At 34.1% G+C, this 43,951-nt stretch carries 52 protein-coding genes; 9 read left to right on the top strand and 43 right to left on the bottom strand.

What is annotated here, in order from left to right:
• Positions 1-488: 488 nt before the first annotated feature.
• From FYJ55_RS03705 to FYJ55_RS03670, 8 genes are read right to left on the bottom strand one after another with little or no spacing between them, the layout of a single operon-like run.
• Positions 489-1,151, bottom strand: a complete 663-nt coding sequence (locus FYJ55_RS03705) for a hypothetical protein (RefSeq protein ID WP_154555692.1) — start codon at positions 1,149-1,151, stop codon at positions 489-491.
• A gap of 4 nt (positions 1,152-1,155) precedes the next feature.
• Positions 1,156-1,476, bottom strand: coding sequence for a nucleotide pyrophosphohydrolase (locus FYJ55_RS03700; protein ID WP_154555691.1), 321 nt, complete (start codon positions 1,474-1,476; stop codon positions 1,156-1,158).
• Between the two features lie 58 nt (positions 1,477-1,534).
• Positions 1,535-1,687 (bottom strand): helix-turn-helix transcriptional regulator, encoded by a 153-nt coding sequence (locus FYJ55_RS03695; protein ID WP_195836651.1) that lies wholly within the window; start codon positions 1,685-1,687, stop codon positions 1,535-1,537.
• Entirely contained in the window at positions 1,687-2,076 is a 390-nt protein-coding gene (locus FYJ55_RS03690; protein ID WP_154555689.1) for a YolD-like family protein, read from the bottom strand. Before FYJ55_RS03690 ends, FYJ55_RS03695 begins: the two co-directional genes overlap by 1 nt.
• Positions 2,076-3,512 carry a Y-family DNA polymerase gene (locus tag FYJ55_RS03685; protein ID WP_154555688.1) on the bottom strand — a complete coding sequence of 479 codons (1,437 nt, stop codon included), beginning with the start codon at positions 3,510-3,512 and terminating at the stop codon, positions 2,076-2,078. Before FYJ55_RS03685 ends, FYJ55_RS03690 begins: the two co-directional genes overlap by 1 nt.
• Positions 3,509-3,673 carry a hypothetical protein gene (locus FYJ55_RS03680; RefSeq protein ID WP_154555687.1) on the bottom strand — a complete coding sequence of 55 codons (165 nt, stop codon included), beginning with the start codon at positions 3,671-3,673 and terminating at the stop codon, positions 3,509-3,511. Before FYJ55_RS03680 ends, FYJ55_RS03685 begins: the two co-directional genes overlap by 4 nt.
• Positions 3,674-3,675: 2 nt before the next feature.
• On the bottom strand, positions 3,676-4,155 hold the full coding sequence (locus FYJ55_RS03675; RefSeq protein ID WP_154555686.1) for a GNAT family N-acetyltransferase: 480 nt from the start codon (positions 4,153-4,155) through the stop codon (positions 3,676-3,678).
• A gap of 38 nt (positions 4,156-4,193) precedes the next feature.
• Entirely contained in the window at positions 4,194-6,761 is a 2,568-nt protein-coding gene (locus FYJ55_RS03670) for an ATP-binding cassette domain-containing protein (RefSeq protein WP_154555685.1), read from the bottom strand.
• Positions 6,762-6,857: 96 nt separating this feature from the next.
• On the opposite strand from FYJ55_RS03670, the gene FYJ55_RS03665 reads away from it, so the two are divergent.
• The 4 genes from FYJ55_RS03665 (at position 6,858) to FYJ55_RS03650 (ending at position 9,133) form a co-directional block, all read left to right on the top strand.
• On the top strand, positions 6,858-7,004 hold the full coding sequence (locus tag FYJ55_RS03665) for a TetR/AcrR family transcriptional regulator (protein ID WP_154555684.1): 147 nt from the start codon (positions 6,858-6,860) through the stop codon (positions 7,002-7,004).
• 128 nt (positions 7,005-7,132) lie between these two features.
• Positions 7,133-7,534: an IS200/IS605 family transposase gene (tnpA, locus tag FYJ55_RS03660; RefSeq protein WP_154555683.1), complete on the top strand. Its 402-nt coding sequence runs from the start codon at positions 7,133-7,135 to the stop codon at positions 7,532-7,534.
• A gap of 23 nt (positions 7,535-7,557) precedes the next feature.
• Entirely contained in the window at positions 7,558-8,652 is a 1,095-nt protein-coding gene (gene tnpB / locus FYJ55_RS03655; RefSeq protein WP_154555682.1) for an IS200/IS605 family element RNA-guided endonuclease TnpB, read from the top strand.
• Positions 8,653-8,794: 142 nt separating this feature from the next.
• Positions 8,795-9,133, top strand: a complete 339-nt coding sequence (locus tag FYJ55_RS03650) for a TetR-like C-terminal domain-containing protein (RefSeq protein WP_154555681.1) — start codon at positions 8,795-8,797, stop codon at positions 9,131-9,133.
• Here FYJ55_RS03650 and FYJ55_RS03645 read toward each other — a convergent pair.
• The 5 genes from FYJ55_RS03645 to FYJ55_RS03625 all read right to left on the bottom strand — a co-directional run bounded on the left by FYJ55_RS03645 (position 9,130) and on the right by FYJ55_RS03625 (position 12,549).
• Positions 9,130-9,744: an ABC-2 transporter permease gene (locus FYJ55_RS03645; protein ID WP_154555680.1), complete on the bottom strand. Its 615-nt coding sequence runs from the start codon at positions 9,742-9,744 to the stop codon at positions 9,130-9,132. The genes FYJ55_RS03650 and FYJ55_RS03645 overlap by 4 nt on opposite strands.
• Positions 9,741-10,520, bottom strand: a complete 780-nt coding sequence (locus FYJ55_RS03640; RefSeq protein ID WP_117573277.1) for an ATP-binding cassette domain-containing protein — start codon at positions 10,518-10,520, stop codon at positions 9,741-9,743. The genes FYJ55_RS03645 and FYJ55_RS03640 overlap by 4 nt, the downstream gene beginning before the upstream one ends.
• 4 nt (positions 10,521-10,524) lie before the next feature.
• Complete coding sequence (locus tag FYJ55_RS03635; protein ID WP_117573275.1) at positions 10,525-10,893, bottom strand: GntR family transcriptional regulator; 369 nt, start codon at positions 10,891-10,893, stop codon at positions 10,525-10,527.
• A gap of 558 nt (positions 10,894-11,451) precedes the next feature.
• The gene (locus FYJ55_RS03630) at positions 11,452-11,928 is read right to left on the bottom strand and encodes a pyridoxamine 5'-phosphate oxidase family protein (protein WP_154555679.1); all 477 of its coding nucleotides are present in this window, start codon (positions 11,926-11,928) and stop codon (positions 11,452-11,454) included.
• 57 nt (positions 11,929-11,985) lie between these two features.
• Entirely contained in the window at positions 11,986-12,549 is a 564-nt protein-coding gene (locus FYJ55_RS03625) for a TetR/AcrR family transcriptional regulator (protein ID WP_154555678.1), read from the bottom strand.
• Between the two features lie 151 nt (positions 12,550-12,700).
• On the opposite strand from FYJ55_RS03625, the gene FYJ55_RS03620 reads away from it, so the two are divergent.
• Entirely contained in the window at positions 12,701-13,606 is a 906-nt protein-coding gene (locus FYJ55_RS03620; protein WP_154555677.1) for a DMT family transporter, read from the top strand.
• 211 nt (positions 13,607-13,817) lie between these two features.
• Here the strand turns inward: FYJ55_RS03620 and FYJ55_RS03615 are convergent, their stop codons facing one another.
• The 7 genes from FYJ55_RS03615 to FYJ55_RS03585 all read right to left on the bottom strand — a co-directional run bounded on the left by FYJ55_RS03615 (position 13,818) and on the right by FYJ55_RS03585 (position 18,283).
• Positions 13,818-14,102, bottom strand: a complete 285-nt coding sequence (locus FYJ55_RS03615; RefSeq protein WP_326831835.1) for a ribosomal-processing cysteine protease Prp — start codon at positions 14,100-14,102, stop codon at positions 13,818-13,820.
• Between the two features lie 68 nt (positions 14,103-14,170).
• Complete coding sequence (locus tag FYJ55_RS03610; protein ID WP_195836650.1) at positions 14,171-14,536, bottom strand: YjcQ family protein; 366 nt, start codon at positions 14,534-14,536, stop codon at positions 14,171-14,173.
• Positions 14,537-14,596: 60 nt separating this feature from the next.
• On the bottom strand, positions 14,597-14,800 hold the full coding sequence (locus tag FYJ55_RS03605; RefSeq protein ID WP_154555675.1) for a hypothetical protein: 204 nt from the start codon (positions 14,798-14,800) through the stop codon (positions 14,597-14,599).
• Entirely contained in the window at positions 14,787-15,764 is a 978-nt protein-coding gene (locus FYJ55_RS03600; RefSeq protein WP_268234127.1) for a minor capsid protein, read from the bottom strand. The genes FYJ55_RS03605 and FYJ55_RS03600 overlap by 14 nt, the downstream gene beginning before the upstream one ends.
• 339 nt (positions 15,765-16,103) lie before the next feature.
• Positions 16,104-16,670: a GNAT family N-acetyltransferase gene (locus FYJ55_RS03595; RefSeq protein WP_154555673.1), complete on the bottom strand. Its 567-nt coding sequence runs from the start codon at positions 16,668-16,670 to the stop codon at positions 16,104-16,106.
• Positions 16,671-17,057: 387 nt separating this feature from the next.
• Positions 17,058-17,771, bottom strand: a complete 714-nt coding sequence (locus FYJ55_RS03590; RefSeq protein ID WP_154555672.1) for an amidohydrolase family protein — start codon at positions 17,769-17,771, stop codon at positions 17,058-17,060.
• On the bottom strand, positions 17,768-18,283 hold the full coding sequence (locus FYJ55_RS03585) for an ECF transporter S component (RefSeq protein WP_154555671.1): 516 nt from the start codon (positions 18,281-18,283) through the stop codon (positions 17,768-17,770). The genes FYJ55_RS03590 and FYJ55_RS03585 overlap by 4 nt, the downstream gene beginning before the upstream one ends.
• A gap of 243 nt (positions 18,284-18,526) precedes the next feature.
• On the opposite strand from FYJ55_RS03585, the gene FYJ55_RS03580 reads away from it, so the two are divergent.
• Positions 18,527-19,072 (top strand): N-acetylmuramoyl-L-alanine amidase, encoded by a 546-nt coding sequence (locus FYJ55_RS03580; RefSeq protein WP_195836648.1) that lies wholly within the window; start codon positions 18,527-18,529, stop codon positions 19,070-19,072.
• A gap of 9 nt (positions 19,073-19,081) precedes the next feature.
• Here the strand turns inward: FYJ55_RS03580 and FYJ55_RS11550 are convergent, their stop codons facing one another.
• From FYJ55_RS11550 to FYJ55_RS03560, 5 genes are all read right to left on the bottom strand, one after another.
• Positions 19,082-20,113 carry an ABC transporter ATP-binding protein gene (locus tag FYJ55_RS11550; RefSeq protein WP_456152217.1) on the bottom strand — a complete coding sequence of 344 codons (1,032 nt, stop codon included), beginning with the start codon at positions 20,111-20,113 and terminating at the stop codon, positions 19,082-19,084.
• A 7-nt stretch (positions 20,114-20,120) separates the two neighbouring features.
• Positions 20,121-20,840, bottom strand: coding sequence for an ABC transporter permease (locus FYJ55_RS11545; protein WP_456152216.1), 720 nt, complete (start codon positions 20,838-20,840; stop codon positions 20,121-20,123).
• Positions 20,827-22,566, bottom strand: a complete 1,740-nt coding sequence (locus FYJ55_RS03570; RefSeq protein WP_154555669.1) for an ABC transporter ATP-binding protein — start codon at positions 22,564-22,566, stop codon at positions 20,827-20,829. Before FYJ55_RS03570 ends, FYJ55_RS11545 begins: the two co-directional genes overlap by 14 nt.
• Before the next feature lie 47 nt (positions 22,567-22,613).
• On the bottom strand, positions 22,614-24,317 hold the full coding sequence (gene ptsP, locus FYJ55_RS03565; RefSeq protein WP_154555668.1) for a phosphoenolpyruvate--protein phosphotransferase: 1,704 nt from the start codon (positions 24,315-24,317) through the stop codon (positions 22,614-22,616).
• Positions 24,318-24,419: 102 nt separating this feature from the next.
• Entirely contained in the window at positions 24,420-26,156 is a 1,737-nt protein-coding gene (locus FYJ55_RS03560; protein WP_154555667.1) for an ABC transporter ATP-binding protein, read from the bottom strand.
• Positions 26,157-26,244: 88 nt separating this feature from the next.
• Here FYJ55_RS03560 and FYJ55_RS03555 point away from each other — a divergent pair, with 88 nt between their 5' ends.
• A complete protein-coding gene (locus FYJ55_RS03555) occupies positions 26,245-27,015 on the top strand; it encodes a Cof-type HAD-IIB family hydrolase (protein ID WP_154555666.1) in 771 nt (256 codons plus the stop codon).
• Between the two features lie 39 nt (positions 27,016-27,054).
• Here FYJ55_RS03555 and fusA read toward each other — a convergent pair whose 3' ends face one another.
• The 16 genes from fusA to gap form a co-directional block, all read right to left on the bottom strand.
• Complete coding sequence (fusA, locus tag FYJ55_RS03550; protein ID WP_154555665.1) at positions 27,055-29,127, bottom strand: elongation factor G; 2,073 nt, start codon at positions 29,125-29,127, stop codon at positions 27,055-27,057.
• Positions 29,128-29,137: 10 nt separating this feature from the next.
• Positions 29,138-29,809, bottom strand: a complete 672-nt coding sequence (locus FYJ55_RS03545; protein ID WP_117571872.1) for an ankyrin repeat domain-containing protein — start codon at positions 29,807-29,809, stop codon at positions 29,138-29,140.
• 222 nt (positions 29,810-30,031) lie between these two features.
• Entirely contained in the window at positions 30,032-30,352 is a 321-nt protein-coding gene (locus FYJ55_RS03540; RefSeq protein WP_229771061.1) for a VOC family protein, read from the bottom strand.
• Positions 30,353-30,404: 52 nt separating this feature from the next.
• Positions 30,405-32,471 (bottom strand): ribonuclease R, encoded by a 2,067-nt coding sequence (rnr, locus tag FYJ55_RS03535; protein WP_154555664.1) that lies wholly within the window; start codon positions 32,469-32,471, stop codon positions 30,405-30,407.
• Positions 32,472-32,516: 45 nt separating this feature from the next.
• Entirely contained in the window at positions 32,517-32,747 is a 231-nt protein-coding gene (gene secG, locus FYJ55_RS03530; RefSeq protein WP_154555663.1) for a preprotein translocase subunit SecG, read from the bottom strand.
• A gap of 55 nt (positions 32,748-32,802) precedes the next feature.
• Complete coding sequence (locus FYJ55_RS03525; protein ID WP_154555662.1) at positions 32,803-33,573, bottom strand: HAD-IIA family hydrolase; 771 nt, start codon at positions 33,571-33,573, stop codon at positions 32,803-32,805.
• Between the two features lie 22 nt (positions 33,574-33,595).
• The gene (gene nusG, locus FYJ55_RS03520) at positions 33,596-34,141 is read right to left on the bottom strand and encodes a transcription termination/antitermination protein NusG (protein ID WP_117925674.1); all 546 of its coding nucleotides are present in this window, start codon (positions 34,139-34,141) and stop codon (positions 33,596-33,598) included.
• 10 nt (positions 34,142-34,151) lie between these two features.
• A complete protein-coding gene (secE, locus tag FYJ55_RS03515) occupies positions 34,152-34,349 on the bottom strand; it encodes a preprotein translocase subunit SecE (protein ID WP_118116316.1) in 198 nt (65 codons plus the stop codon).
• A gap of 9 nt (positions 34,350-34,358) precedes the next feature.
• Positions 34,359-34,508, bottom strand: coding sequence for a 50S ribosomal protein L33 (rpmG, locus tag FYJ55_RS03510; protein WP_117994226.1), 150 nt, complete (start codon positions 34,506-34,508; stop codon positions 34,359-34,361).
• A 44-nt stretch (positions 34,509-34,552) separates the two neighbouring features.
• Entirely contained in the window at positions 34,553-35,149 is a 597-nt protein-coding gene (locus tag FYJ55_RS03505) for a hypothetical protein (RefSeq protein ID WP_154555661.1), read from the bottom strand.
• Positions 35,150-35,209: 60 nt separating this feature from the next.
• Positions 35,210-35,941, bottom strand: a complete 732-nt coding sequence (gene rlmB / locus FYJ55_RS03500; RefSeq protein WP_154555660.1) for a 23S rRNA (guanosine(2251)-2'-O)-methyltransferase RlmB — start codon at positions 35,939-35,941, stop codon at positions 35,210-35,212.
• Entirely contained in the window at positions 35,938-36,324 is a 387-nt protein-coding gene (locus tag FYJ55_RS03495) for a Mini-ribonuclease 3 (RefSeq protein ID WP_154555659.1), read from the bottom strand. Before FYJ55_RS03495 ends, rlmB begins: the two co-directional genes overlap by 4 nt.
• Positions 36,324-37,655 carry a cysteine--tRNA ligase gene (cysS, locus tag FYJ55_RS03490; RefSeq protein WP_154555658.1) on the bottom strand — a complete coding sequence of 444 codons (1,332 nt, stop codon included), beginning with the start codon at positions 37,653-37,655 and terminating at the stop codon, positions 36,324-36,326. The genes FYJ55_RS03495 and cysS overlap by 1 nt, the downstream gene beginning before the upstream one ends.
• A 71-nt stretch (positions 37,656-37,726) precedes the next feature.
• Positions 37,727-38,407: a hypothetical protein gene (locus FYJ55_RS03485; RefSeq protein ID WP_154555657.1), complete on the bottom strand. Its 681-nt coding sequence runs from the start codon at positions 38,405-38,407 to the stop codon at positions 37,727-37,729.
• Positions 38,400-38,576, bottom strand: coding sequence for a hypothetical protein (locus FYJ55_RS10775; RefSeq protein WP_186998664.1), 177 nt, complete (start codon positions 38,574-38,576; stop codon positions 38,400-38,402). Before FYJ55_RS10775 ends, FYJ55_RS03485 begins: the two co-directional genes overlap by 8 nt.
• Before the next feature lie 134 nt (positions 38,577-38,710).
• Positions 38,711-39,724 carry a type I glyceraldehyde-3-phosphate dehydrogenase gene (gap, locus tag FYJ55_RS03480; RefSeq protein ID WP_118116656.1) on the bottom strand — a complete coding sequence of 338 codons (1,014 nt, stop codon included), beginning with the start codon at positions 39,722-39,724 and terminating at the stop codon, positions 38,711-38,713.
• A gap of 193 nt (positions 39,725-39,917) precedes the next feature.
• Here gap and FYJ55_RS03475 point away from each other — a divergent pair, with 193 nt between their 5' ends.
• Positions 39,918-40,412, top strand: a complete 495-nt coding sequence (locus FYJ55_RS03475) for an Lrp/AsnC family transcriptional regulator (RefSeq protein WP_117926831.1) — start codon at positions 39,918-39,920, stop codon at positions 40,410-40,412.
• The gene (locus tag FYJ55_RS03470; RefSeq protein ID WP_154555656.1) at positions 40,412-41,572 is read left to right on the top strand and encodes a pyridoxal phosphate-dependent aminotransferase; all 1,161 of its coding nucleotides are present in this window, start codon (positions 40,412-40,414) and stop codon (positions 41,570-41,572) included. The genes FYJ55_RS03475 and FYJ55_RS03470 overlap by 1 nt, the downstream gene beginning before the upstream one ends.
• 56 nt (positions 41,573-41,628) lie before the next feature.
• On the opposite strand, the gene FYJ55_RS03465 is transcribed toward FYJ55_RS03470, so the two are convergent.
• Together FYJ55_RS03465 and FYJ55_RS03460 are read right to left on the bottom strand one after the other, a co-directional pair.
• A complete protein-coding gene (locus FYJ55_RS03465; protein ID WP_154555655.1) occupies positions 41,629-43,323 on the bottom strand; it encodes a phospho-sugar mutase in 1,695 nt (564 codons plus the stop codon).
• 67 nt (positions 43,324-43,390) lie between these two features.
• Positions 43,391-43,657: a phosphocarrier protein HPr gene (locus FYJ55_RS03460; RefSeq protein ID WP_003866017.1), complete on the bottom strand. Its 267-nt coding sequence runs from the start codon at positions 43,655-43,657 to the stop codon at positions 43,391-43,393.
• Between the last annotated feature and the right edge of the window lie 294 nt (positions 43,658-43,951).

Raw genomic sequence — 43,951 nt, 5'->3', positions numbered from 1 at the left:
ACGAATTTCTACCATGGAGTAAGTTCGTACAAAAGAACTGTAAATAAAAGAATCAGCATAACATTTTAGCAATGTTCAACTGATTCTTTTTCATTTATTTAACTACATCATTTTATTTGGCGCTTACAATTGATTGAAGAAAGGTTGCAAAAATATAAAGGTGTAGCATCAAAATATATAAATCGGTACAACGCTCTTTTTGTCATGCAAAGAGAAACACAAGGAATGGATAATACAGAAAAGCTACAGTACGTACTACTTAGATTGAAAAATATCTATAAGATCACTCGTTTAAAGGATTTGAAGAACGAATGGTTATTCGCATAAGTGATAAAACGCAAAATTATAGCAAAGTCACCAAATTGCTAGTTAAGCCTTTTTTATTGCGATTGGAATCGCCAAATTTATTTACGCCATGTATTTAAAACACAAACAAAAATAAGTCTAGCAATAGGCTTTTTTATTTTCACCAAAAGAAAAAGCACATCCTAAGATGCACTCTCTTCAATCTTACGCTTTTCTAGATACTTGATTTTTTCATCATGGACCCATTCCATAATAACACGATAATTAGTCATTAAGAAATCTCTCCATTCTGGTTGAACAACAACTCTTCTTTTAAGGCCCCTGTCATTTTCAATGATATATGGAAGTCTATATTTTTCATTATAAACTTTAATTGTTTCTATAATATCTTTAGGTCGATTCCAAATTGGATCATTACCACCTACATCCACCAAAAAACTCGATAACAAACGATACGGTGTCTGCATGATCAATAGTTTCTTATATTCCTTTAAAGCTTCATCATGTTGTTTCACACAAATTATAATTTCTTGTTTCGAACAATTTTCAGGCAAATGCTTTTGGATGCTTAAAATCGTATTTTCCAATGCATTTGTACGCTTTTGATGAATCAACGGACCCAAGTAATACCCTTTTTCTACCACATCCTCATAGGCTAAAGAAATCATTTCATCTAAAATTTCATCAAATTCAATTGTATCCTTATAAATCATTATATTTAATATGGCCTCTAACCAATAAAAGGAATAAGAAGAACTTGTAAATTCTAGAATCTTCTCAAAATAATCCAATCGTAGTTCAAAACTATATAAATCTAAGAATTGTAATCGCTCGACATCTAACATACCCTTATTTTATCAGTTCTGTGTACTTTTTAGAAGATGCTTTACACTTTTCTACAGGATATTTCTTCTTATTTTGTTCTAATTTCATCAACAAAATCTCTTCCATATCCACACCTAGTTTATCAGCCATTAAAATACAATAATTCATCACATCTGCCAATTCTTCACAAACATGTTGCTTATCATATTCATTATTCCATTGAAAGCATTCCAACAACTCTCCTGCCTCAATACTAATCGATTTAGCCAAATTTTCTGGATTATGAAACTGATCCCAATCTCTTTCCTCATTAAACTTTAAGATTTCTTCAACTGCCCTTTTCATCTTAATCCTCCATCATTCGATATTTCTTTGGTGATTTTAAATACCTGAATGAAATGCGTCACTTTATTAAATCCAACACTTCGGATATTTCCGTTACATTTAACATCTTATTGAAACAACGATTGCATTGTGCAATACTCATCGTTCCTGCATCCGCAATATCTTTTAAAGAAAGTTCATCCGCATAATGCGTATGAAAATATATAAGCATCACTTTTCCAATACTTCAATATCTACAATATCATCTATTTGTATTTGAATATTCTCTTTAAAATATAACACCTTATTCAATTCATCTATACGCTTAAAAGATAAAACGCTCTCCATGTACTGACCACCACTTTTTGTCTTATCCTTTTCAAAATAAGTGATTCTACATTTCGATTTCAAATGCATCAATTCAGTGATTTTCTCATTGATTTCAAGCTTTTCTTCATTTGATAAAATTCTTTTTTCCTGCGTGATTCTACCCTGTTCTATCACAGCTTCTTTATGACCTGTTAAAGCTGCAAAAGGCGCAAATTGAGCGGAACGATCTGACATCGGCATCTTGGGGTATTTACTTTTAGGACGATCCATTGTATACCATCTTTCATCCATTATGCCTTATGCCCTCCAATCTGCTCATTTCGCTCTTTGGCCTTAGCTCCCTTTTCAAAATCCGTTCCCTTTAAAATTGAATTCTTACCATACTTATTCTTTATTTTTAAAGTTACCTTTTGAAGATCATTTTCCTTCTTTAATTCTTCTTCATCTACATTTGAAAATAAATCCATCTGTTCAAAGCCACGATTCTTTTCATCAACCACTTCAACAGCTGCCACATTGATTCTTCGCACTAATAAACTAGAATCCACATGCCGGTCATATACATCTAATATATTTTGAATCATAATTGAATTCGCATTTGTCTTTTGAGGTAAATGAACAATTTTATGTAAGCTTTTCGGCAAGACTCTCCCATAAAAATCAACCATCGTTTCGCCCGTATAATTCTCATTTACTTCATAACCAATAGTAAGAACCACTTTATTTGTCACCAAATGTTTATCCACCAAACTTAAAGCTAAAGATTCCACCATTTCCTTTACTAAAATCTTAGCCTTTTCTTTTTCATACCCACAAGATAAGACTTGTCCCGAACCAATACTATTCTTTTCTGGCTTATACGCCTTAATATCTTCCATTGTACAAGGTTCATATCCCCACGCATGATCAATCAATAGTTCAGCATTTACACCAAATGTCTTAAATAAAACATCCTCATGTTCTAAGCTAAAAGCACAAAGCTTGCCCATTGTATCAATACCTAGTTTATTTAATCTTTTCTCATACCCTTTTCCAACACGCCAAAAATCAGTCAAAGGCTTATGATTCCACAACAATTTACGATACCTATACTCATTTAAAGCCGCAACACGAACCCCATTTTCATCTGGATCTTTATGTTTGGCCACAATATCCATTGCCACCTTGGCAAGATATAAATTGGTACCAATACCTGCCGTAGCCGTGATGCCAGTTGTTTCATAAATATCTAGAATCATTTTCATCGCAAATTCTTTTGGTGTTAAACGATACGTATTTAAATATGGTGTCGCATCAATAAACACTTCATCAATAGAATATACATGAATATCCTGACTTGAAACATACTTCAAATATATATTATAGATTTGCGTACTGATATCCAAATAGTATTTCATTCTTGGAGGTGCAATTAAAAAATCGACTTCAAATCTAGGATTCTGCATTAGGACTTCATCATCTGCTGACTTACCATCAAAACGCAAAAATCCCTTTTTCCTTTTAGCATTCACATCTCTAACCTTTTGATTCACCTCAAACAAACGACACCGTCCACCAATTCCATACTGCTTTAAAGAAGGCGATACCGCTAAACAAATTGTTTTTTCTGTTCTAGAAGTATCCGCCACCACAAGATTGGTTTTTAAAGGATCCAATCCTCTAGAGACACATTCACAAGAAGCATAGAATGACTTTAAATCGATAGCCAGATAAATCTTTGAGTTCATGAACGAGTAATCTTTTTAAGAAGACCATTTAATTCATCCAAACCAGAAGTCACTTCATTCAATTGACCTCTTAACGTAGGAATCATCTGTTTCATTTCTTCTTTTACAGCTTGCTTCTTTTTTTTCTTTTGATATTTCTTCACCATATTTATTATATTCATATTTAAAACTCCAATCGCATTTGGTACCACACTACACCACCATGAACACTTGAGGATACACCCTCATTTTTAAATCCAAACTTACTATAGTAAGGCACCAATCTATCTTTACAAGTTAACACTAACCCTTTTCGCTTTTCTTGTCTAGCCATATGAATCATCGCATTCATGATCTTAGCGGCATAACCCTTTCTTTGATAATCCGGCAAAGTATTTAATCCAAATATCATTTGCCAGTCCCCATCTTCATCATGCATCGAAGCATCACTATACATTTCATCCGTTAAATCTCTTTGGTTTGTACAAAAGCCATCGAGAAAACTAATCAATCGCTCTTCTTCAAACAAAAGAAGAAAATGATTCGCATATACATTTAATCTTTCTTGAATCTCTTTTGAAGTCGCTGCTTCATTGGGTGGAAAACATGTCGCTTCTACCTTAGACAATATTTCTGCATCTTCAATCGTTCCTTTTCGAATCATGAAATCACCTCGTACGTATTATACCAAAAAAGAAGTGATTACTCACTTCTTAATGCCTCTACAGGATCTTTTTTACTCGCAATCTTGGATGGAATCAATCCTGCAAGAATGGTTAATACTAAATCAATGAAAATCAAGAATACAGCTCCATTGACTGGTAATTTGGCAATATGCGCAACACCAGTCATATTCTCAACGACCACACTAATTGGAACATTTAATACAAGTGTAATTAGTATGCCTAATACACCACTAATCAATCCCATAATGAATGTTTCTGCATTAAATACACGCGTAATATCTTTCTTACTAGCACCAATTGATCGTAAAATACCAATCTCTTTTGTACGCTCTAATACTGAAATGTAAGTAATAATACCAATCATAATACTAGATACAATGAGAGATACAGATACAAAGGCAATCAAAACATAACTAATGATATTTACAACACTTGTTACTGAACTTAACATAGTTCCAATAAAATCATTATACGTAATCACATCGCTCTTTGTCTGTTTCTTATTATAAGAAGTAATCAAATCACTCAGCTTTTCTTTTCCATCAAAACTTGACGCATACAAAGAAATCTTTGTCGGAGTTGAATAATCTACAACACCAAGTTTTGTCAAATTCGAATCATACGTCGCATTGATATTCTCATTATACGTATTCATGTAATTCATCAATTCTTCTTGCGACATACTTGAAAGCTGCATCATCTGCTCATTTGTAAGATTTGACATGCTCATCTTTTGACCTGAAGCAAACTCTGTTTGCGTAAAAATATTGATATTTGGATTTGTCTTTTGTTCTTTTACAATTTCAGCATTCTCCGTCTTAGAAGTTACATACTCTTCCATAGCCTTTGTATAATACACACCACCCATTGTTGGTTGTGAAACCGTGGATTCACTTGGCTTAATAATTCCAACCACCTTGATTTCAGGACTCTTCGAAACAACACCCTTCATATACGATTCATTTTCACTTTGGTTGATCCACAAACCATTTACCTTTTGATATAAATCGCTATTTAGAACCAATCTAAACTTCAAATTTAAGATATCGTCCACACTATAAGATTTTAGATTTGTCTTTGAAATCTTGTCCGTCTCTCCATTTAAAATCTTCTGATAATTTTTAACCAATTCATCCTGATCCAATAATCCTAAGGAATAAAGTGCATAATCCGTAATCTCATTATTTTCATCGACCTCTAAAGCCACCTCATTATAGTTTGTTGGCCACTTACCTTCGACAAGCTGATACTCATCATCTCGAAGCTTTTTCGATTCGGGTAAAGAAAGCCACACTTGATCATTGGTCATAGCACTTGAATCCATGAATTGCGATTGAATGGACATCATATCCGACATTCCTAGTTTATCCAACAAACCATTTGGCGATACTTGCACTAAGCCCGAATCTGTATTTTCATTATAAACCTGAAGATTTAAATTATAATCATACTCAATCGCTTTCGCCGTCTTTCTAAATTCTTTACCCTTACTACTTTCAATATACGATTTAAAAGCCGATAAGTTATTCTTTTTTGAACTCGATAAAGATTCTAATACATCCTCCACATAAGGACGAGAATAGATTTTAGAATCCGTATGTTCTTCTGTCTTTTTCTTCATACCCATCATCGTTGTCATTAACGTAGACATATCACTTGAATTAGCTTGAATCTCAATCGGATAACTGGCCATAGTATCATTTTCCATTTGATCAATGTAGGACTGCATACCATGCGACAATGACATAATCAATGCGATTCCAATAATACCAATGCTTCCGGCAAAAGAGGTTAAAAATGTACGTGTCTTTTTTGTCATTAAATTATTTAAACTTAATGAACAAGCCATTTTAAAAGACATGCCTGGTCTTTTTAACACACTCGTATCCACATTGGTTTCTGATTCATTAAAAGGATTAGAATCCGATACTAAAGTACCATCCTTTAAACGTATAATTCGACTCGAATATTCATCTGCCAATTGCGGATTATGGGTAACCATAATGACAAGCTTATCTTTTGAGATATCCTTTAAAATCTCCATAATCTGCACACTTGTTGCACTATCCAAAGCACCAGTTGGCTCATCGGCCAAAATAATATCTGGATTATTGACAATAGCACGGGCAATGGCCACTCGCTGCATTTGTCCACCCGACATCTGAGTTGGCTTTTTATGAATTTGATCCGAAAGTCCAACTTTATTTAAAGCCTCTATAGCTCTTTTTCTTCTTTCCTCTTTGTTGACTCCCGTTAGTGTTAAAGCCAATTCTACATTACTTAAAACACTTTGATGCATAATCAGATTATAAGATTGAAACACAAAACCAACCTGATGATTACGATACGTATCCCAGTCTTTATCACTATAATCCTTTGTACTCTTTCCATTGATAATTAAATCACCAGAAGTATAATGATCTAAACCACCAATAATATTTAGAAACGTAGTCTTGCCACATCCACTCTGTCCAAGTATTGAAACAAATTCATGTTCACGAAAAGAAAGTGACACACCTTTTAATGCATGTACAATTTCATCTCCTGAAACATAATCTTTCATAATATTTTTACATTGAAGCATAAAATCCCTCCATTTGAGTTAATTATAATGAATTCTCTCTTGATTTTTCAATCGACTGATTTTAACATATTGTTACGAAAGCAACAGGTGTTGATTATGAATAGAAAAATACAAATGACAAAAAGATGTATTCGAGAAGCTTTATTCGAATGTCTAAAAGAAAAAGACATCAATAAGATCACCATTTCTAGCTTATGTGAAAAGTCCGATATCAATCGTTCCACCTTTTATAATGCAATCTAAGAACACTCGTGACTTTAGTCATGAGATGAATTGGATATGCAGATGTTAGATAAATAATTTAAAAATAAATAATAAATATAGTGCTTTGAATATATACATATGTTATAATATTGATGAAGGAAAAACATATGGAAGTTGTTAAAGGAAGAGGCTATGTCTATTCAATACAGTATCATATTGTATGGTGTGTAAAGTATCGTCGTGATGTCTTGAATGGACCGGTCGCAACAAGATTAAAAGAGCTGCTGACTCAGATTTCAAAGGATAATGGTTTTCAAATTCTGGAAATGAATATGGAGGAAGATCATATCCATATGCTGATCAATTGTACGCCGCAGCATTACATTCCAAATATTATAAAAGCTATGAAGGGTGTATCGGCCAGACTCTTGATGAAAGAGTTTGGGGATGATCTAAGATCCAAGTTATGGGGTGGACATCTATGGAATCCTTCTTATTTTGTAGCTACAGTTTCTGAAAATACAGAAGAACAGATTATAGAGTATATAAGAAGTCAAAAAAGAAAATAGCGAATCAATAAGGAGAAATCATCATGGAAAAGGCATTCAAGTATCGTATGTATCCAAATAGAGAACAAAGAATATTGCTGGCCAAGACTTTTGGCTGCACTCGTTTTGTATATAATCATTACCTGGCAAAACGTAAGGATGCCTATGAAAAAGATGGAATCACGTTAAGTTATTCGGCATGTGCTAAGGATCTAGTTTCTTTAAAGAAAGAATATGAATGGCTTAAGGAAGTGGATTCGATTGCTCTACAGTCCAGTGTAAAGAATCTGGATACGGCATATATCAATTTCTTTCGAAAAAAGGCGGAATATCCTAGATTCAAATCGAAGAAGACACATCGTTATTCATATACAACAAAATATACGAATGGAAATATTGAACTGTATGAAAATAAGGTCAAGCTTCCTAAGATTGGTCTTGTAAAGATAAAGAAAACACGAACGCCAAAGGGAAGACTATTGAGTGCAACGGTATCACAAGTACCAAGTGGAAAGTATTATGTTTCATTATGTTATACGGATGTAGAAGAAGTCTTATTTCCACTAACATACAATGAAACAGGTATAGATCTAGGTATCAAGGATTTTATTGTATTGAGTAATGGAGAAAAGGTGGAGAATCCAAAATATCTGAAGAAGTCGATTGAGAAACTGAAAAAGCTACAGAAGCAGCAGTCACGAAAAACAAAGGGCGGCCGCAACTGGATCAAAAACAGGATCAAGATCGCAAGACTTCATGAAAAGATAGCGAATCAAAGAATGGATTTTGTCAACAAACTATCTACTAGAATCATTACAGAATATGACATTATCTGCATTGAAGATTTAAAAGTAGACAATATGCTTAAAAACCACAATCTAGCCCAGTCTATATCGGATGTATCCTGGTCAAAGTTTACAACACAGCTAGAATATAAAGCAAAGTGGTATGGAAAGGTAATCAAGAAAGTGGATACATTCTATGCGAGCAGTCAGACCTGTCATTGTTGCGGATATAAGAATGAAGGAACAAAAGATTTAACAGTAAGAGAATGGATATGCCCAAAATGCCATTCAAATCATGACAGAGATATAAATGCATCCATCAATATATTGATGCAAGGCATATTAGCAAATTAACTAAAATTAATAAAAACCGCAGGAACTGCGGGGATAGCTTGGTAAGAAAGGCTTCGATGGAAACCTGTTCCCAAGAATCTTGTCACTTCAGTGATGAGAGGTTCAAAAATATTATGGTAGTCAATATGATGTCATTAAAGAAATGGAGCAAGAAGTCATACAATTGATCAATGAACAATTAAATGATCAGCCAAAAGAAACTTTTTTTATCCAATTACTCCAATTTTTAAAATCCAATAAAGAAACCATCAAAATCTTTTTTGAATGCAATGTCGACAATGAATTTCCTAAACAAGTTCTAGCACTCGATTCCATCAATAATCAGCTTGAACAAGTCTCACAAAATAATCCATACATCAAAAACTACATTCTTTTTGGATCCTTGGCAACCATCCAACAATGGATCGATGCAGGATGTATTGAATCTTGTGAAGAAATTGCGAATATCATCAACAGTATTGTAGATAAATTAGTACGTTAATCAAGAATTCGCTTATTGTAAACACGAATTGAAATCCTCATAGAAATAAAATATAGAATAAAACTTGTAATCAATAAACCTACACTAAACATAATAGGATCTAATGTGTTCAATAATGATTCAATCGATTGAAAGAACTTAGGAATAAATTGATTTAAGAAAGCGAATAAGAAGGTACATCCAAACACAACCACAAATAAAACAATTCTTCCTTTTTCGTTGCCTTCCTTTAATTGAAAAGGCAAAGATAGAGCTAACAACAACAAAGCGGTTGATAAGATTATAAGTGTTTCCATGAAGCCACTTTTACTAAAACAACCTAATATTGTGACAAACACAAAACCAATCCCTGTAATAATCAAAGAAAACAAATATTTTTCTTTCACATAATCCGATTTAGAAATAGGTAACGTAAACAAAGTCTTTAAGCCGTGATTGGCTTCATCATACGAAATTGTAGATAAGCTTAATATCGCAAGAAACATCAAAATATAGCCTGTCGCAAATGAAATATCATTTATCCCACCAATGATTCCAATGCACACCATAAACAATATGACTTTCTTACTTTTTATCATCAACAAGAAATCTTTGACTAACAAACCCTTCATATAGTTTCCCCCTTGATCATATATTCCATCAAATCATCAATATGTGCTTTTTCAATGACTAGATTTGGATAGTTTTCTACATAAAATTGTCTTTCATTTGTAAGATACGTCGTGCCTATCCTTTTTAATGCATAGCTTAAATCCACAGTTTCATCTACACCCTTTAATAATGCATATGATTCTAAATCCTGTTCTTGTAGAATGATTTTTCCTTTTTCAACAAAGTAAAATTCATCACACAAGCCTTCCAAATCACTTGCGATATGCGAACTAATCAATATGGAAACCTCTTCATTTTGTTCCATATAATCCCGCAACAAATCTAACACTTCGTTTCGTGCAATCACATCTAAACCACTCGTTGGTTCATCCAACAATAATATTTTCGCATGAAGACTTGTCACAATAATGATCTTCAGTTTTGAAAGCATACCTGTAGAATATTCTTTTAATGGTTTCTTTGGATCCAGTTCAAATCGAGAAATCATAGAATCAAAATAATCACAATCAAAATGTGTATAGGAATACATTAGAATCTTTTTAATTTCAAGAACATTTAAAACCAAACTAAAACTCGAATCATTCCATACAACACCAATTTCTTCTTTATTCACTTGATTTGTATGTTTATCATCATCTTCAATTAAACCAAGATACAATTTAAACAAAGTGGTCTTGCCAGAGCCATTACGACCAATTAAAGCCGTTATTGTTCCTGGCTTTAATTCAAGTTTACAATCCAATTTAAAATCATTATATGTCTTTACAAACCGCATATTCTTATTCCTCCATCAAGATTTCAAATAAATCTCTAATTTCATCCTGTGATAAATCATAAGATTTCGCTTTATCAAGTACCTTCTCTAAATTCTTTTGGATCTCAACTACACGCTGCTCATGTACCAACCCAGGATTTACCCCCAACACAAAAGAACCCTTACCTTGAACCGTTCTACATAAGCCATCCGCTTCTAATATGTCATATGCTTTTTTAACAGTTAAAGCCGATATTTTTAAATCTTTTGATAGACCACGAACACTCGGTAAAACATCTCCTTCTTTTAACTTACCATCCACAATATTTTGTTTCACTTGATTCACAATCTGTTCATAAATAGGAATCATTGAACTATTATTGATAATAATCATTGTATCACCTTCTATATAACAGTATATATCAGTGTATATCACTTGTAAAGAAAAAAATTAGGATAAAACTATCCTAATTCAAATGTCATCGTTAAACTATAACGTGCATATAGAAACTAAGCCGTGCATTTAGCGAGACAGAACACAAACCATTAAAGGACAAACGGGTAATACTCACTTGAAACGGTGAAACTAAAAACGAGTAACGTAGTCTAGAATTAGACTAATGTTTTCGTGAAACTAAGCGTTACGTTTACGAAAAAGATTTATTCTCACTTCATGAAACTAAGAATTACATTTGCTTATTCGTGCTCAATAAAGCACAAAAAACAAAGAAACATTAAGTCTCTTTGTTATTAGGGATTCGAGATGTAATCACAGATGTTCTTAGATGCAGGTGCTTTCGATGTAGGTCTTCTCTTTTTACAACTTGGACAAACCATCGTCACGGAAACCTCCAAAACACTCCCCATAGTTAAATAGAAGGCATAAAAAAAGCGGGTAAATTGATAAGGTTTACCCGTTACTAGTTTTGTCTATACATCGACAAACTTGAATTTATCGTTCCTGTATTTCCTTGCCGCTGAGGTACTCCACGTCTATTTCAAAAATTTGCACAGCCTTTCCTGCATGGGCAATTTCCTCATCAACTAACTGTTCGCTGGGATAGTATTTCATTGCAAATCGTTTTAACAGAGTTGTTGCTCTTGCACCGGATTCTACGAGGTGGCATCTGCCGAATACCACAACGCTCTGCACAAACGGTGCCCAATCTTCTTCTTTGATGGTTTCATTTCCATATACCGTGAAGCATACTTTGTCACAGGCACGCAGTGCATCTACTTTATGACCTACACGTGCTCCATGAAAATAAATTTTCTGCGCATCGTCATCGTAGACATAGTTGATAGGAATTGCATAGGGATATCCGTCATCTCCATTTACGGCAAGAACGCCACGTCGGCTGGACTGCAAAAGAGCCTTTGCCGTGTCAATGCTGATTTCATTTTTCTTTTTACGAATTGTTCTAAACATGATATTGCTCTCCTTCTTACGCTGATACAAATTACGATTCGTTGCCCACTTATTTTTTTATAAAATCGGCTCAATAACAGCACGAAAATAGTAATCTAATTCTTCTGGCGTATGTTCTTTATTATTTTTCAACCACCATAAAACCATTTCTACAAAGCTTCCTGAAATATGATTAACAAGAAATTCTTGGGGTAAGTCTTGATTTTGCTTGCGGTTGTGATTTACAAATTGTGTTTGTACCAATTCATTTAAGCTATCCTTAAAGTAACGAAGAAAAATTTCGCTACTTTCACAAGATAGTAATCCTAAAATATTGTTATCATTTTCTTGCAAATGCTGTAAAAGATGGCAAAAAACAGATTGTGGCATTTCTTCATTTGAGTAAAGTCCGTGTGTATGAGTTTTATCCATAGCACTGTCAATGATATGTCCGAACAGTTCCTTACAGACTGCATTTAATAATTCGTCTTTCGTTTCAAAATGAGCATAAAAGGTACTTCTGCCGATGTTTGCAGTATCAAGTATTTCTTGTACTGTGATATGATTGTAACTTTTCTTTTCAAGCAATGTGCTGAATGCATGAAAAATGGCTTCTCGTGTCTTCTGCTGTCGTCTGTCCATTATCTTCCTCCGTACAAATTTGAAAAAATGTTCAATAACGTACATTTCTTTTGATTTAATTATTGTCCGCCCAAATATGCTAATGATACAATCGAACAAGATGTTAGATAACCTACAAATCATATCGTAGTACTTTGGAGGTGTCAAGAAAATGGAAACAGAACAGAAAATCAAGAAAGGGATATCATTTGCGATACTTGCAGCAGTACTGTATGCCATAAATGCTCCTTTTTCAAAGATATTGCTTGAATTTATGCCGCCTACTTTAATGGCTGGTTTTCTTTATGTTGGTGCAGGAGTAGGAATGATATTTATTGCTCTTATACGGAAAATAAAGAAATATGAAGCAAAAGAATTAAAATTAACAAAATCAGAGTTACCATACACGATTGCAATGATAGTTTTAGATATTGCTGCTCCTATTTGTTTGCTGTTTGGTCTAAACTATACAACTGCCGCAAATGCGTCGTTGCTTAATAACTTTGAAATTGTAGCAACAGCGATAATTGCTCTTATGGTATTCAAAGAAAAAATCAGCACAAGACTGTGGTTTGGGATATTTTTTGTTACGTTATCCTGTGGAATACTGTCTTTTGAAGATGTATCAAGTCTGCGTTTTTCATATGGTTCGTTTTTTGTTTTACTTGCCGCCATTTGTTGGGGATTTGAGAATAATTGCACTCGAAAAATATCGTCAAAAGATCCATTGCAGATTGTTCTGCTAAAAGGAATATTTTCGGGTATCGGTTCCCTCATTATCGGATTGTTTATTGGAGAACGGATAGAGGCACTTTGGAGTATCGTTGCTGTTCTTTGTGTAGGATTTGTAGCATTCGGATTGAGTATTTACTTTTACGTATATGCACAAAGATTACTTGGTGCAGCACGAACAAGTGCTTATTATGCCGTTGCTCCATTTATAGCAGCAATTCTTTCGCTGATTATCTTTAGAGAAATGCCTGAAGTTACTTATTTTGTCGCACTTGTGTTAATGATTGTAGGTGCTTGGCTTTCTTCGCAAGATAAGCCGCTAATCAAAAAAGTTAAAAATGAGTAAAGGAAATGGCGTAGAGAAACATTTAAATTCCGATTGTCATCATTAAACTATAATGTGCATATAGAAACTAAGCCGTGTATTTAGCGAGAATTTTCATGAAACTAACAGATTCTTTAAGAAACTAACAATTTCTTTTAAAAAATTATCTTGTTTCTTCATTATGAAACTATAAGCTTCTTTTACGAAAAAGATTTGTTCTAATTTCATGAAACTAAGAACTTCCAAAGTTTGCTTCGTTTGTTTGTGTTCTAAAGAAATTAATTGCTAATTCTCCAGCAAGGTCCAAACCTGAGATATACAACGTCTTGCTATCTTTATCAGGTTTATAATATCTGCAAAGTGCATCGGATGTTTCGTAGATTGAATTGGCCAATGTCAAAAATAGTACTGAGATAGCGCTGCAGACGATATCCTTTCCTATCGGAGCGTAACGAGCATGGCCATGTACTTCAATCAGGCAATCACTTTCTGTCTGTTTTATTTTAATTTTTATCACATAGTATCACTCCCTTGCATAATAAAAGGCCACTCATTTGAGTGACCATAATTACATCATATTTTTTTCTATAGAATAACACCCAACAAAGAAGATAGCACGACATTAAAAGAATCTTTTACAAATTCAGATGCTTTTTTCATGCCACTGTTTTCTTCCAAAAAGATAACACCTTCATAGGTAATCTTGAATGGCGGATCGTTTTCTATATAAAGTTTAACATCCTTATACTTGTTCTCATATACCTTAAATCCTTTGATGTAGCCATGGGTTACTAACGTGCAAATAATTTCCAACCAATAGTTTTTAGGAATATCAAAGAGTTTTGAATTATATGAAAAGTCTTCTAACCTTGCTTCTTTGCCAAGTTTCATGCATTCATATAAATACTTTAAAATCTTGTACATCAATACCTGCATATCGTTACTAGCCATAATAGTATCTCCTTTCGCTATAAGTAAAAAAGAAAAGCCGACGCTTTGCCGACTCATCTGTTAAAAAGTAACTTTTTTTCCTCGCTCACGCATGAATTCTCTAGCAATTTCCAAAGCTGACTCCAACGCTTCTTGTTGTAACTCAGCTGGTATTTCAAAGTTCTTCATTTCCTCGGCTGAAGGCATTTTACTATCATCAATAATATAGTCAGAGCCTTCGTATAATTCTTCAAGAGTCATCTTTTTTTTCTTATTTTTCGACATAGTCCAAGCACCCCATTTTATTCAACATTTTGATTAAAGATTCAGAACATTTAGATTCAATTGCTCCTTCACTATATCCTTGATACTTTACTTTAGTATCATGATAGACCTTCTCAACCAGACTGTCAATTTCATCTTTCTCTAAGCCTTTTAATTTTTTTAATATGTACAAGGTTCCGTCATGACAGGCTATAATAGAAGACGCCTGTTTTTTTCGCTCATATAACTTCTGTATATCGTCTCTTGAAGGTAATGAACTGTTGGGGTGGTTGTGCAAAACCTCAAAAGTACTTTCTAATTCTTCTAAAAATTTACTTTCTTTCTTTGAAAAACCACATTGGTGTTTCATGCCTCTTTTGGCTGCTTCTGTATTTTTCACTAATAACTCTCTCTTTCTAGAGTGAACAGCTATTATATGTTCAAACTCTGTATCATTATTATCATCTAAGATTTTTAAGACCTCCTGATATAGGCATTCGTTAACTGATTTATGCTCAGTTATGTTCTCATATTTATCATGATACTTTTTTGAATTCATTAATTTAGCATCTACATGGCAAGGGCCGGTCTTACCAGTTTCCTTAATATATGATTTTTCTTTTTCTTGAGCATTTAATGTTTTCCACTCATCAAACCTTAAACTATGCTCTCCATTTGCTAGGCCATCTAACCAATTCTCATATATTTTCCTATCTGAATAAGGTGCTGTACTGCAGTGACAATTTGGATGCATAGGTGGAGCGTTTTCTCCTATTTCCATGTCTTTAAGCTTGAATGTTTTGCCATCCATTTCTTTACACAAACGACAAACATCTTTTAAGCTACACGCTATATATTCATACTCATCAATTCCGTTAGCTTCATAAGATTCTGCCTGTGCTTGTGTTTGAACTCGTGCAATTTCTGTTCGCAACAATCTTTCTGCATTGCATCTTGATACATCAGTGAAAGCACAATAAAACAAAGAAACATTAAGTCTCTTTGTTCTTAGGCGTTCGAGATGCAATCACAGATATTCTTAGATGCAGGTGCTTTCGATGAAGGTCTTCTCTTTTTATAACTTGGACAAACCATCCTCACCAAGACATCCAAAACACTCCCAATAGTTAAATAGAAGGCATAAAAAAAGCAGGTAAATCGATGAGATTTACCCGTTACTAGTTTTGTCTTTACATCGACAAACTGGAAGTTTTTAAAGATAAATCTCACAATATTTGAAAATCGCATCCCACTATGTCACAAAAAATGCAGCGAACTTTGCAAACGTGTGTCTTTGAAATGTAGTAAGTGTGCAAACTTAAAGTTATCTATGTTTCGTATTCTCCCAATCTACTTTCAGCAAACTATACACACAAGCATCCACGATACCTTTATTGTTAAAATCAGCTTGGCGTAATGTTCCTTCATAAGTTAATCCGCATTTTTCCATTACTTTTCCTGAGTGTGGATTATTTGGATCATGCTGAGACTCAATTCGATTTGCTCCAACTTCATCAAATAAATATGGAATTATTGCGCCAAATGCTTCTGTCGCAAATCCCTTGTGCCACCATTTACTGCCAATGCAATAACCTATATGTAGAATGTTCAGTGATTCATTGCTATCAACAACACTTATTGTGCCAATAGGTTCCCCAAACTCTTTAAGGACAATTGCCCACTGATAAAAATCTTTCTCTTTACTTTTTTCTATCCAATCCTTTATTACTCTTTCCGTTATTGCCACGCTAGCATGTGTAGGCCATCTTAAAAATTCTGTAACCTTCTCGTCAGAAGTCCAATTCTTGTATGAAGCATTTATGTCATCTATACAAAATGGCCTTAGTATTAGTCTATCTGTTTCTATTCGCTTAGTTCCTTTATGTTGCATACTATTATTCCACCAAATTCCGATTTATTAAATTATTTTAACACAAAATATAAGTGGTTTGTAGAGAGGAAATATATCGTGTTTAATTTCATACAAAAATTTGTACCACTATCATATTACCAATTTGTAAACGTAATTCTTAGTTTAACCGTTTTAGTACCCACTCACTGTATGAGTTTTGCAAAAGAAGTTGTTAGTTTAAGGAAAATGTGTTCATTTCACTAAATCACTTTTCTAAACAAAGCTCTTGGTTTAAGAAAAATGAGAAAATAAACATAAAAAAGAGCAACAACGGAAGTTATTAGTTTTGGAGAGGCATCACATAAGTTTCACAAAAGAAACGAAAAAAAGGGAAAGCCGTTAAGCTTTACCCGTTACTAGTTTTGTCTATACATCAAAAAATTCCTTTGCGTTATTATAGAAAATATCTTCTAAGCCTTGTTCATCTACGCCACACATTAATACTTTTTGCATCTCAACTGTAGGATGATGGAAAGGAGTATCCGTTCCAAACATTATACGATTATGGCCAACCGTATCATACGCTTCTTTAATTTTTGTATGCATAGGCATACCCGACATTTCCAAGTAAATATTTGGATATCGTCGAGCCATTTTTAATGCTGCATCAATATAAACTCCATGACCATGTCCCATATGAATCATTAGTACTTTACAGTTGGGATGTCTTTGGGCAAGTAATCCAATTTGCCAAGGAAGTGAATAAGGAGGATGCCCCGAATGTATACAAACAGGAATACCATATTCTTCGCCTTTATCTAATACAGGATCTACGATTTCACTATCCGCACAATATGCATGGCGTAATGGCTGTAGCTTAATGGCCTTAAAACCAAGCTTTATATATTTATCAATCAAATCTAAACAATTTGGCTCTAAAGGATTCACATAGACACATCCTTCAATACGTCCTGGATATTTCTGCATAGCCTTGTAAGCTTCTTCATTATCCAAAACACAGATCATTGTCGTTTCAATTTCATATGTATCCATTAACGAAATTAATTCGTCTGCATCCATTTTTACATTGGCCCATCCACCAATATATCCTAAATGTGCATGTGCATCGATTTTTTTCATGCGACAACTCCTTGCAAAGATAATACTTTAGATTTAGCTAAGATATTGGCAACAATCGCATAAATAACAAGTCCCATAATCGTTTGAGCTAAAAGTCTAGGTACAGACGCAAAGGCGACTGTTGCTGTAAATAAAGGAATTTTAAATAGTGTATATGCGAAACATTGAAACAAACCACCAAGGATAGCTCCAACGATCCAATCTAATTTTTCATTGTTTCCCTTTTCAAGTACAACACCCATAATATATCCCATAATGAATTTAAAGATAAATGTAGGAAGCACCCAAATCATGGCTCCAGTCAATAAATCACTTAATGCGGCTCCTAATCCTGCAGCTAAAGCCCCATCTTTTTTACCTAAGACAAGTACAGCTAAAAATGCCATACAATCTCCCATATGTGTATATCCTCCAGTTGCTGGATTTGGAAGTTTAATTGTAAATGTACATACGAAGATCAACGCGATCATTAAAGCTGTTTTGGCAATTCTTTTTGTTGTTTCATTTGTCATAATCATTTCTCCTTTTTAAAACTTGTCCTTATATTATCATTTTACTGTATTCTTTTAAACGTACAGTTTTAACTTAATTTTAAAGGACAGTAATTTAAGAAACATTTAAGGATTACATGTTTTAATAAGTCCATGAAAAAATTATTAATGTCACTCTTATTGATTTTTTGTATAGGATGCACCTTTACATTACTCAATGAAACTAATAGAAACATTTCTGCCAAAAGCACAAAAGAAACCATTATGATTGATGCTGGTCATGGAGGATATGATGTAGGGGCTGAAAGCAACTATGGCGATTATGAAAAAAATATCAATTTAGATATCGCACTACTTGTTGGAAAACAACTCAAGTCCTATGGCCATAAAGTTGTATATACACGTACAAGTGACTCTGTTTCATGGTCAAATGATAATACAGAAGATTTACAAACGCGTTGTGATTTAGCAAATAAAAAGAATGCAGATCTCTTTGTATCCATACATTTAAATTCAAGTGTATATGAAGCCAATGGATATGAAATCTATTGTGATTTCAACAACAAGAATACGGTGAAATTGTCTAACTCCATTCTTAAGCAGCTTGATCAATTGGATTATTCAACCAATAGAGGCTTGTTAGACACCAATGAAACCCCATTGTATATTGTCAAAAACAACAAAATGGATGCCATTTTGATTGAAGCTGGCTTTATATCGGATGATTCGGATTTATATTATCTTAAAAATCATACTGACAATATTGCCACAGCCATTGCCGTAGGCATCAAAAAAAGTCTGAATGAATAATCAGACTCTTTATTTTGCAAATTGAGCATTATACAATCTTGCATAAACTCCATTCATATTCAATAATTCTTCATGTGTGCCTTGTTCAACGATATCTCCATGTTCAAGCACCAAAATCTTATCTGCATTAATGATTGTAGATAAACGGTGTGCAATCACAAAACATGTACGATTTTCCATGACACGATCCATTGCACCTTGAAGACGTCTTTCAAGTCTTGTATCTACACTACTCGTAGCTTCATCTAGAATCAAGACTTCTGGATTCTTTATAAGAGCACGTGCAATCGTTAATAATTGTTTTTCACCTTGAGAAATATTGCTACCCTCTTCATTGATCAAAGTATCATAGCCATCAGTTAAAGTACGTATAAAGTGATGAACATTCGCTTGTTTTGCAGCTTCCACAATTTCATTTTTTAATACTTTTTCATTTCCATACGCAATATTTTGTTCAATACTTCCCTCAAACAACCACGTATCTTGTAGAACCAACGCAAAAAGTTTTCTTAAATCATGATATGACAATTCTCGAATATCAATACCATTAATTTTAATACTTCCACCCTTTACGTCATAGAACCGTAGTAATAAGTTTGTCAATGTTGTCTTACCTGCTCCTGTAGGACCTACAATAGCAATGGTTTGACCTTGATGTACATCAATATTAACATCCTTCATTAATAGATTATCATCATATCCAAATTGTACATGATCAAATTCAATCGTGCGAACTTCATCAATTTGACATTTGGATATAACATCCTCTTCAATTGGTTGATTTAAGAAAGTAAATAAACGTGACATGGCACTAAAGGCAGATTGTACTGCACTTGATAATTGAGATATTTGAGAAATCGGATCGTTGATTTGCCAAATATAACGAATAAAAGCTTGTAGTTGCCCTAATGCGATAGTTCCATTTAATACTTGAAGGCAACCAACAAGGCTTGCACAACCAATACTTAAATAGGTAATCAAAGAACATAATGGATTGATCAAGCTTGACACAAACTGCGCCTTAAAGCTTGATATACGCATTCTTTCATTATCCTTTTTGAAATCTTTCTAAAGCATGTTCTTGTTGATTATAAGAAAGAATCTCACTATATCCATCATACAATTCATTGATGGTACCATTCAAATCGGCTAATGTATTTTGTTGATCATCAAATAGAGGCTGTGATTTCTTAACTACAAATTTTGATAAAAGCGCAATAACAGGTAATGCCACAAGAATAATACACGTCATTAGCACATTGATTCTTAGCATCATGAATAGCACAAAAGTAAATGTACATATAGCCGAAATCACTCGTGATAAAGTTTGTTGCAACGCATTCGATAGTGTATCCACATCATTTGTGATACGTGATAATAACTCTCCCGTTTTTTCTTGATCAAAATAAGATACAGGTAAATGATGAATTTTATTCTCAATCGCATTACGAACATCAAACATCGTCTTCTGAATCGCATCCGTCATAAAAACAGCCATTAAAAATTGAGATATTGTCTTCACAATATAGATGGAAAATAAGATACATAAGATATGTACAACTTTATCTACCTGAATTGGTTGATGCGCTGAAATATCTGCAGCTAATTGCGTAGTAATCATACCTTCTACAGTTGGATTTAAGGCAAAAGTCACTTGGGCTGTAATAACCATTAAAATTCCAAATAACAATTTAAAGCGATACGGCTTTATAAACACAAACAGATGAGATAGACATTCAGTAAACTTCATTTTCTTAGTTTCTTTCAAAATCATCCAACTCCTTTTGTGTTAATTGTGAATGAGCAATCTCTTGATACACACTACAATCCTTTAACAATTGTGCATGTGTTCCCATTCCAATAATCTGACCTTCATCCAAAACAATGATCATATCCGAATCCATAATGGTAGAAATTCTTTGGGCAACCACAAAGAAAATCGCATTCTTTACTTCAGGTTTTAATGCCTTTCTTAATGTTGCATCCGTTTTAAAATCTAAAGCACTAAAACTATCATCATAAATATAAAGGGACGGCTTTTTTAAGATAACACGAGCAATCGATAACCTTTGTTTCTGACCACCCGAAATATTCGTTCCATCCTCTGCAATTTCATCTTCATACCCGTGCTCTCTTGTCGAAATAAACTCGCTGGCTTGCGCAACCGTTGCTGCATGAACCATCTCTTCAACACTAGCCTCAGGCTTACCAAAACAAATATTCGATTGAATACTTCCCTTAAACATATGTGCCTTTTGTGCAACATATCCAATTTGGGTACGTAAACTCTCTAAATTATATTTACGAATATCAACACCATTGATTTCAATCAATCCACGACTTACATCATAAAATCGATTCATTAATTTGACTAATGTACTCTTACCAGATCCTGTACTTCCAATCACGGCAATCTTTTGTCCTTTATGACATGAAAAATCAATGTTCTTTAAAACGGCTTCTTCTCCATTTGGATAAGAAAAACTGACATCTTTAAAACTCAATGTTTGAATTGAATCCAATTGAATAGAATTTTCATCATTGATAATACTTGGCTTTGTATCCAACACGTCCATAATACGCTTAGCCGATACATTCGCTCTAGGATACATCATAAACACCATACAGAAAATCAATACAGACATCATAACGTGGAATAAGTATTCTACAAAGGCCACTACATTTCCTAAGGTAATCGCATTCGAATTTAGTAAAGTACAACTTAAATAATATACAATCACCGTTGCGATATTCATCAAAAAGAAAAAAGATGGTTCCGTACAAGACATCAATTTAAATAGTTTTGCGCTTTGATCTCGATAGAAATCATTTTCATTAGAGAAACGTTTCTTTTCATACTCTTGTTTATTAAAAGAACGAATAACACGAATTCCCGTAATATTTTCACGCAAAATTTGATTAATGTGGTCAATCGACTTTTGTTGGTTCTCACTCAATGGTTCACTTACTTTGGCAACAATGATCACGCCCAAAATAACAACAGGAATCGTAGCTAAGACTACATAAGATAGTTCTAAAGAGATTTTTAAAATTAACATAACCGAAACACACATCATAACCGGTGTTAATAATGCAGATTTTAAAATCACATTTAAAAATAACATAATTTGATAGGCATCATTATTTGTACGTGTAATCATACTGGATACACCAAACTTTTCCATTTCAGCAGCCGAGAATGCTTGTGCATGTTCAAAAACGTCATTACGAATATCACGCGTAATATTTGTCGATATTTTTGAGCAGCAATAGCCAAGTAGCACAACCCCACTTACACCAATCACACTAATGAATGCCATCAACCCAAAACGACTATATAAATAAGTTGTGTCTTGTGTTTCAATACCATGATCAATCATATCTGAAATGATAGTTGGAATTCCAAGTTCAACAAGGGCAAAACCAAATACGCTTATAAAATCCAACAAGAACCATTTTTTATATTTCATTAAATATTTCCATATAAGCTTCATAAATTCCCCCTACAAAATAAAAGGGGTTCAATAGAACCCCGAATCAATTATTCACCTAATTTAGTTTTAACTGTTTCTAAAACTTCATCAGCAGTGTCTTTATTTAAGCATTCTTGAGCTAATCCTTGCATTTCTTCATAGCTTAAAGATTTAACAACCTTACGAGCCTTTAAGATTTGAGTAGCACTCATTGAGAATTCGTCAAGACCTAAACCTAAAAGAATAGGAACTGCATGTGGTTCACCAGCCATGGCTCCACACATTCCAACCCATTTACCATGTTCGTGAGCACCTTTGATTGTGTTAGCAACTAAACGTAATACACTTGGGTTGTATGGTTGATACAAGTATGAAACGTGTTCAGACATACGGTCAGCAGCCATAGAGTATTGGATCAAGTCATTTGTACCAATTGAGAAGAAGTCTGCATATTTAGCAAATTGATCAGCAAGAACTGCAGCAGCAGGAATTTCAACCATCATACCTACTTCAATGCTGTCACTAACTGCAACACCTTCAGCAACTAATTCAGCCTTAACTTCTTCAAAAATTGCCTTCGCATCACAGAATTCTTTAACTGTAGCAATCATTGGGAACATGATGCAAAGTCTTCCATACACGGATGCACGGCATAATGCACGTAATTGAGTTTTGAAGATATCTGTTTCTTTTAAGCAAAGACGGATTGCACGGTATCCTAAGAATGGGTTCATTTCTTGAGGGAACTCATAGTAAGATAAGTGTTTATCTCCACCAATGTCTAATGTACGTACAACAACTTTTTTACCTTGCATACCTTCTAATACTTGTTTGTATGCTTCAAATTGTTCGTCTTCTGTTGGGAAGTGATCTGAATCCATGTATAAGAATTCTGTACGGAACAATCCGACACCTTCACCACCATTAGTCAATACACCTTCAACATCTTTGAATCCACCGATGTTACCAGCAAGTTCAACTTCGTGTCCATCTTTAGTTACTGATTTTTCGTTTTTCAATACTTTTAATTCTTCTTTTTCTTTTAAGAATGCTTCAGCCTTAGCTTCATATTTAGCAATTGTTGCTTCATCAGGATTGATTTCAACAACACCATCTAATGCATCTAATGCTAAAGTATCACCAGTTTTACATGCATCACATACACCTGGGCATCCTACAACTGCAGGGATTTCCAATGAGTTAGCCATGATAGCTGAGTGAGATGTTTTACCACCGATTTCAGTAGCGAAACCTTTAACAAATTCATTTAACTGAGCTGTATCACTTGGAGTCAAGTCGTGAGCAACGATGATTGAATCTTCTGCAATGCTTGTTAAATCAGGAATTGTTAATCCTAATAAGTTACATTTTAAACGGAAAGTAACGTCTTTGATGTCAGCTGCTCTTTCACGGAAATAATCATTATCCATGCTTTCGAACATTTCAACCATTTGGTTAGCTACTTGCTCAGTTGCATATTCAGCATTTACACAATCATTTTCGATCATAGCTTTAATTTGAGCAGCTAATTCAGGGTCACCAGCCATCATCAAGTGGGCATCGAATACAGCTAATTCTTCTTCGCTTAAACGCTTAGCTGCTCTTTCTTTTACTCCTTCGATATCCTTTTTAGTTTTTTCTAGAGCATCTTCGAATTTTTTAACTTCTTCTTCAGCTACTCCTGCTTTTTTTTCAATAACAACTTTTGGTGTTTCCAATTTGTAAACTTTAGCTACAGATACACCAGCACTTGCTGCTATCCCTTTTAACATGATAAATTCCTCCTAAAACAAGCGAAAAACGCTTTCATTTACGACTTAAATTTTATCACTTTTTTTTCAAAGATACAAGAAAAGCAGACATTTGCATGCCTGCTAATTTAGCCCCTCAAATTGAAGCTTATAATATTTCGCATAAGTACCATTTAATTTCATCAATTCATCATGAGTTCCACGTTCATGCATACCTGTCGCATCAATTACGACAATCTCATCTGCATTACGAATCGTAGATAAACGATGGGCAATCGTAATACAAGTACGATTCTTGCTTAAATCTTCTAAACTTTTTTGAATGATTCTCTCACTCTCATTATCCAAAGCACTTGTTGCTTCATCTAAAATCAAGATTTTAGGATTTTTTAAGAATACACGTGCAATCGAGATACGTTGTTTTTGTCCACCCGATAAACGCGTTCCTCTTTCCCCACAGAACGTATTATATCCTTCTGGTAAAGACATAATAAAATCATGGATATTCGCTTTTTTAGCCGCTTCCACAATATCTGTATGACTTGCACCAGGTCTTCCATAAGCGATATTTTGTTCAATTGTTCCGGTAAACAAATATACATCTTGTTGTACTAAACCAATGTTTGAACGAAGAGATTTTAAAGTTACATCTTTAATATTTTGACCATCAATACAAATAGAACCGTTTGTGACATCATAAAAGCGAGACAATAACGAACAAAGTGTAGTCTTACCAGAACCACTTGGTCCCACTAAGGCAATCTTTTCACCGGCCTTGATATGTAAATTTACATCATCAATAACCTTTTCATTCTCATTATATTGGAAAGACACATGATCATAATCAATATTTCCAGAAACATTTTCTAAATCCTTGGCATTTTTAGAATCTTGAATTTCAGGAACTTCATTCATAACCTCTTCAAAACGTCTAAATCCAGAGAATCCTTTTTGGAACATCTCCGTAAATTCAACCAACACTTCAATTGGAGAAACAAAGACATTGATATATAAGGCAAACGTAGCTAACACAATTGGATTTAAATCGCCATTAGCGATAAACAGCCCACCAAATACAATGATTGTGACATATAAAAGTCCTTGGAAGAAATTATTTCCACCTTGAAAAGTACCCATAACACGATAATTGTCTTTTTTAGATTCCAAAAATTCCATGTTTGAATGATTGAATTTATCAATTTCAATGTCTTCATTCGCAAAAGATTGTACAACACGAATACCACCCAAAGAATCTTGAAGACTTGCATTCACACTACCAATCTTCTTTCTGTTTTCCATAAAGGTTCTTCGCATCTTTTTATTTTGAGAATAACTAAACACCATCATCACAACTGTCACTGCCAAAAGAATCAATGCCAATGGCCAATAAATCGTAGCCAAAATAATGAAAGATCCGACAATTTTGAATAATGAAATAAATAAGTTTTCAGGACCATGATGTGCAAACTCACAAATATCAAATAAGTCTGAAACAACACGAGACATCATAACCCCTGTATTGTGTTTATCATAATAGGAGAAAGATAAACGTTGATATTGATTGAATAAGTCTTGACGCATATCACTTTCCATGTTGGCTCCCATCACATGGCCTTGACAACTCACGTAATAACGACACAATGCACGTATCACATACATAACGAGCAAACCTATTCCTAATACGAAAACTCCTTTTAAAATTTCATTGGATGACTTCAAAAAAAATTGTCCTGTACAATAACTTAGAATCAAAGGAAAAGATAGATCAACAATACACATGATGAGTGCACAAAATAGATCCATAAAGAAAATCCCTTTATATGGTTTATAATATTGTAAAAATCGTTTAAATGTACTCATATATACCCTCCTGATTTCTGTATTATACACAAAATTTATTGAATTTTCCAAAGTAATGCTAAAATAAAATAAGAATGGAGAATGGATTATGATTAAAATTTTATTTTTTGATATTGATGGAACACTTTTAGAACTTGGCAAGAAGGAAATGCACCAAGAACTAGTTGATGCATTAAACTTAGTTAAACAAAAAGGCATCAAAATCATTTTAGCGACGGGAAGGCCACCATTTGTCGTTCCTAAATTTCATGGCATCGAATTTGATGCAGTACTTTCTTTTAATGGCTCCTATTGTTTCACCAAAAATGAATTGATTTACAAGAATCCCATGGATAAAAAAGATATTGAAACATTCGTCGAAAACGCAAAAAGACTAAATAAAGCAGTTACTCTAGCTGGAACCAATAAGATGGGATGTAATTTTGATGATGAAATCTTAGAAGAATATTTCATAATTGCCAACCAACATGTTCATGTACTTGATGAATTTAATAGTTTTATGGAAGAAGAAATTTATCAAATGATGGTTGCCACTACAGAAGATCAAGATGAGTTGATTCTAGAAAACACAACTACATTAAAAGTGGCTCGCTGGTGGAATAGAGCTTGTGATATCATTCCTTGTAATGGTGGAAAAGATATTGGTATTCAAAAGATATTGGATTACTTCAATTTCAACAAAGAGGAAGCCATGGCCTTTGGCGATGGAGGAAATGATATTTCGATGTTGAAATATGTTGGTACCGGTGTTGCGATGGGTAATGCCAAAGACAATGTAAAAGCAATAGCTGACTACATTACAGATTCTGTACAAGAAGATGGAATAGTCAGTGCACTAAAACATTTTGAAATCCTATAGAAAAAGACAGCCCTTTTTTGCTGTCTTTTTACGTATGTCCTATTCTTTCTCTTTTTTGCTCTCTTCAATCACTCTTGAAGCATAAGGTTCTGGCACTGGATCATATCGGTCCATTTCCATTGTATAAGTACCTAAACCAGTTGTCATACTTCTTAATTCAACACAATATCTAGACATATTTGCCATTGGAACTTGTACATCGATTTCTTGATCTGAATCAACTGGAGTCATACCCATGATTGAACCTCTACGTTTATTCAAATCACCAATTACAGCTCCTGTAAATTCATCTGGAACACGAATCTTAACATTCATGATTGGTTCTAATAAAATTGGACGAACTTTTGTCATCGCATCTTTATAAGCTAAGTGTGCCGCCATCTTAAATGCCATTTCACTTGAGTCAACATCATGATATTTACCATCTAACAATGTTGTCTTCACATTTACCATCTTATATCCTGCTAAAGGACCTTTTTGGCAGCATTCACGAAGTCCAGTTTCTACAGCTGGGAAATATTGTTTTGGAACAGCTCCACCAAATACTTTTTCTGCAAATACCATTTCTTCTTCATCTGGATTTGGACTAAATTCTACAAATACATGTCCAAATTGACCATGTCCACCAGATTGTTTTTTATGACGACCTTCACCAACAGCTGTCTTTGTGATTGTTTCACGATATGTAATTTTTGGATCACTTAAAACAACTTCAGCTTTAAATTTAGAATTTAATTTATTTACAATAACATCTAAGTGTTGATCACCCACACCATAAATCACTGTTTCTTTTGTTTCTGGATTGTTTACAACTTTAAATGTTGGATCTTCTTCCTGTAAACGAGCAAGTCCATTTGATAAACGATCCTCGTCATTTTTAGTCTTAGGCACAACAGCTTGTCCATACATCGGTGTATCGAATGTGATTGGATCTGCCATCAACAATTTGCCTTTATCACACAATGTATCGTTTGTTCTAGTATTTTGTAATTTCACTAAAGCACCAATATCTCCAGTAAACAATTTACCAGCCGCTGTCTGGTGTTTACCTTTAACGATATAGATTTGACTGATTTTTTCAGGTTTACCATTATTGGCATTCACAACTGTACTATCAGCCGCAAGTACACCACTCAATACTTTTACATAACTGATTCTTCCAACAAATGGGTCCATAATCGTTTTAAATACTTGTGCTGTTAAAACTTCTGTTTCACTTGTCAACAATTCAACTTTAACACCATTTGGAGTTGTAGCTGTGTACATACCTCTTTCTGAGTATGTTGGGAAATAATCTACGATTAAATCCATCAAACGTTGGATACCAATTGAATTGACTGCACTACCAGAATATACTGGACAAATTTCTCCATTACGTACACCAATACGCACACCACGTTTTAATTCAGCATCACTAAATTCTTCACCAGAGAAGAATTTTTCCATTAATTCATCATCACCCATCGCTACCGCTTCGGCAATCTGATCTTTATAAAGAGCCACTTCTTCTTGCATAGATTCAGGCACTGGGCATGCTTTATCAGCTAATTCCGGACTATAATACCAGGCTTTATTTTTAATGATATTTACAGATCCAACGATTTTTCCATCTTCAACGATAGGCACTTCAAACGGAATAACACTCTTACCAAATTCTTCACGCAATGCTTGATAACTTGCATCAAAACTTGTGTGTTCTTCATCTAACTTATTGATAAAGAAAATTGTAGGCTTCTTTTCAGCTATAGCTTGTTTATAAGCCAATTTAGTTCCTGATTGTAAAGGATCTTTGGCATTAACTACGATTAAACTTGAATCACCTACCGCAAAACCACCTTGTTTTTCACCAACAAAGTCTAAATAACCTGGTGTGTCAATGAAATTAATTTTACTATCTTCCCATTCAATTGGAACAATTGTTGTATAAACAGATATTCCACGACGAATTTCTTCAGCATCGAAATCAATCATTGAACTTCCTTCTGTTGTTTTACCAAAACGATCTGTTGCCTTTGTATAATACAACATAGCTTCTAGAACACTTGTTTTTCCAGCTCCACTATGTCCGATCACGCTTACGTTACGTACTTCAAAACTCTGATAATCTCTCATACGCTTAACCTCATCTTAAGATTGGCTCTAATTGAGCTCTACAGTGTTCACGAACATAATCTAATGCAACGCGACCTTGCTTATCTGTCATATCTTTATCAGCACCATATGCCAATAATTTTTCTACTAAACTTGGATATCCTCCATAAGCTGCACGCATCAATGCAGTTACACCATTATTATCAAATAAGTTTACGTCTGCATTTCTTTCAAGTAATAAGTGAATTGTGTCACGCTTAAACGCAATACAAGCTTCCATTAAAGCACTACGGCCTACTTCATCTTGATCATTGATTTTTGCCCCAGCATCTAATAATACTTCAACACAACGATCTTGTCCTAATAAGCAAGCACGCATTAAAGCTGTACGTCCTCTGTCATCTTTGGCATTTACATCTGCACCTGCGTCAATCAAAGCCTTTAAGATTGTTTTATTGCCTTTTTTTGCAGCTGTCATTAAAGCTGTTTTCCCTTTATTATCTGAAATATTCACGTCAGCCCCATTATCAAGTAAAACCTGCACAACATCTTTACGGTCACGCTTACTTGCACGCATCAATGCAGTTCGGCCATCACCATTTTGATAGTTTACATCTGCTCCTGCTTTGATTTGAGAACAAACCATTGGGAAATCTCCATTCGCACATGCATCCCAAAATACCTTATTAAAATTCTGATCCATTTCAACCATCCTCCTCATCATTATTGCTCTTGAAATCACAGAAAAACTGGAATGATAGTTCACCCCAGTTTACATATGTACAAAGAAAAGATTGAAATTTTTGTTTACTTTTACGCCTTGAACTTGATTCATCTCAATCACTCCTTTGTTTAACTGATTCCATTCTAACAAAGAAAATATTTAGTGCAAATCAAGTACCAACTTGGACAGAAAACCTACCAATTATGCCTTTTCACAAAATAATTCAATAGATTCATGAAGCGGGCCTTCAATAAAAGCCACTCGAATTGGAAATACAGGTTCTGTTTTCATATCTACATTTTTAGGGTCCACACTCACTTTATAGCCAGCATTACGAACTCTTTCGACAATTTCATCCACATCATCCGTGCTAAGCGCAAAATGACGAATACATCCTTCCCCAACTGATTTTGTGCCATCCAAAAACATCTCAATACAACTATTAAAACAATCCAAATGAATGCCTGTATCCCACTTTCTCAATATGGGAAGTACTAATAATTCATGATAGAAACAAATCATTTCATCATATTATTCTTGCGTCTCACATTTAAATGCGACAGGGTGAATTCCCTTAATCATGATTTCTTCTTTCTAATAAACTAAATGTCACTTGTCCTTTTTCTCTTTGGACATCCGTACAAACAACACGTACACGCATTCCCATTTGGAATACTTTACCATGTGTCTGTCCCTTTAAAGTCATTGTATCTTCATCATAATCGTAGAAGTCATTTGATAAAGTATGAACTGGAACAAGTCCTTCCACTGTATTATCCATTTCCACAAAGAAACCAAAACTCATCACACCAACAATTGTTCCTTCAAAAACTTGACCAATTCTTTTTTCCATGAACTGCGCCTTCTTATAGTCATTCACCATTCTTTCCATCATGATCGCGTCTCTTTCTTTTTCAGAAATATGGAAAGCCTGTTTTTCGATTTTCTTTTCATCATTTGAGGGTGTACGCTTTTGTTCATGAAAACAATACGCATGCAACATACGGTGTACAACTAAGTCTGAATAACGACGAATTGGACTTGTAAAATGACAATACTCTTCAAGTGCCAAACCAAAATGTCCTAAACAATGCGCATCATAACGCGCCTTTTGCATAGAACGCAAAGCAACCATAGACAAGACTTCATATGCGTTTTCATCTTGAATCGATTCTAAGAATTTTTGGATTTGGCTAGCATTTACTTCATCTGGATAGAAATCAAATGGAATACGTAAAGAATTCGCAACGGTACAGATTGTCGCAACTTTTTTAGGATCTGGATTTTCATGCACACGATACATACTTGGAATTTTATTCACATGCATATGGTGAGCCACACAAACATTGGTTAAGATCATACATTCTTCAATCATTTGTTCGGCAAAACCACGCTCTAAAACTGTTACATCTACAGGATAGCCATTTTTATCCATAATGATCTTTGCTTCTTTGGTATTAAAATCAATACATCCACGATTGTGTGACTGTTTCTTTAATAATTTAGCCAAAGACTCTAAAGTAAACAATAATCCTTTAACTTCTGAATACTCTTCTAATATAGTTTCATCTCCTGCTAAACACGCATTCACTTTTTTATAAGTACAGCGCTTGTCGGAATGAATCACACTCGGGAAGACATTATATGTTAATAGATTTCCCCTCTCATCCACTTGCATAGCACAAGTAATCGTTAAACGGTCTACATTTGGATTTAATGAACAAATACCGTTACTCAAATCAAATGGAAGCATAGGCACAACTCGATCACAAACATATATAGAGTTTCCTCGTAAATAGGCTTCTTGATCAAGGGCACTATTTTCTTTTACATAATGTGAAACATCGGCAATATGTACATACAATAAATATCCCTTTTCATTTTTCACAATCGAAATCGCATCATCAAAATCCTTGGCGTCATCCCCATCAATTGTGACAGTTAATAGATTTCTTAAATCTTTACGATTTTCAAGTTCATCCTTTTGTACTTTTGTCGGGATTCTTTTACACTCTTTTACAATTTTCCCATTAAATACCTGACGAACCTGGTTGCTTGTAAGCATAGCACTAATATCTACGCCAGCATCGTCTGGATGTCCTAAGACTTGGATGATCCTTACTTCTAGAGGATCTGTATACTTCACAATTTGACATACAACTTTTGTACGTTTTTTAAAACTAAATTCTTTTTCATTGACTACACGAATTGAACAGTGTAAATCTAAATCGCTATAGAAGAATGCTTTCTTCTTTTTAACAATCATAACTCCTGTAATATTTGTCAATCCATGATTAAACACTTTAATTAAAGACGGTTCTGGCTTTAAGCGCACTAAAACTTCATCTTTATCAAAAATCTTCATCTTTTTATTTTTAGGAACATATACCTTATTATTTTCATTGAAAACAGCAATTTCATATCTGGAAATATCTTTTGCACTTCCAGCCATAAAATGTATATCATCAATCAAATATAGACTTGTATGATCGTTATAAATTAATTTTTCATCTTCTAATTCATTTAAAGACTTCACCATTTCTGTAAATTCTTTACTTGATTTAGGTCTTACTATTTTTTCTAAATCGCGTATTTTACATTCTTTTTTTTCTTCTAAATATTGAATGATCTTTTCTTTCATTTTTTCCTCCTTTAAAACAGAAAAAAGACCTTAACGGTCTTTTAATTACACAATCTGCAATGTGATCACAATCGCAAAGAACAAAATTCCACAAATCAAAGTTAAACGAGAGATAACTTTTTCAGGGCCTCTTTCTTTTTGTACCGCAAACAAGTTCAAATCTCCACTTCCTGTAAAGGCAGCAGACAACCCGTCTGATTTACCACTTTGTAATAATGTCAATATAATAATAACACCAGATAATGTCATTAAAACCACGTTTAATATATCTTTCATTTTTTCATCACACCTTCTACGATATTTCGATTATACCAATAATTCAATAAAAATACTAGTCAAAATTATAGTCTACTAAATCCATCAACGTATTCACTACATGAGTTGGATATATTTTTAGTCGTTCAATATCTTCCTTGTTGTGAACCCCCGTCTGTACAAGCACAGTTTCAATATTTTGTTCATACCCAAGTTTAATATCCGTTTCAAGATTATCACCAATCAATATGATTTCATCTTCTTTTAAGCCAAAATATTCTAAACACAAATCAAGAATCGCTCGATTAGGCTTACCAATACGAGGGGATTTTTGATTGGCTGCATATTCAAACATATCTACGACACTGCCATTACCAACTTCAAATCCACCTGGTTTTGCTAAAATACGATCATTATTTGTACCAATAATTTTGGCTCCATTTAAAATCAAAGATAGAGCTTTTGAGTAAGATGCATATGTGGCATCTTTATCCAATCCTATAAAGACAAAATCTGGATTTTCATCATCAATAATAAAACCTTCTTGATTCAATGCATCTTTCATACCTTGTTTTCCAATATAATAAGCTTTATTCCCTTCATAATGTTTCTTAACATATTGGCTAGCTGCCATGGCACTATTATAATACATCTCTGGCTTAATATTTGTATATCCCATCTCTTCCATATGCTTTACATTTTCTTGTGGGGTACGCATCGAGTTGTTTGTCAAAAAAATAAATGGAATGTCCTTTTGGATACAATAATCTAAAAATTGATGAGCACTTTCAATGATCTGCGTCCCACGATACATTGTGCCATCTAAATCAAATACTAAAGTTTTCATAATTCACCTAAAAAAGAAAGTCTTAGTCGACTTTCTTTAGATCCATATATGGAATTTCTGTTGGTGTTTCACGACCAAATAAGATTAATAGAACTGTAGCTTCTTTCTTTTCTTCGTCCATAGCTTCAATAACACCTTCGGAGTTTTTGAAAGCTCCATTTGTGATTTCTACACGGTCTCCCACTTCAAAATCAACTTGAACATTTACATCCTGACGTCCTAGACGACGTAATACAGCATCAACTTCTTCTTGAGCTACTGGGAATGGTTTAGCACCCTTTCCACTTGATCCGATAAATCCAGTTACACCTGGAGTGTTACGTACAACATACCAAGCTTCATCTGTCATGATCATTTGTACTAATAAATAACCAGAGAATAGATTGTGTGTTTTTTCTACTGGTTTACCATTTTTATATTCAATTTCTTTTTCTTCAGCAACGACGATCTGGAACAAAGAATCTTCAAGACCCATAGTTTTTACACGACGTTCCAAGTTTTCTTTTACACGATTTTCTTGACCTGCATATGTATTTACTACATACCATTCTTTTTTTAACTCTGACATACTTTCCTCCCTATGCGCCTACGATCATTTTCACTAGACCGCTTGATAAAAACTCACAAACAAAGAAATACAAACCAAATAATACTGTAAATACGATTACCAAACCACTTGATGACATTAATTCTTTAAATGTTGGCCATTTAACAGTTTTTAATTCTTTGAACACTTTTGATGGTGAATATGTTCTTTCTTTTTTTTCTTTACTCATATGGATTCCTCACTTTGTTTCCTTATGCAAAGTATGCTTGCCACACTTTGGACAATACTTTTTAATTTCAAGACGTTGCGTGTTGGTCTTCTTATTTTTTTGGGTCGTATAATTTCTTGATAAACACTCTGTACACGTCAAAACAACTTTATCTGCCAATTCCTTCACGCTCCTTAACTCAATAAATGTACCATTTTATCCAGTCAACTGTCAATTGTCGTATACCACTTTTTTACCTTTTCAAACATAAAACTTACCTTCGAGGCGCTTAAGCCAAGTTCTTCCGCTATATTTTTTAAAGTATAGCCCTCCATTCGATAGTCGATGATCTGTACATAATCTTTACCAAAAACTCTGTTGATACGATTTTTTGTATATTCCCACATGAGTTTATCTAAAACAACATCATGAACTTCTAATGACTCGAGCATGTTCACATCACCATAGTATAGTTTTGTATCCTCACGAATTCTTTGGTCTAAACTAATACAGGTTTGATTTAAGTAACACTGCTTTCTTATGCTATGACGCAAAATATCATAGGCCTTATTTTTAGCGCAACGCCTGTAAAATCCTGAAAACGAAAGTGCACGATCCATTCGATATTCAAATATACAATGATACAACAATAAATCGGCATGACGATAGAATTCTTCTTTTTCGCAAAGAATTGTGTTTGTCTTTCGTACAAAGACATCCGCCCATATGTCCGTCACCATAGGTCTATAGTATTGAATCAAATTTTTCATTTCCGTAAAATCATTCATTTGAATCATGTATATACATTCATATATATTCATCTTTATCACCTAAATCCATTATAACGAGGCAATGTGAAAAAGACATTAAAAAAGCCGATTTTATAAAAAATCGACTTTTTTGATGGGATTTCTTTGATTGTATACCTCATACATCAAGACTGCTGCTGCAACACTCGCATTTAATGAAGTGATACTTCCGACCATTGGTAGATACACCATATAGTCACATTGTTTCTTTACAAGATTTGAAATACCCTGACCTTCAGATCCTATAACCAATACAGTTGGTGAATCATACATACCTTCACGATATTCTCTTGCATCCTTCATATCTGTACCAACAACCCAATATCCTTCTTGCTTCAAGTTTCTTAATGTCTGCGATAAATTCGTCACAATCGAAACAGGTACAGTATAAGCAGCTCCTGTACTTGCCTTAACAACCGATGGGGTTAATCCACAACTATTGTGTTTCGTCAAGATGACACCATCAACACCCGTACAATCACAAGTTCTTAAAATGGCACCTACATTATGTGGATCTTGAATACCGTCCAAAGCCACTAATAAGCCAGGCTTTTTAGCTCGTCTAACTAATTCTTCAATACTATATGTTTCAATTTCACTTACTTTTAGCGCAACTCCATTATGATGTGTCGAATTAGCAATTTTATCTAATTTTGCACGATTACAATATTCTACCTTTAAATTTGATTTTTGAATCGATTTTAAAAGCTTTGCGTCTTTCAACCCCTGAAGTACATATACTGTTTCGATTGAATCCGGATCATTTCGAAGTGTAGAATACACATTTTTTCCATATACGATCATAGACTGTCCCCTATCTCAATTATTCTATCTAGACAAACCTTAAGTCTATCCTGATGTCCATATAAATATAAATATCCCAACATAGATTCTAATGCGGTTGCTTCTAAGTATGTTTTGTATGTCGCATTTTTAGCCTTTGAATGAATCGTCGCATTTCTTCCACGTGCAAGAATCGTTTTCTCTTCCTCGGTAAAGAAATCTTCATCCATCATTATATTCAACATAACAGATTGCCCTTTAGCACTACAAATTACAGCGTTTTTCTGCTGAAGAACATGGGCCTTGCGATACCCTAAACTTAGAAGGTGTTTGCGCACAGCCAAAGACATAACGGCATCACCAATCCATGCTAGACTTGTCGCATTTTCCGTTACTATTTCCATTACAGAATTCCTTTTTCAATCAATGCAGCACGAAGTGAATCCGCTGTTTCAAAATCTTTTTCTTTAACTGCACTTCTCCAGTTTTGATACATTTCTTTATCTTCTTCACTCATTGTGATCTTATCAAATTCAATACCTAAAATATAAAGCATCTTTTCTAATGTATGTACTAATACAGCTAAATTTTCAACATCGATTTCTCTTTGACGAACCGCCTGATTGATTTTTTTTACGACTTCATAAACAACACTGATCGCATTAGGTGTATTTAAATCATCATTTAATGCATCAATAAATGAAGTATACGTTTCATCAAATGCAGTTGTTTCTTTAGCATTTGATAAAGCAAGTTTTACACAAGCCTGTTTATAAGCAACTGCAATCTTATCTAATTCTTTCTTTGAAGTTGTGAAAGCCTCTTCATTTAAATTAAGTGGTGCACGGTAATGTGTAGAAATCATCAACCAACGAGTCAAGTTTCCTCCATGGTTAGCGATCAAATCTTTAGCCCACCATACATTACCTAATGATTTTGACATCTTGATACCATTGATATTGATCATACCATTGTGCATCCAGATATTTGCCAAGCGTGTATCGTTGCATACTTCACATTGAGCAACCTCATTTTCGTGGTGAGGGAATTTTAAATCTAAACCACCACCATGGATATCAATCAATGTTTTCTTAAATACATCCTGTATCATAACCACACATTCTGTATGCCATCCTGGACGTCCTTTTGACCAAGGTGAATCCCATTTAATTCCTTCCGTTGTCTCTTTCCATAAAGTAAAATCTAATGGATTCTCCTTCTTTTCATTTTCATCAATACGAGCACCAACCATTAGATCATCAATACTTTGATGAGACAGTTCTCCATATTTTTTATCACTATTAACACGGAAATAAACATCGCCTCCCACTTGATAAGCTGAACCATTTTTAACCATCTTATCAATAAATTCGATAATACGATCCATTGTTTCTGTAACACGAGGTGCATAATCTGGAAGATCTGCATGTAAGCCTTTACGTACATCGTTATAGGCAACAATAAATTTGTCTGTGATTTCCTTTTCAGTCACATTTTGTTCAATAGCCGTTTTAATGATCTTATCGTCTACATCTGTATAGTTTGAAGCAAAAGTCACTTCATAGCCTTGTGCAGACAATGCTTTTTTTAATGTATCAAATACAACGATAGGACGAGCATTTCCAATATGTGGATAGTTATAGACCGTTGGTCCACATACGTACATGGAAATCTTTCCTGGTTCGATTGGTTTTAATTCTTCAATGGTTTGAGAATAACTATTATATAATTTCATAATAAAATGTCCTCCAATTCATATTGTTTATTATACAATACAAAACATGAAAAAAAAAGCTAACCAAATGGTCAGCCTACATGTAAATTAGTCATGATACGACGAATATCTTCTTCATATGGTGTACCTGCTAAATTTTCTAATGCAGGATTAAAGTATTCCATCATATGATCCACATCTTTTAAATAAGAATATTGAAGCCCAATTAAATATTGAATGGTTCCAACAGGGAATTTTTTATTGTTGTCTAGTTCGGACTTACCATCCCATATACCATTTAAAATATTTTTACAGTCATCAATATATTTGGCTTCTTTCTTCATTAATATGCTGAATTGAATCTGCATATTCTTGAATGTCTTTTCATCAACATAGCTTTTTCCATAAGAAAGCATGCCCTCTGCTTTTTTGATTTTTCCTTTTTCTAAATAATAATAAAATCCACGAGTTGCGACACTAGCCTTTTGTTTATTTGAAATACGCATATTTTTCAACAATTCAAATTGTTCTTCGATTTTCGCATCATTTCTTTGTGCCAAATAACCACTTAAACGCATATACTCACGGTTAAATGCCTGATATGAGAATTTACAGGCTCCTGTATCTAATGTTTTGTAGAATTCGTCATATTGTTCATTGTTCAATTGAACTAATAACTTCTTCCATACAACTTTTTTCATAATCATTGGCACTAAAATTAATACTAATGTCAATACAATTATGATCATTACATTCATTGTCTTACTATCCATTTTGTTCCTTATCCTTTTCTAATTCTAAAGTTAAATCACGAAACTGAGCTAATAAATCTTCGTCAATTCCATCTTTTCTTAATTTTTCCATGTAAACAGCATCTAAATCGTCTACATCTTTTGTTAAATCATCACGCTCAGAATCCGTCAAACGATGTCGAATACCCATCGCTAACACCTCACAATCTCTAGAGGTTAGAATACATGATTTACCCATTTATTTCAAGGTTTTGTTTTGCACTTTTTAGTTAAGCATACAAAAAAAAGGAACCCTATTGGATTCCTTTAAAAGACTTACAATTATTAAGCTAATTCTGAGAAGTACTTAATTGTACGAACCATTTGGCTTGTGTAAGAGTTTTCGTTGTCGTACCAAGAAACAACTTGTACGTGAGTAGTTCCGTCACCTAATGAGTGAGCCATTGTTTGAGTTGCATCGAACAATGATCCGTAACGCATACCAACGATATCACTAGATACTAATTGTTCTTCAGTGTATCCGAATGATTCAGTTGTAGCAGCTTTCATAGCAGCGTTGATTTGGTCAACTGTTACATCACCTTCAACAACAGCTACTAAAATAGTAGTTGATCCTGTAGGAGTTGGAACACGTTGAGCAGATCCGATTAATTTTCCGTTTAATTCAGGGATAACTAATCCGATAGCTTTTGCAGCACCTGTTGAGTTAGGAACAATGTTAACTGCAGCAGCACGGCTACGACGTAAATCACCTTTACGTTGAGGTCCGTCTAATGTCATTTGGTCACCAGTATAAGCGTGAACTGTAGTCATGATACCTGATTTAATTGGAGCTAATTTGTTCAAAGCGTTAGCCATTGGAGCTAAACAGTTTGTTGTACAAGAAGCTGCAGAAATTACTGTATCTTCTGGTTTCAATGTTTCGTGGTTTACATTGTAAACAATTGTTGGTAAGTCATTTCCTGCTGGAGCAGAGATAACAACTTTACGAGCACCTGCTTTAATGTGTGCTTCTGCTTTAGCTTTTGAAGTATAGAATCCTGTACATTCTAATACTACGTCAACTCCTAATTCACCCCAAGGTAATTTAGAAGCATCAGCTTCTGCGTAGATAGTGATTTCTTTTCCGTCTACTGTAATTGAATTTTCACCAGCAACAACTGTGTCAGCCTTAGCGTAAGTTCCTTGAGTTGAATCATATTTCAACAAGTGAGCTAACATCTTAGGGCTAGTCAAGTCATTGATAGCTACTACTTCGTAGCCTTCAGCACCAAACATTTGACGGAATGCCAAACGTCCGATACGTCCAAAACCGTTAATCGCAACTTTTACTGTCATGTCAGTAAATCCTCCTTTAAATACCATTGTTATTATAAAAGCCTACTGTTAATTTGTCAATTCTCTAACAAGTAAAACTTTTTACAACTAACAACTACTTATATTTTAGACTATTTACAGTTCATTCTCAAGCATTTTCACACTTTTTACATAACCTTAATTGTGCTATTATATTCAAAAGGAGGAATTAAAAATGAACCAAAGTTTAATCCTAGATTTACTTGAAAATAACGCTCGTCTAACTTCACAAGATCTAGCGGATATTTTGAATGAAGATGAAGCAAGTATAAAATCAGAGATTCAATCTTTAGAAAAAAACAAAATTATTTGTGGCTATCACACAATTATTAACTACAATAAAGCGTTAAAAGATCAAAAAGTTTTAGCTTATATTGAAGTAAGTTGTACACCTACAAGAAATAGAGGCTATGACAAGACAGCAGCATTGATTGCCAACTATCCAGAAGTAGATACAATGTATCTATTAAGTGGAGATTGTGATTTCTTATGTTTAGTACAAGGTAAAACCATGTTTGAAGTGGCTCGCTTTGTTTCAGATAAGATTGCCTGTGTTGAAGATGTTCGTTCCACAAAGACATTATTTGTATTAAAACAATATAAGCAAAGTGGTATCGTCATGATTGACAAACCGGAAGATAAAGAATCAAGATTGGTTGTGACTCCATAATGAAAAGTTTATCTACAAAAGCAACATCTATCAAACCAAGTGGAATTCGTAAATTCTTTGATTTAGCAAGTACAATGGAAGGCGTTATCTCTTTAGGTGTTGGTGAACCCGATTTCGCTACGCCATGGCACATTTGTGAAAATGCAATTCACTACATGAGTACAGGACACACTCACTATACAGCCAATCGTGGATTGTTGGAGCTTCGTGAAGAAATCTGTAAATTCCACAAGGAACATTACAATCAAACATATGATCCTGAAAATGAAGTTATTATCACAATTGGTGGTAGTGAAGCCATTGACTTATGTATGCGTGCCTTGTTGAATCCTGGCGATGAAGTTATTGTATTAGACCCTAACTACGTTGCTTATGCACCAAGTGTTACACTAAGTGATGGTGTTGTTGTCCCTTTACAGTTAAAAGAAGAAAATGACTTTAAAATTCTTCCAGAAGATTTAAAGAAAGTCATCACACCAAAGACAAAAGCTATGATTATCAATTATCCTAGCAACCCTACAGGTGGTGTCATGACAAAAGAGGACTACGCAAAAATTGTTGATATCATCAAAGAATCCGGTATATATGTTGTGAGTGATGAAATCTATGCCGAACTAAGCTTTGATCAGCCTTTTGCATCATTAGCCCAATTTGACGAAATCAAATCTCAAATCATTGTCGTAAATGGTTTTTCAAAAGCATATGCGATGACAGGATGGCGTCTAGGCTATTGTATGGCCAACAAAGAACTTTCTTCTGTTATGAATAAAATTCACCAATATGTAATCATGTCAGCTCCTGTTATGTCTCAATATGCAGGTATCGAAGCCATTAAAAACGGCTATGATGATGTATTGATGATGAAAGATGACTATCTAAAAAGAAGAAACTTCTTAGTCAACAGACTCAATCGTATGGGACTAAAGACAAATATGCCTCATGGTACATTCTATGTTTTCTGTAACATTCAATCGACAGGACTGGATTCAGAAACGTTCTGTGAAAAATTACTACAAAAACAAAAAGTTGCCTGTGTTCCAGGAAGCGCTTTTGGACAAAGTGGTGAAGGATATATCCGTATCTCTTATGCATATAGCATAGATCACATCAAAGAAGCTGTTGTTCGCTTAGAACAATTCTTGAAGGATTTAGACAAATGAGTCTAGATCCTTTTTTATGAAAAATCAAAAAGGATGCCCTTAGACATCCTTTAATACTACTTGGCAATCAAATCATCCATTGCCTTTTGGAAATGAACTGTTTTGTTGTGAGCATCCTCTTTTGAAGCTCCCTTGATACAATAGTAGAATTTACATTTTGGTTCTGTTCCACTAGGACGTACCGCAATCCAACTTCCATCTTCTAAATAGTATTTTAATACATCCGATTTAGTGAATCCAGTAAGTTCAGTTACTGTATCCCCTTCTTTGATTATACATTCTTTATAGTCTTCACTACGAACAACTTTCGTACCGCCAATTTGAGTTGGAGCATCTTTTCTTAAGTTAGCTAAGATTTCTTTAATACGTTTAGCACCCGCTTCACCAGCTAATGATAACGCAACTTGACTTTCTTCATATGTACCATGACGGTCATATAAGCTATCTAATACATCAACTAAATCTTTACCTTGTTCTTTGTAGAATGCACAAGCTTCTGCAAGCATCAAACAAGCTTGAGGAGCATCTTTATCACGTACAAAAGGTTTAATTAATGAACCATAACTTTCTTCATATCCAAATACATAGTTCTTTTCGTGCGTTTTTTCATATTTCGCAACTTTTTCACCAATGAATTTGAATCCAGTTAAAGTTTTTTCTGTTGTAACACCATAATCAGAAGCTACTTTTTCTCCTAGATCACTTGTAACAACTGTATTGAACATTACAGGGTTTTCAGGCATTTTGCCTTGTTTTTGAAGTTGTGAACAAATATATTCAATTTCGACAGAACCAGATTGGTTTCCTGTTAATACAACATATTCCCCATTGTGCAAGACTCCAACTCCCATACGGTCAGCATCTGGGTCACAAACTAAAATTAAGTCTGCTTGATTTTCTTTTGCGTATTTTAATGACAATTCATAAGCACCCGCTTGTTCTGGGTTTGGTGTGGGTGTATTTGAGAAATCAGGATCTGGACTACATTGCTCTACAACTGGAATGCAAGTATATCCTGCACGTTTATAAACTTCTTGAACAGGAATATTAGCAGTTCCATGTTCTGGTGAAAATACGATTTTAATATCTTTTTTAACTTCAGGATTCAATTGAATACTTAATACATTTTTGTAGTATTCTTCATCCACATCTTTACCAATAACTGTAATTAATTTCTTTTGTTCTTCTGTACAGTCTGCATCAATTGCCAATTCATCTTCAATTGCGTTAACCTTATCAATAACCTGACTAGCTAAACAAGGAATCAACTGACATCCTTTATCATCATACAATTTATATCCATTGTATTCTTTAGGGTTGTGACTGGCAGTAATCATAATACCACCAAAGCAATTTAAGTGACGTACCGCAAAACTCAATTCTGGAGTTGGACGTAAAGATTCAAACACATATGATTTAATGTTGTTTTTTGCTAATAAGTCAGCACAATCAAACGCAAACTCTTTTGACATGTGACGGTTATCATAACCAATCGCAATACCAGCTTCACCACCGTTATTTTCATTAATGTAATTTGCGTATCCTTGAGTTGCCTTACGAATTGTATAAATATTAATTCGGTTTGTTCCCGGACCTAAAAGACCACGCATACCTGCTGTACCAAACTCAATTGTAGTATAGAATGCATCATTTTTTTCTTCTGCATTCATTGCTTCTAAAACAGGCTTGTATTGAGAGGCTAAATTTTCATGGTTTAACCATTTTGAATATCTTTCTTCAACAATAGACATTATTTATTCTCCTTCTTTTCTAACTTTGAAATAAAAAAGTCTCATAAAACTATGAGACTTTCTTTAATTAAGCAATAATCTTTTGAGCGCGCAATACTTCTTCGATTGCAGCTACAGCAGCATCTTCATCTTCGCCTGAGCAGCTAATTGTGATTTCTGACTGTGTAGGAATTCCTAAAGACATAACGCCCATGATAGATTTCATGTTTACTTCACGTCCTTTGAAAGCTACATTGATTTCACTTTTAAATTTACTAGCAGCGTTAACAGCTACAGTTGCTGGACGTGCGTGAAGACCTACTGGATCTACTACAGTTACAGTTACTTGTTTCATAATTATCCTCCTAAATCAAATCTAAATGTATTTTATGACATTTTGCCAAAGAAAACAATACCTAAACGAATTTTTCTGATTCCGCTTCCATTATCGGTATATTTAAACCTTGTAACATTTGTGCAAAGACACCACTGCCAGTTACTAGATTATCTGTAAAAGTCCCATTGGTACTATGTCAAGATTTAAGACAACTTAAATATCTGTTTTTTTAATGTTTATGTTTCAAATATTGTTTTTCAAAATTTTGTGGAGATTCATATTCACAATGTGAGTGAATTCGTGTTGTATTAT

The organism is Holdemanella porci, assembly GCF_009696075.1.
Classification (GTDB): domain Bacteria; phylum Bacillota_I; class Bacilli_A; order Erysipelotrichales; family Erysipelotrichaceae; genus Holdemanella; species Holdemanella porci.
This window is presented reverse-complemented; position numbering and strand designations above follow the sequence as displayed.

Excerpts from the sequence above, each read along its gene's own strand:
- FYJ55_RS03675 (WP_154555686.1), bottom strand. The coding sequence starts at position 4,155 with ATGATTCGAAAAGGAACGATTGAAGATGCAGAAATATTGTCTAAGGTA.
- FYJ55_RS03505 (WP_154555661.1), bottom strand. The coding sequence starts at position 35,149 with ATGAATATATATGAATGTATATACATGATTCAAATGAATGATTTTACG.
- FYJ55_RS03460 (WP_003866017.1), bottom strand. The coding sequence starts at position 43,657 with ATGAAACAAGTAACTGTAACTGTAGTAGATCCAGTAGGTCTTCACGCA.
- FYJ55_RS03670 (WP_154555685.1), bottom strand. The coding sequence starts at position 6,761 with ATGCTTCAATGTAAAAATATTATGAAAGATTATGTTTCAGGAGATGAA.
- FYJ55_RS03690 (WP_154555689.1), bottom strand. The coding sequence starts at position 2,076 with ATGGATGAAAGATGGTATACAATGGATCGTCCTAAAAGTAAATACCCC.
- cysS (WP_154555658.1), bottom strand. The coding sequence starts at position 37,655 with ATGAAATTATATAATAGTTATTCTCAAACCATTGAAGAATTAAAACCA.
- FYJ55_RS03650 (WP_154555681.1), top strand. The coding sequence starts at position 8,795 with ATGGAGCAAGAAGTCATACAATTGATCAATGAACAATTAAATGATCAG.
- FYJ55_RS03465 (WP_154555655.1), bottom strand. The coding sequence starts at position 43,323 with ATGTCTATTGTTGAAGAAAGATATTCAAAATGGTTAAACCATGAAAAT.
- secE (WP_118116316.1), bottom strand. The coding sequence starts at position 34,349 with ATGAGTAAAGAAAAAAAAGAAAGAACATATTCACCATCAAAAGTGTTC.
- FYJ55_RS03635 (WP_117573275.1), bottom strand. The coding sequence starts at position 10,893 with ATGATTATTATCAATAATAGTTCAATGATTCCTATTTATGAACAGATT.
- FYJ55_RS03620 (WP_154555677.1), top strand. The coding sequence starts at position 12,701 with ATGGAAACAGAACAGAAAATCAAGAAAGGGATATCATTTGCGATACTT.
- FYJ55_RS03625 (WP_154555678.1), bottom strand. The coding sequence starts at position 12,549 with ATGGACAGACGACAGCAGAAGACACGAGAAGCCATTTTTCATGCATTC.
- FYJ55_RS03590 (WP_154555672.1), bottom strand. The coding sequence starts at position 17,771 with ATGAAAAAAATCGATGCACATGCACATTTAGGATATATTGGTGGATGG.
- FYJ55_RS03595 (WP_154555673.1), bottom strand. The coding sequence starts at position 16,670 with ATGCAACATAAAGGAACTAAGCGAATAGAAACAGATAGACTAATACTA.
- FYJ55_RS03705 (WP_154555692.1), bottom strand. The coding sequence starts at position 1,151 with ATGTTAGATGTCGAGCGATTACAATTCTTAGATTTATATAGTTTTGAA.
- FYJ55_RS03695 (WP_195836651.1), bottom strand. The coding sequence starts at position 1,687 with ATGCTTATATATTTTCATACGCATTATGCGGATGAACTTTCTTTAAAA.
- FYJ55_RS03475 (WP_117926831.1), top strand. The coding sequence starts at position 39,918 with ATGAACCAAAGTTTAATCCTAGATTTACTTGAAAATAACGCTCGTCTA.
- FYJ55_RS03645 (WP_154555680.1), bottom strand. The coding sequence starts at position 9,744 with ATGAAGGGTTTGTTAGTCAAAGATTTCTTGTTGATGATAAAAAGTAAG.
- secG (WP_154555663.1), bottom strand. The coding sequence starts at position 32,747 with ATGAAAGATATATTAAACGTGGTTTTAATGACATTATCTGGTGTTATT.
- FYJ55_RS03665 (WP_154555684.1), top strand. The coding sequence starts at position 6,858 with ATGAATAGAAAAATACAAATGACAAAAAGATGTATTCGAGAAGCTTTA.
- FYJ55_RS03570 (WP_154555669.1), bottom strand. The coding sequence starts at position 22,566 with ATGAAGCTTATATGGAAATATTTAATGAAATATAAAAAATGGTTCTTG.
- gap (WP_118116656.1), bottom strand. The coding sequence starts at position 39,724 with ATGACAGTAAAAGTTGCGATTAACGGTTTTGGACGTATCGGACGTTTG.
- FYJ55_RS03640 (WP_117573277.1), bottom strand. The coding sequence starts at position 10,520 with ATGCGGTTTGTAAAGACATATAATGATTTTAAATTGGATTGTAAACTT.
- FYJ55_RS03605 (WP_154555675.1), bottom strand. The coding sequence starts at position 14,800 with ATGTCGAAAAATAAGAAAAAAAAGATGACTCTTGAAGAATTATACGAA.
- FYJ55_RS03680 (WP_154555687.1), bottom strand. The coding sequence starts at position 3,673 with ATGAATATAATAAATATGGTGAAGAAATATCAAAAGAAAAAAAAGAAG.
- FYJ55_RS03555 (WP_154555666.1), top strand. The coding sequence starts at position 26,245 with ATGATTAAAATTTTATTTTTTGATATTGATGGAACACTTTTAGAACTT.
- FYJ55_RS11550 (WP_456152217.1), bottom strand. The coding sequence starts at position 20,113 with ATGCGTATATCAAGCTTTAAGGCGCAGTTTGTGTCAAGCTTGATCAAT.
- FYJ55_RS03495 (WP_154555659.1), bottom strand. The coding sequence starts at position 36,324 with ATGGAAATAGTAACGGAAAATGCGACAAGTCTAGCATGGATTGGTGAT.
- FYJ55_RS03540 (WP_229771061.1), bottom strand. The coding sequence starts at position 30,352 with ATGATTTGTTTCTATCATGAATTATTAGTACTTCCCATATTGAGAAAG.
- FYJ55_RS03700 (WP_154555691.1), bottom strand. The coding sequence starts at position 1,476 with ATGAAAAGGGCAGTTGAAGAAATCTTAAAGTTTAATGAGGAAAGAGAT.
- tnpA (WP_154555683.1), top strand. The coding sequence starts at position 7,133 with ATGGAAGTTGTTAAAGGAAGAGGCTATGTCTATTCAATACAGTATCAT.
- rnr (WP_154555664.1), bottom strand. The coding sequence starts at position 32,471 with ATGAAAGAAAAGATCATTCAATATTTAGAAGAAAAAAAAGAATGTAAA.
- FYJ55_RS03630 (WP_154555679.1), bottom strand. The coding sequence starts at position 11,928 with ATGTTTAGAACAATTCGTAAAAAGAAAAATGAAATCAGCATTGACACG.
- ptsP (WP_154555668.1), bottom strand. The coding sequence starts at position 24,317 with ATGTTAAAAGGGATAGCAGCAAGTGCTGGTGTATCTGTAGCTAAAGTT.
- fusA (WP_154555665.1), bottom strand. The coding sequence starts at position 29,127 with ATGAGAGATTATCAGAGTTTTGAAGTACGTAACGTAAGCGTGATCGGA.
- nusG (WP_117925674.1), bottom strand. The coding sequence starts at position 34,141 with ATGTCAGAGTTAAAAAAAGAATGGTATGTAGTAAATACATATGCAGGT.
- FYJ55_RS03485 (WP_154555657.1), bottom strand. The coding sequence starts at position 38,407 with ATGGATAGTAAGACAATGAATGTAATGATCATAATTGTATTGACATTA.
- FYJ55_RS03560 (WP_154555667.1), bottom strand. The coding sequence starts at position 26,156 with ATGAGTACATTTAAACGATTTTTACAATATTATAAACCATATAAAGGG.
- FYJ55_RS03525 (WP_154555662.1), bottom strand. The coding sequence starts at position 33,573 with ATGAAAACTTTAGTATTTGATTTAGATGGCACAATGTATCGTGGGACG.
- FYJ55_RS03470 (WP_154555656.1), top strand. The coding sequence starts at position 40,412 with ATGAAAAGTTTATCTACAAAAGCAACATCTATCAAACCAAGTGGAATT.
- FYJ55_RS10775 (WP_186998664.1), bottom strand. The coding sequence starts at position 38,576 with ATGGGTATTCGACATCGTTTGACGGATTCTGAGCGTGATGATTTAACA.
- FYJ55_RS03545 (WP_117571872.1), bottom strand. The coding sequence starts at position 29,809 with ATGGATCAGAATTTTAATAAGGTATTTTGGGATGCATGTGCGAATGGA.
- FYJ55_RS03610 (WP_195836650.1), bottom strand. The coding sequence starts at position 14,536 with ATGGCTAGTAACGATATGCAGGTATTGATGTACAAGATTTTAAAGTAT.
- FYJ55_RS03585 (WP_154555671.1), bottom strand. The coding sequence starts at position 18,283 with ATGACAAATGAAACAACAAAAAGAATTGCCAAAACAGCTTTAATGATC.
- FYJ55_RS03685 (WP_154555688.1), bottom strand. The coding sequence starts at position 3,512 with ATGAACTCAAAGATTTATCTGGCTATCGATTTAAAGTCATTCTATGCT.
- FYJ55_RS03580 (WP_195836648.1), top strand. The coding sequence starts at position 18,527 with ATGATTGATGCTGGTCATGGAGGATATGATGTAGGGGCTGAAAGCAAC.
- tnpB (WP_154555682.1), top strand. The coding sequence starts at position 7,558 with ATGGAAAAGGCATTCAAGTATCGTATGTATCCAAATAGAGAACAAAGA.
- rlmB (WP_154555660.1), bottom strand. The coding sequence starts at position 35,941 with ATGATCGTATATGGAAAAAATGTGTATTCTACACTTCGAAATGATCCG.